The organism is Leclercia sp. GHBNCSD, assembly GCF_055805075.1.
The window spans coordinates 115,344-170,905 of record NZ_JBQVYO010000002.1; the positions used below are offsets into that span (position 1 = coordinate 115,344).

Annotated in this window: 59 protein-coding genes and 2 pseudogenes (2 of these 61 cut by a window edge); 16 read left to right on the forward strand and 45 right to left on the reverse strand. The window is 56.5% G+C overall.

All coding sequences use genetic code 11. The features are described from left to right. A protein-coding gene (locus ACT3IC_RS20785; protein ID WP_103179573.1) for a methyl-accepting chemotaxis protein crosses the window boundary here: on the reverse strand, positions 1–1,216 show its 5' portion. The gene continues 362 nt to the left of window position 1, outside the view; the window shows 1,216 of its 1,578 coding nt (coding positions 1–1,216); its start codon is at positions 1,214–1,216; its stop codon lies beyond the left edge, outside the window. 167 nt (positions 1,217–1,383) lie between these two features. Beyond that, entirely contained in the window at positions 1,384–2,766 is a 1,383-nt protein-coding gene (gene sad, locus ACT3IC_RS20790) for a succinate-semialdehyde dehydrogenase (RefSeq protein ID WP_473479098.1), read from the reverse strand. A gap of 99 nt (positions 2,767–2,865) precedes the next feature. Between sad and ptrR the strand changes: the two genes are divergently transcribed. Next, complete coding sequence (gene ptrR / locus ACT3IC_RS20795; protein WP_156654462.1) at positions 2,866–3,744, forward strand: putrescine utilization regulator PtrR; 879 nt, start codon at positions 2,866–2,868, stop codon at positions 3,742–3,744. Here the strand turns inward: ptrR and ACT3IC_RS20800 are convergent. Next, positions 3,698–4,180 (reverse strand): GNAT family N-acetyltransferase, encoded by a 483-nt coding sequence (locus tag ACT3IC_RS20800; RefSeq protein ID WP_159338936.1) that lies wholly within the window; start codon positions 4,178–4,180, stop codon positions 3,698–3,700. The two genes, ptrR and ACT3IC_RS20800, sit on opposite strands and share 47 nt — an antisense overlap. A 152-nt stretch (positions 4,181–4,332) precedes the next feature. Here ACT3IC_RS20800 and ACT3IC_RS20805 point away from each other — a divergent pair, with 152 nt between their 5' ends. Further along, positions 4,333–5,277 (forward strand): L-lactate dehydrogenase, encoded by a 945-nt coding sequence (locus ACT3IC_RS20805; protein ID WP_103179570.1) that lies wholly within the window; start codon positions 4,333–4,335, stop codon positions 5,275–5,277. Between the two features lie 3 nt (positions 5,278–5,280). Here ACT3IC_RS20805 and ACT3IC_RS20810 read toward each other — a convergent pair whose 3' ends face one another. Genes ACT3IC_RS20810 through dtnK form a run of 3 tightly spaced genes read right to left on the reverse strand, consistent with a single transcriptional unit; the run spans position 5,281 to position 8,243 of the window. Further along, positions 5,281–6,042 (reverse strand): DeoR/GlpR family DNA-binding transcription regulator, encoded by a 762-nt coding sequence (locus tag ACT3IC_RS20810; protein ID WP_103179569.1) that lies wholly within the window; start codon positions 6,040–6,042, stop codon positions 5,281–5,283. A 1-nt stretch (position 6,043) separates the two neighbouring features. Beyond that, positions 6,044–7,030 (reverse strand): D-threonate 4-phosphate dehydrogenase, encoded by a 987-nt coding sequence (locus ACT3IC_RS20815; RefSeq protein ID WP_103179568.1) that lies wholly within the window; start codon positions 7,028–7,030, stop codon positions 6,044–6,046. Then, complete coding sequence (gene dtnK, locus ACT3IC_RS20820) at positions 7,023–8,243, reverse strand: D-threonate kinase (protein ID WP_103179567.1); 1,221 nt, start codon at positions 8,241–8,243, stop codon at positions 7,023–7,025. Before dtnK ends, ACT3IC_RS20815 begins: the two co-directional genes overlap by 8 nt. Before the next feature lie 169 nt (positions 8,244–8,412). Between dtnK and ACT3IC_RS20825 the strand changes: the two genes are divergently transcribed. The 6 genes from ACT3IC_RS20825 (at position 8,413) to ACT3IC_RS20850 (ending at position 14,267) form a co-directional block, all read left to right on the forward strand. Further along, on the forward strand, positions 8,413–9,558 hold the full coding sequence (locus tag ACT3IC_RS20825) for an iron-containing alcohol dehydrogenase (RefSeq protein ID WP_103179566.1): 1,146 nt from the start codon (positions 8,413–8,415) through the stop codon (positions 9,556–9,558). A 17-nt stretch (positions 9,559–9,575) separates the two neighbouring features. Continuing rightward, positions 9,576–10,460 carry a dihydrodipicolinate synthase family protein gene (locus ACT3IC_RS20830; protein ID WP_156654460.1) on the forward strand — a complete coding sequence of 295 codons (885 nt, stop codon included), beginning with the start codon at positions 9,576–9,578 and terminating at the stop codon, positions 10,458–10,460. 77 nt (positions 10,461–10,537) lie between these two features. Then, a complete protein-coding gene (locus ACT3IC_RS20835) occupies positions 10,538–11,950 on the forward strand; it encodes a sodium:solute symporter family protein (RefSeq protein ID WP_103179564.1) in 1,413 nt (470 codons plus the stop codon). A 1-nt stretch (position 11,951) separates the two neighbouring features. Further along, the gene (locus tag ACT3IC_RS20840) at positions 11,952–13,121 is read left to right on the forward strand and encodes a sialidase family protein (RefSeq protein ID WP_103179563.1); all 1,170 of its coding nucleotides are present in this window, start codon (positions 11,952–11,954) and stop codon (positions 13,119–13,121) included. After that, a complete protein-coding gene (locus ACT3IC_RS20845) occupies positions 13,118–13,588 on the forward strand; it encodes a NanQ anomerase/TabA/YiaL family protein (RefSeq protein WP_103179562.1) in 471 nt (156 codons plus the stop codon). The genes ACT3IC_RS20840 and ACT3IC_RS20845 overlap by 4 nt, the downstream gene beginning before the upstream one ends. Before the next feature lies 1 nt (position 13,589). Continuing rightward, positions 13,590–14,267, forward strand: a complete 678-nt coding sequence (locus ACT3IC_RS20850) for an SDR family NAD(P)-dependent oxidoreductase (protein WP_103179561.1) — start codon at positions 13,590–13,592, stop codon at positions 14,265–14,267. 201 nt (positions 14,268–14,468) lie between these two features. Here ACT3IC_RS20850 and ACT3IC_RS20855 read toward each other — a convergent pair whose 3' ends face one another. Beyond that, positions 14,469–15,260 (reverse strand): PhzF family phenazine biosynthesis protein, encoded by a 792-nt coding sequence (locus ACT3IC_RS20855; protein ID WP_156654458.1) that lies wholly within the window; start codon positions 15,258–15,260, stop codon positions 14,469–14,471. 17 nt (positions 15,261–15,277) lie between these two features. Next, on the reverse strand, positions 15,278–16,066 hold the full coding sequence (locus tag ACT3IC_RS20860) for a PhzF family phenazine biosynthesis protein (protein WP_156654457.1): 789 nt from the start codon (positions 16,064–16,066) through the stop codon (positions 15,278–15,280). A 175-nt stretch (positions 16,067–16,241) separates the two neighbouring features. Here ACT3IC_RS20860 and ACT3IC_RS20865 point away from each other — a divergent pair, with 175 nt between their 5' ends. Further along, positions 16,242–17,438 carry a sugar transporter gene (locus ACT3IC_RS20865; RefSeq protein WP_159338942.1) on the forward strand — a complete coding sequence of 399 codons (1,197 nt, stop codon included), beginning with the start codon at positions 16,242–16,244 and terminating at the stop codon, positions 17,436–17,438. 39 nt (positions 17,439–17,477) lie between these two features. Here ACT3IC_RS20865 and ACT3IC_RS20870 read toward each other — a convergent pair whose 3' ends face one another. Further along, positions 17,478–18,143 (reverse strand): MarC family NAAT transporter, encoded by a 666-nt coding sequence (locus ACT3IC_RS20870; RefSeq protein ID WP_103179557.1) that lies wholly within the window; start codon positions 18,141–18,143, stop codon positions 17,478–17,480. A gap of 257 nt (positions 18,144–18,400) precedes the next feature. Between ACT3IC_RS20870 and marR the strand changes: the two genes are divergently transcribed. The 3 genes from marR to marB are packed head-to-tail and all read left to right on the forward strand — an operon-like array spanning position 18,401 to position 19,506. Continuing rightward, positions 18,401–18,835, forward strand: a complete 435-nt coding sequence (gene marR, locus ACT3IC_RS20875) for a multiple antibiotic resistance transcriptional regulator MarR (protein ID WP_103179556.1) — start codon at positions 18,401–18,403, stop codon at positions 18,833–18,835. An 18-nt stretch (positions 18,836–18,853) separates the two neighbouring features. Beyond that, positions 18,854–19,237: an MDR efflux pump AcrAB transcriptional activator MarA gene (gene marA / locus ACT3IC_RS20880; RefSeq protein WP_139156372.1), complete on the forward strand. Its 384-nt coding sequence runs from the start codon at positions 18,854–18,856 to the stop codon at positions 19,235–19,237. A gap of 53 nt (positions 19,238–19,290) precedes the next feature. Further along, positions 19,291–19,506, forward strand: coding sequence for a multiple antibiotic resistance protein MarB (gene marB, locus ACT3IC_RS20885; RefSeq protein WP_103179554.1), 216 nt, complete (start codon positions 19,291–19,293; stop codon positions 19,504–19,506). A 32-nt stretch (positions 19,507–19,538) separates the two neighbouring features. Here the strand turns inward: marB and eamA are convergent, their stop codons facing one another. Further along, positions 19,539–20,438, reverse strand: a complete 900-nt coding sequence (gene eamA, locus ACT3IC_RS20890; RefSeq protein WP_156654455.1) for an O-acetylserine/cysteine exporter — start codon at positions 20,436–20,438, stop codon at positions 19,539–19,541. Positions 20,439–20,629: 191 nt separating this feature from the next. Here eamA and ydeE point away from each other — a divergent pair, with 191 nt between their 5' ends. After that, the gene (ydeE, locus tag ACT3IC_RS20895; protein WP_214421946.1) at positions 20,630–21,823 is read left to right on the forward strand and encodes an efflux MFS transporter YdeE; all 1,194 of its coding nucleotides are present in this window, start codon (positions 20,630–20,632) and stop codon (positions 21,821–21,823) included. A gap of 68 nt (positions 21,824–21,891) precedes the next feature. On the opposite strand, the gene ACT3IC_RS20900 is transcribed toward ydeE, so the two are convergent. From ACT3IC_RS20900 to arsH, 15 genes and pseudogenes are all read right to left on the reverse strand, one after another. Continuing rightward, on the reverse strand, positions 21,892–22,371 hold the full coding sequence (locus ACT3IC_RS20900) for an Hcp family type VI secretion system effector (RefSeq protein ID WP_103824451.1): 480 nt from the start codon (positions 22,369–22,371) through the stop codon (positions 21,892–21,894). A 17-nt stretch (positions 22,372–22,388) separates the two neighbouring features. Then, a complete protein-coding gene (locus ACT3IC_RS20905; RefSeq protein ID WP_214422593.1) occupies positions 22,389–22,583 on the reverse strand; it encodes a hypothetical protein in 195 nt (64 codons plus the stop codon). 3 nt (positions 22,584–22,586) lie between these two features. Beyond that, positions 22,587–23,303, reverse strand: coding sequence for a hypothetical protein (locus tag ACT3IC_RS20910; RefSeq protein ID WP_473479112.1), 717 nt, complete (start codon positions 23,301–23,303; stop codon positions 22,587–22,589). A gap of 142 nt (positions 23,304–23,445) precedes the next feature. Next, positions 23,446–24,087, reverse strand: coding sequence for a metal-binding protein ZinT (gene zinT / locus ACT3IC_RS20915; RefSeq protein ID WP_103179548.1), 642 nt, complete (start codon positions 24,085–24,087; stop codon positions 23,446–23,448). Between the two features lie 67 nt (positions 24,088–24,154). Beyond that, positions 24,155–24,853 (reverse strand): urea ABC transporter ATP-binding subunit UrtE, encoded by a 699-nt coding sequence (urtE, locus tag ACT3IC_RS20920; RefSeq protein ID WP_103179547.1) that lies wholly within the window; start codon positions 24,851–24,853, stop codon positions 24,155–24,157. A gap of 9 nt (positions 24,854–24,862) precedes the next feature. Next, positions 24,863–25,660: an urea ABC transporter ATP-binding protein UrtD gene (urtD, locus tag ACT3IC_RS20925; RefSeq protein ID WP_103179546.1), complete on the reverse strand. Its 798-nt coding sequence runs from the start codon at positions 25,658–25,660 to the stop codon at positions 24,863–24,865. Continuing rightward, complete coding sequence (urtC, locus tag ACT3IC_RS20930; RefSeq protein WP_103179545.1) at positions 25,660–26,733, reverse strand: urea ABC transporter permease subunit UrtC; 1,074 nt, start codon at positions 26,731–26,733, stop codon at positions 25,660–25,662. Before urtC ends, urtD begins: the two co-directional genes overlap by 1 nt. After that, positions 26,733–28,307: an urea ABC transporter permease subunit UrtB gene (gene urtB / locus ACT3IC_RS20935; RefSeq protein ID WP_103179544.1), complete on the reverse strand. Its 1,575-nt coding sequence runs from the start codon at positions 28,305–28,307 to the stop codon at positions 26,733–26,735. The genes urtC and urtB overlap by 1 nt, the downstream gene beginning before the upstream one ends. Positions 28,308–28,330: 23 nt before the next feature. Next, positions 28,331–29,602 (reverse strand): urea ABC transporter substrate-binding protein, encoded by a 1,272-nt coding sequence (gene urtA, locus ACT3IC_RS20940; RefSeq protein ID WP_103824459.1) that lies wholly within the window; start codon positions 29,600–29,602, stop codon positions 28,331–28,333. 203 nt (positions 29,603–29,805) lie between these two features. After that, on the reverse strand, positions 29,806–30,909 hold the full coding sequence (locus ACT3IC_RS20945; protein WP_103179542.1) for a cobalamin-independent methionine synthase II family protein: 1,104 nt from the start codon (positions 30,907–30,909) through the stop codon (positions 29,806–29,808). Positions 30,910–31,224: 315 nt separating this feature from the next. After that, positions 31,225–31,548 carry a hypothetical protein gene (locus ACT3IC_RS20950; RefSeq protein ID WP_473479116.1) on the reverse strand — a complete coding sequence of 108 codons (324 nt, stop codon included), beginning with the start codon at positions 31,546–31,548 and terminating at the stop codon, positions 31,225–31,227. Positions 31,549–31,662: 114 nt separating this feature from the next. Further along, a complete protein-coding gene (locus ACT3IC_RS20955; protein WP_231736623.1) occupies positions 31,663–31,797 on the reverse strand; it encodes a hypothetical protein in 135 nt (44 codons plus the stop codon). 309 nt (positions 31,798–32,106) lie between these two features. Further along, positions 32,107–32,226 (reverse strand): annotated as a pseudogene (locus ACT3IC_RS20960) (hypothetical protein); the annotation flags it as partial. A gap of 480 nt (positions 32,227–32,706) precedes the next feature. Beyond that, positions 32,707–32,955: pseudogene (locus ACT3IC_RS20965) on the reverse strand (M3 family metallopeptidase); the annotation flags it as partial. A 414-nt stretch (positions 32,956–33,369) separates the two neighbouring features. Continuing rightward, positions 33,370–34,068 (reverse strand): arsenical resistance protein ArsH, encoded by a 699-nt coding sequence (arsH, locus tag ACT3IC_RS20970; RefSeq protein WP_250589314.1) that lies wholly within the window; start codon positions 34,066–34,068, stop codon positions 33,370–33,372. Positions 34,069–34,153: 85 nt separating this feature from the next. Here arsH and ACT3IC_RS20975 point away from each other — a divergent pair, with 85 nt between their 5' ends. Genes ACT3IC_RS20975 through arsC form a run of 3 tightly spaced genes read left to right on the forward strand, consistent with a single transcriptional unit; the run spans position 34,154 to position 36,246 of the window. Beyond that, the gene (locus ACT3IC_RS20975; protein WP_250589313.1) at positions 34,154–34,474 is read left to right on the forward strand and encodes a transcriptional regulator; all 321 of its coding nucleotides are present in this window, start codon (positions 34,154–34,156) and stop codon (positions 34,472–34,474) included. Positions 34,475–34,518: 44 nt separating this feature from the next. After that, entirely contained in the window at positions 34,519–35,808 is a 1,290-nt protein-coding gene (locus tag ACT3IC_RS20980; RefSeq protein WP_250589312.1) for an arsenic transporter, read from the forward strand. 12 nt (positions 35,809–35,820) lie between these two features. Further along, positions 35,821–36,246, forward strand: coding sequence for a glutaredoxin-dependent arsenate reductase (gene arsC / locus ACT3IC_RS20985; RefSeq protein WP_250589311.1), 426 nt, complete (start codon positions 35,821–35,823; stop codon positions 36,244–36,246). Positions 36,247–37,207: 961 nt separating this feature from the next. Here the strand turns inward: arsC and ACT3IC_RS20990 are convergent. From ACT3IC_RS20990 to ACT3IC_RS21085, 20 genes are all read right to left on the reverse strand, one after another. Further along, positions 37,208–38,062 carry a phage tail fiber protein gene (locus ACT3IC_RS20990; RefSeq protein WP_414672017.1) on the reverse strand — a complete coding sequence of 285 codons (855 nt, stop codon included), beginning with the start codon at positions 38,060–38,062 and terminating at the stop codon, positions 37,208–37,210. Between the two features lie 10 nt (positions 38,063–38,072). Next, positions 38,073–38,375: a hypothetical protein gene (locus tag ACT3IC_RS20995; protein ID WP_290503214.1), complete on the reverse strand. Its 303-nt coding sequence runs from the start codon at positions 38,373–38,375 to the stop codon at positions 38,073–38,075. Next, positions 38,375–40,054 (reverse strand): phage head spike fiber domain-containing protein, encoded by a 1,680-nt coding sequence (locus ACT3IC_RS21000; RefSeq protein WP_473479120.1) that lies wholly within the window; start codon positions 40,052–40,054, stop codon positions 38,375–38,377. The genes ACT3IC_RS20995 and ACT3IC_RS21000 overlap by 1 nt, the downstream gene beginning before the upstream one ends. Positions 40,055–40,117: 63 nt before the next feature. Then, positions 40,118–45,049 (reverse strand): TipJ family phage tail tip protein, encoded by a 4,932-nt coding sequence (gene gpJ / locus ACT3IC_RS21005; RefSeq protein ID WP_250589308.1) that lies wholly within the window; start codon positions 45,047–45,049, stop codon positions 40,118–40,120. Between the two features lie 55 nt (positions 45,050–45,104). After that, positions 45,105–45,698, reverse strand: coding sequence for a tail assembly protein (locus ACT3IC_RS21010; RefSeq protein ID WP_473479122.1), 594 nt, complete (start codon positions 45,696–45,698; stop codon positions 45,105–45,107). Continuing rightward, positions 45,686–46,417 (reverse strand): C40 family peptidase, encoded by a 732-nt coding sequence (locus ACT3IC_RS21015; RefSeq protein WP_250589306.1) that lies wholly within the window; start codon positions 46,415–46,417, stop codon positions 45,686–45,688. The genes ACT3IC_RS21010 and ACT3IC_RS21015 overlap by 13 nt, the downstream gene beginning before the upstream one ends. A gap of 12 nt (positions 46,418–46,429) precedes the next feature. After that, the gene (locus tag ACT3IC_RS21020; protein ID WP_250589305.1) at positions 46,430–47,200 is read right to left on the reverse strand and encodes a phage minor tail protein L; all 771 of its coding nucleotides are present in this window, start codon (positions 47,198–47,200) and stop codon (positions 46,430–46,432) included. Next, on the reverse strand, positions 47,200–47,550 hold the full coding sequence (locus ACT3IC_RS21025; RefSeq protein WP_473479125.1) for a phage tail protein: 351 nt from the start codon (positions 47,548–47,550) through the stop codon (positions 47,200–47,202). Before ACT3IC_RS21025 ends, ACT3IC_RS21020 begins: the two co-directional genes overlap by 1 nt. Positions 47,551–47,606: 56 nt before the next feature. Further along, on the reverse strand, positions 47,607–47,936 hold the full coding sequence (locus ACT3IC_RS21030) for a hypothetical protein (protein ID WP_473479128.1): 330 nt from the start codon (positions 47,934–47,936) through the stop codon (positions 47,607–47,609). A 79-nt stretch (positions 47,937–48,015) separates the two neighbouring features. After that, positions 48,016–48,498 (reverse strand): hypothetical protein, encoded by a 483-nt coding sequence (locus ACT3IC_RS21035; protein WP_473479131.1) that lies wholly within the window; start codon positions 48,496–48,498, stop codon positions 48,016–48,018. Positions 48,499–48,599: 101 nt separating this feature from the next. Beyond that, entirely contained in the window at positions 48,600–51,647 is a 3,048-nt protein-coding gene (locus ACT3IC_RS21040; protein WP_473479134.1) for a phage tail tape measure protein, read from the reverse strand. After that, positions 51,647–51,934, reverse strand: coding sequence for a DUF1799 domain-containing protein (locus ACT3IC_RS21045; RefSeq protein ID WP_039028848.1), 288 nt, complete (start codon positions 51,932–51,934; stop codon positions 51,647–51,649). Before ACT3IC_RS21045 ends, ACT3IC_RS21040 begins: the two co-directional genes overlap by 1 nt. A gap of 17 nt (positions 51,935–51,951) precedes the next feature. Continuing rightward, positions 51,952–52,290 carry a phage tail assembly chaperone gene (locus ACT3IC_RS21050; protein WP_473479137.1) on the reverse strand — a complete coding sequence of 113 codons (339 nt, stop codon included), beginning with the start codon at positions 52,288–52,290 and terminating at the stop codon, positions 51,952–51,954. 41 nt (positions 52,291–52,331) lie between these two features. Then, complete coding sequence (locus ACT3IC_RS21055) at positions 52,332–53,264, reverse strand: phage tail tube protein (RefSeq protein ID WP_473479139.1); 933 nt, start codon at positions 53,262–53,264, stop codon at positions 52,332–52,334. Positions 53,265–53,310: 46 nt separating this feature from the next. After that, a complete protein-coding gene (locus ACT3IC_RS21060; protein ID WP_473479141.1) occupies positions 53,311–53,742 on the reverse strand; it encodes a phage tail terminator-like protein in 432 nt (143 codons plus the stop codon). A 7-nt stretch (positions 53,743–53,749) separates the two neighbouring features. Next, entirely contained in the window at positions 53,750–54,349 is a 600-nt protein-coding gene (locus ACT3IC_RS21065) for a hypothetical protein (RefSeq protein ID WP_473479144.1), read from the reverse strand. Positions 54,350–54,351: 2 nt separating this feature from the next. After that, a complete protein-coding gene (locus tag ACT3IC_RS21070; RefSeq protein WP_473479146.1) occupies positions 54,352–54,705 on the reverse strand; it encodes a hypothetical protein in 354 nt (117 codons plus the stop codon). A 1-nt stretch (position 54,706) separates the two neighbouring features. Continuing rightward, positions 54,707–55,189: a DnaT-like ssDNA-binding protein gene (locus ACT3IC_RS21075; RefSeq protein WP_473479147.1), complete on the reverse strand. Its 483-nt coding sequence runs from the start codon at positions 55,187–55,189 to the stop codon at positions 54,707–54,709. 2 nt (positions 55,190–55,191) lie between these two features. Continuing rightward, positions 55,192–55,413: a hypothetical protein gene (locus ACT3IC_RS21080; protein ID WP_473479151.1), complete on the reverse strand. Its 222-nt coding sequence runs from the start codon at positions 55,411–55,413 to the stop codon at positions 55,192–55,194. A 38-nt stretch (positions 55,414–55,451) separates the two neighbouring features. After that, positions 55,452–55,562: the final stretch of a major capsid protein gene (locus ACT3IC_RS21085; RefSeq protein ID WP_473479154.1), read on the reverse strand. It continues 1,026 nt past the right edge of the window; the window shows 111 of its 1,137 coding nt (coding positions 1,027–1,137); its start codon lies off the right edge, out of view — the gene reads right to left on this strand; the stop codon is at positions 55,452–55,454.

Sequence of the window (55,562 nt, forward strand, 5' to 3'; positions counted from 1 at the left end):
CCACCACGGCGAATCCACGTCCCTGGTTGCCGGCGTGGGCCGCTTCAATGGCCGCGTTCAGCGCCAGAATATTGGTCTGGAACGCCACATTATCGATGATCGCCACAATGCCGCGCATCTCCGAAGAGCGCTCCACGATGGCCGCCATCGAGGCATTGACCGTCTCCATCATCCGGTCTCCCCCTGCCGCCATCTCCCGCGCCTCGTCCGCCCGTGAGCTTGCCAGTTTTGCATAGCCGCTGTTTCCCTCGACGTGGGTTTCCAGCGCGGCAATATGCGCGGTCACCTCTTTCAACTCCTGCGCCTGACGCGCAGACTGCTGATAGAGATCCTGATTGCCCTGCGCCAGCGAGCCAATATTGGTCACCATCGAGGTGGTCGCCTCGCTGACCTGGGTCACCAGCTGTTGCAGGCCCTGTTGCAGCGTCTCCACGCTACCGCCTAGTTGCGCAATCTCGCGGTTAAACCGGGTCACGGTGGGTAGCGGTGAAGAGAGATCCCCCGCCGCCAGCAGATTAATATGGGCGATAAGACGACGCAGCGGGACGATCACCCAGCGGGACATGGCAAACCACACCGCAACCGCAATCCCCAGCAGAACAACCGGGGCCAGCAGAAAGAGTGATTGCAGACCGGAGAGACTGGCCGTCAGCCGCTGCCGCCCCTCCGTGGCGCGCTGGGCGCTGGCCTGCTGATAGCGGGCATAGTTGTCATTAAAATCGGCCTGAAACGCCTGGGCAGGTACGGCAAAGAAGGCATCGATCGATTGACCGTTGACCAGTCCGTCGGCCTGCTCACGGATAGCGTCGAAAAACAACTGGTAGCTGTTGAGCAGTGCTTCATCCCGTGGCGGATGCATCGCCTGCCACGCCTGCCAGGCCTGCTGAGAATCACGTAGCGCCTGTTGCGCCTCATCCATCAGGCTGTGCCAGCTGCCGTCGGATCCGGTCTCTTTATCCTGCATAAAATAAACTCCCGCACGGTTAAGCAGATCGCTTGCTGCCAGCAACGAGATGCGGGCCTGATCGACCTTTGCCTGTTGCAGCCAGGCCATCTGGTTGCGCTGTTCGTTGCGCTGGGCATCGCGCAGGGAGACGGAAAGTAAGACCGATGAAGAGATTTGCAGCGCGGAAAAGAGGCCGATGATACAGAAGATCCCCGCCAGCAAACCAAACTTCCGGGGAGTAATGCGGCGAAAAATTTGCATTAAGTTCATGATTTCTTCATTAACAAGGACTTAGACGTGGGCGAGTCTACGCAGTGAAAATGACAGAACTATTTCAGAATGATGACAGGCGCCAGGCAGCGCTTTGCTTGCACGGGCCTGCGGGTTTTGTAGGCCGGGTAAGCGCAGCGCCACCCGGCGGAACAATGGAAGCAAAGTTAAACCCGGTCTTTCCACACCGTCTGCACATTACAGAACTCATACAGGCCAAAGTGCGACAGCTCCCGGCCAAATCCGCTTTTCTTCACCCCGCCGAACGCCACGCGGGCGTCGCTGGCACTGTAGCCGTTGATAAACACCCCGCCGCACTCAAGCTGGCGGGCAAAGCGGTCGGCCAGCTCTGGATTGGCGGTAAAGAGTGTCGCCGAAAGCCCAAAATCGCTGTCGTTAGCCAGGGCAAGCGCGTGATCGGCATCGGTTGCTACGCTAATCGCCGCTACCGGGCCAAACAGCTCCTGACGAAACGCGGTCATCGTTGGAGTCACATTCCCCAGCACGGTCGGCGCATAGTAGTTCCCTGCCCCGGCAATCTTCTCGCCGCCCAGCAGCAGGGTCGCCCCTTCGGCCAGCGTCGCCTGCACCTGCTGATGCAGCTCGTCTCGCAGATCGAAACGCGCCATCGGACCAAGGTAGTTCTCTTCGTTTTCAGGCGCGCCCATCTTCAGGGCCGCGGTGGCCTCGACAAAGCGACGGCTAAACGCATCGGCAATACCCGCCTCGACGATAAAGCGCTTGGCTGCCGCGCACACCTGCCCGGTATTCTGATAGCGTCCGGTCACCGCCGCTTTTACCGCCAGATCCAGGTCGGCATCGTTGAGGACAATAAAGGGATCGGAACCGCCCAGTTCAAGCACGCATTTTTTCAGCGCCGCCCCGGCCTGGGCGCCAATGGCGGCCCCGGCACGCAGGCTGCCGGTCACGGTGACCGCGGCGATGCGCGGATCGGCGATCATCTGGCTTACCCCGTCATTAGTGGCGTTCAACTGACCAAACACCCCCTGCGGGAATCCGGCATCGGTAAAAATTGCCGCGATCAGGTTCGCGGCACCCTGCACGTTCGGAGCATGTTTCAGCAGATAGCTGTTACCCGCCAGAATAATCGGCACCGCACCGCGCAGCACCTGCCACAGCGGGAAGTTCCACGGCATCACCGCCAGCACCGGCCCCAGCGGACGATACTCAATCACCGCGTCCGCTACCTGGGTTGCCTCGGTATTGAGCATGGCCGGGCCATGTTCAGCATACCAGTCGCACAGCCCGGCAGATTTCGCCACCTCCCCACGCGCCTGGGCGATGGGTTTGCCCATCTCCCGGCTGATCATCTGCGCCATCTCTTCGCCACGATTGCGCAGCGCGGCGCCCAGATCGCGTAGCTTTTGCGCACGCGTCGCCACCGGCACGTTGCGCCACAGGCGAAAGGCGTTATCGGTCTGTGCAAGGGCATGTTCAACCTCGGTGACGGTCGCCCACGGCCAGACAGCCAGGGTTTCGCCGTTTGCCGGGTTAATGGACAGGGCATGGGTAGCAGAAGGTGTAGTCATGATCGGCTCCGTGTATTAACAGTTGCTACAGTGTGGCGCGATCTGCTATTTCTTAAAAATGAATAATAATAACCACCTTATTCACGAAACGAGAACGATATGGATCTGACCCAGCTGGAGATGTTTAACGCCGTCGCCCAGACCGGCAGCATTACCCAGGCCGCGCAGAAAGTGCATCGCGTGCCCTCAAACCTGACCACCCGCATCAAACAGCTGGAGGCCGATCTTGGTGTGGCGCTATTCATCCGCGAGAACCAGCGGCTGCGCCTCTCACCCGCAGGGCATAATTTTTTACGCTACAGCCGACAGATCCTCGCCCTGGTGGATGAGGCGCGGATGGTGGTGGCCGGTGATGAACCCCAGGGACTGTTTACCCTCGGGTCGCTGGAGAGCACCGCGGCGGTGCGCATCCCGGCCTCGCTGGCGCAGTTTAACCAGCGTTACCCGCGCATTCAGTTTGCGCTGGCGACCGGCCCTTCCGGGACAATGATTGACGGGGTACTGGAAGGGACGCTGAGCGCGGCCTTTGTGGACGGGCCATTAAACCACCCGGAACTGGAGGGCATGCCGGTCTACCGGGAGGAGATGATGCTGGTGGTGCCTGCCGGTCATCCAGAGGTTGCGCGGGCCGCCGACATCAGCGGGCACGATATCTATGCCTTTCGCGCCAACTGCTCCTATCGCCGCCATTTCGAGAGCTGGTTTCACGCGGATCGCGCCACGCCAGGGCGCATCCACGAAATGGAGTCCTATCACGGGATGCTGGCCTGCGTCATTGCCGGGGCGGGCATTGCGCTGATGCCCCGTTCAATGCTGGAAAGTATGCCCGGACATCACCAGGTGGCTGCCTGGCCGCTGGCGAAAAACTGGCGCTGGCTCACCACCTGGCTGGTATGGCGCCGGGGCGCGATGACCCGGCAACTGGAAGCGTTTATAGCGCTGCTAAACGAAGGTCAGCCACCAGCAGCTTCTCCATAAACAGGCTCAGGGGATCGGGGGCATAGGGAGGAAACGCCTCGCACAGCTGGTAGCCACAGCGTTCATAGAGCCGGATGGCCGGAAGCTGCTTGATCCCCGTCTCCAGCCGCAGGGTGTGGCAGCTCCGGCTTTGCGCTTCATCTTCCAGCGCCGCCAGCAGCGTTTCACCCAGCCGCTGTCCGCGATGGGTCGGATCGATATAGACCCGCTTTATCTCGCCGCTGCCATCGCCGTTCAGCACGATCGCCCCGCAGCCGACGGCGTTAAGCTGGCGATCGCGGATCACCATCATTATCAGGGCGTGGTCGGGCAACCCGGTCAGATCCAGCAGATGGTTGCTCTCTGCCGGATAGAGCGCGCTCTGGTAACGGTCCAGGGCGGCAATCAGGTTAATGATGTCGGGATGGGCGGGCGATTCAGAGGTAATGGAATACATGGCAGGCTCCTTTTGTCGTTTTTCTCCACCATAACGCTGGCCGACAAACGCAACGGCATATTTTTAACTTATAGCTGCGCCTGACCATTGCGCCACCTGCCCCGGCAGCGTTAGTTTGGTGCTTATTGCCGGTTTAAATTTCAGGAAAAACAATGAACACCAAAGCCCGTAAAGTGATGATTATCGGTGCCGGAAATGTCGGTACCTCTGCGGCGTATGCCCTGCTCAATCAAAATATCTGCGAAGAGCTGCTGCTGGTGGATATTAACCACGCCCGCAGTGAAGGCCACGCCTGGGATCTGGCGGATGCTGCCGCCTATATGCCCGGCATGATGAGCATCTCCACCCGCGAGGTGAGCGACTGTGCCGATGTGGATATCGCGGTGATCACCGTCTCCGGCGGCGCCCTGAAGCCAGGACAGACGCGGCTGGATGAATTAACCGCCACGGCCAGCATTGTGAAGAACATTGTCCCGCAGATGATGGCGGGCGGCTTTAACGGCATCTTTCTGATTGCCACCAACCCGTGCGACATCATCACCTGGCAGGTGTGGCAGCTCTCCGGCCTGCCGCGTAATCAGGTAATCGGCACCGGCGTCTGGCTGGATACCACCCGTCTGCGTCGTACCCTGGCGCAGGCGCTGGATATCGGCGCCCAGAGCATCGACGCCTTTATCCTCGGCGAGCATGGCGATACGCAGTTCCCGGTCTGGTCCCATTCGTCGGTATATGGCTCACCCATTGCCGAGGTGTATCAACGCCATACCGGCCAGACGCTGGATTTTGACGAGCTGGCCGAACGCGTGCGCAAACAGGGCTTTGAGATCTACGCCCGCAAGGGCTGCACAGAGTACGGCATCGCCGCCACTATCGCTGAAATCTGCCGCAATATCTTCACCGGCAGCCACCGGGCACTGGCGATCTCCTGCATTCTGGAGGGTGAGTATGGCGTTGATGGGGTAGCGATTGGCGTGCCCGCGGTGCTGGCCCAGAGCGGAGTCCAGCAGATCATTGAATTAAAACTGGCGGAAGAGGAGCAGCAGAAGTTCCGCCATTCGGTAGAGGTGATTAAGGCCAATATCGCCCGCCTGCCCTGAGCCTTAAGGGGCTAAGGTCAGCGTGGCATCCAGCTGGCTTAAGGTCTGCTGTACATTCTCATCCAGACGTTTATCGGTGACGATATCGGTCAGGGAGTTGAGGTGCGCCACATTAAACAGCGACCAGGCGCCATATTTCGTGCTGTCGGCGAGCAGTACGCGGCGTCGGGCGTTGGCAATCAGATCGCGCTTCAGCGCCGCTTTCTCTTCCGTCGGCGAGGTAATGCCGCGCTCCAGATCCCAGCCGTTACAGCTGACAAAGGCGATATCCGGCCAGATATTTTGCAGCAGGCGGCGGCCATGCTCGCCAATGCAGGACTGGCTGGAATCGTCGATGCGCCCGCCAATGATCGTCACCTCAATCTGCTTAAACTCTGACAGAAACAGGGCGATATGCAGATCGCTGGTGATGACGCGCAGCGGCAGATGGGTCAGCTGGCGCGCGAGTTCAATCATGGTGGTGCCCGCATCGAGCACCACCGCGTCACCGGCTTTAACAAAACTGGCGGCGGCGCAGGCGATGGCGTGTTTCTCCGCCAGGCTGCGCTGCATCTTTTCACTGGTGGTGGGCTGGGAGGGGATAAACCGGTTCAGGGTCACGCCACCATGGGTGCGGCTGATGACCCCCTCCTGATCGAGCTTAATCAGATCCCGGCGAATGGTCGCAGGCGAGGCATCCGTTGCCGCCACCAGCTGATCCACTGTCACCAGATTGTGCCCTTTCAGGTAGTCCATTATCTGTTCTAACCGGCTATATCCCTTCATATTATTCCCGTGTGATTTGCATCGCTAACTGGATAGAAACCGTCATGCTCTCAGACTTCGCTTTACCTGTCCACGCAATGTCAAATGCGGTGCCGTGGTCAGCTGAAGTACGGATAAACGGCAGCCCGGCGGTGATGTTCACCCCGTCATAAAAACCGAGTAATTTTAACGGAATATGGCCCTGATCGTGATACATCGCCACCACTATGTCGTACATGCCTTCGTGGCACTGCATAAACACCGTATCCGGCGGACACGGCCCGAACACATTCAGCCCCTTCGCCTTCATCGCCTCAACGGCCGGGCCGACAATCTTGATCTCTTCGTCACCAAACAGACCGTTCTCCCCGGCGTGCGGGTTAACCCCGGCCACCGCAATACGCGGATTGGTGTAGCCCACCCGCTTAAGGAAGGTATCGGCAATGCCAATCACGGTTTTTACCCGATCCTGGTTGAGGGTATCAAGGAATTTGCGCAACGCGATATGGGTGGTGATGTGGATCACCTTCAGCTGATCGGTATAGAGCACCATCGCGTAATCTTTGCTGTCGGTCAGGTGCGCCAGCAGTTCGGTATGGCCCGGATAGTGGTGGCCCGCCAGATGCAGCGCCTCTTTGTTCAGCGGCGCGGTGGCAATGGCTTTCACTTCCCCCGCCATCGCCAGCTCGGTGGCGCGACGCACGCAGCGGTAGGCCAGATCCCCCGCCTGCGCCTGCACGACGCCTGGCTGTAACGCCTCGGGCTCCGCCAGCGGCTCATCCAGCACGTTAACGATCGCCGGGCCAAACTGCGCCTCGCTGACGCGGGTAATCACACGTAACTCTGCCGGGGCGGTAATGCCTTTCTCCAGCACCCGTTGCAGAGTGCGGGCGCACCCCACCACCACGACGGGCGCACCGGAGAGCTCACCCTCGGTCAGGGATTTGATAATAATTTCCGGGCCGATGCCCGCCGGGTCACCCATCGTTACAGCAATGATATTAGTCACTCATCTTCTCCTCGATAAAATGCAAAACCTCAAGCAGCGTGGTTTCAGTACCAAAACCGCCCGCTTTGGTCATAACCGGCCCCTGCCAGCGACAACCCAAAAAACGACCGAACGGCACGCACTGCGCCACCTGTCCGCGAATGGCAAAACCTTGTGCGTTGAGCGCGCTGGCAACCGCCATCGCCACATCGCCTCCGGAGACATAGAGCGCCGCCGGGCGGCGGGTCTCCAGCGCATTACGCGTCAGCGCACCCAGAAAGGCGCTGATGGTCTCCCCCAGCGCCGCGCGGCTTAATCCGCGCTGCTGGCAGAGCGTCTCTATCTGATGCCGCGCCTGGGTGTCGGCGCAGGTATGCACCACGCAGTGCTGGCCTGCCGCAAGCGCCCGGGCGATCTGCTGCTGGTATCCCGCCATCGTCCCGTTAAACACATCATTGATATCAATTAATACCGTGCTGACATTGTGCTGCCCGCGCACGCGCTGGATCTGCTTTTGCGCAATTTCGCTCATCGAACCGATAACCGCCAGCAGCTGGCGCGGCGTGGCAAGACGGCGCGCCAGGGCATCGCACAGCCCGGCAGAGCCCACCAGCAGCGGCTTTTCATCGCAGGCAAACGCCGTGTTGATAATCTGATCCAGCTCCGCGTCGGTCTGCGCATCCACAATCACCAGACGCGCATCGCTCGTGAGCGCCGTGGCAAGTTCCGCCGGCGTGACCACCCTGCTTTTAAGCCGGGTTTGCTCCGCCAGCACCTTCGCTACCTGCGCGTGGCGCACCGGGGTTTTCGGGTCGCTGGCAAACTCGGTCTCCGTCACCGGCACGCCGTTCACCAGGCAGAGGCCCTCTTCGGTGGTGCGCCCGGCGGCCGGAAATGCCGGGGCGATAATCGCCTGGCCCTTACCGCTAAGCCTCAGCAGCGCTTCCACTTCAGCGCCCGGGTTGCCGCGAAGCGTTGAGTCAATTTTCTTAATCAGCCATTTGGCCGCGTGAACGTCGGTCGCATACCGCGTCAGTTTTTCAGCCGCCTCTGATGCCTTCATCGCCCGGCTATCGCTATTAATAACCAGCGCATCGGTGTCGTCGGTAAAAGGCGTCTGAAACGCCACGCTGACTTTTTTGCCGCTTAGCGCCAGGCTCACCCCCGCATCGTTGGCACCGGTAAAGTCGTCAGCGATCACCACGATCTCTCTGTTCAGGTTGTTCACGTTCATCCCCAAAGGTTCGTCGTTCCTGTTAATGATTATATTCAATCATGATTGATTATATGTGAGCAAGATCAAGTTATTAAGTTTGCGAATAAATTATAAATTTAGAGACACGATGACTGTGATTGCCTGTTTTGAGCGAAATCAATCACAGACACAGCAACAGGAGAGCAATGTGTTAACCATTAACAGTACGATAATCAGCGGTGCGGGTGCGATCCCGGCCCTCGCGCCCCTGCTGGCAGGCAAGTCGCGCCTTTTACTGGTCACCGACGGTAATATCGCCCGTCTGGAGGCCGCCCGAGCTATCCGCGCCCTGCTGGAAGCCGATAACCGCAGCGTCAGCGTGATTGAGCGCGTGCCGCCAGAGCCCACGCATCACGACGTTCACGCTCTGCTGGCTGACATCAACGATACCGCTTTTGATCTGGTGGTGGGCGTAGGCGGCGGCAGCGTACTGGATGTAGCGAAACTGCTCTCCGTGCTGTGCCATCCGGCCTCGCCGGGTCTGGATGCGCTGCTGGCGGGTGAAAAACCCAACACGCGCCTTGCATCGCTGCTGATCCCGGCCAGCGCCGGTACCGGCTCCGAAGCTACGCCGAACGCGATCCTCGCCATACCCGAGCAGAGCACCAAAATCGGCATCATCTCCCCGGTACTGCTGCCCGATTACGTGGCGCTGCTGCCGGAACTGACCACCAGCATGCCGCCGCACATCGCCTCCTCGACCGGGATCGACGCCCTGTGCCACCTGATCGAGTGCTTTACCGCCACCGTCGCGAACCCGGTGAGCGATAACGCAGCGCTGATAGGTCTGCGCAAGCTGGTCAATAACATCGAAACCGCCTGCGCCGAGCCGCACAACCTGGCGGCGAAGCTCGAAATGCTGTGGGCATCCTACTACGGCGGCGTGGCCATCGCCCATGCCGGAACCCATCTGGTGCATGCCCTTTCCTATCCGCTGGGCGGGAAATATCACCTGCCGCATGGGGTGGCGAACGCCATCCTGTTAGCGCCCTGCATGCGCGTGGTGCGCCCGGACGCGGTGGAAAAATTTGCCCAGGTGTGGGATCTGGTGCCTGGCGCCGATACCTCCCTGTCGGTGGAAGCGAAATCCCACGCGCTGGTGGAGTGGTTTGCTGCCCTGGTGCGCCGCCTCAACCTCCCGGACAACCTCGAGACGCTGGGCGTCCCGCGGGATGATATCGCTTCGCTGAGCGATGCCGCCCTGAACGTAAAACGCCTGATGAACAATGCCCCGCGTCAGGTCAGCCATGCCGAGGTGCAGGGTATTTACCAGACCCTGTTCCCCGAACGTTAATATCGAAGGAGTGAACAATGCGTAACAAGATTGAAGGCGTGCTGACGGCGATCGTCACCCCCTTTACCGAGGATGGCGCCCTGCATCTGCCGGGGCTGAAACGCCAGATCCAGCGTCAGCTGGCGGCGGGTAATGGCATTTTCTGTGGCGGCACCAACGGGGAGTTTTTCGTGCTGACCGAAGAGGAAAAAGTGGCCGTCACCCGCGCCTGCGTGGAGGAGGTCGCCGGGCGTGCGCCGGTGGTGGCGCATATCGGGGAGATCTCCACCCGCGCCACTATTCGTCTCGGTAAGCAGATCGAATCCCTGGGGGTGGATGCCGTCTCGGTTATCACCCCGTGGTTTGTACCTTTAACCCAGGCGGAACTGATCGCCCACTACACCGCTATCGCCGATGCCCTGACAGTGCCGGTATTTCTCTACAACATTCCGGCGCGCACCGGCAATACCATTGAGCCGCAGACCGCGCGGGTGCTGGCTTCACACCCGAATATCATCGGCATTAAGGATAGCGCAGGCAGCTACGAGAGCCTGAGCGGATTCCTGAAAGCCGTAGCGGATATCGACGATTTCGACGTGCTCAACGGCCCCGACTCGCTCATCCATCAGGGCTATGTTGAAGGTTGTTCGGCCTGTATTTCCGGGCTGGCGAACGTGGCGCCGGAGGCGATCAACGCCATCTGGACGCGTTTCCATGCGGGCGATGTTGAGGGCTCGCGTAGGGCGCAGGATGGCGTGACCGAACTGCGCACGAATCTGTATAAAGTGGCCTTCTCTCCGGCGGCGGTAAAAAAAGCGCTGCAGGTGATGGGCGAAGAGGTGGGTGAAAGCCGCTACGCGGTGGCTTTCGATGCGCAACAGACTGAACAGATCCGCCAGATAGTGACGAAGTCACTGCAGTAACCGGCGTTTGATTTCGTCCATAAGAATACCGGGCACCAGGTGTGCCCAGGTTTCCTACGCCCTGAAGAGAGGCAAAGATGAACAATTTTACCGCTGAAGATACCCTGATCATCGTAGGCATCGTGATTGTCTACATTCTGTTTACCACCTGGCTGACCTTCCGGTTACGCAGTAAAAACACCGGTGATTTTATGGAAGGCTCCCGGGCGATGCCGGCCTTTATCGTCGGGATCCTGCTGATGTCTGAATATATCGGCGCCAAGTCCACCATCGGGACCGCCCAGGCGGCGTTCGAGGATGGTTTTGCCGCCTCCTGGTCAGTGATTGGCGCAGCCATCGGCTTCCCACTGTTCGGCCTGCTGCTGGTGAAGCGCATCTATAACACCGGCAAAATCACCATCTCCGGGGCGATTGCCGAGAAGTACGGCACCAGCACCAAAAACATCATCTCCATCATCATGATCTACGCCCTGCTGCTGGTAAACGTCGGCAACTATGTCTCCGGCGCGGCGGCGATCTCCACCGTGTTGAAGGTCAACCTGCCGGTGGCAGCCTTTATTACCGCGGTTGTCAGTACCTTCTACTTCGCCTTTGGCGGCATGAAGGGGGTGGCGTGGGTGACGCTGCTGCACAGCGCCCTGAAATATTTCGGCATCCTGATCATCATGGGCTTCGCGCTCTCTAAAACCGGCGGCTTTACGCCAATGATTGAGCAGATGCCGAGCTACTACTGGACCTGGGACGGCAACATCGGCGCCAGCACCATCTTTGCCTGGCTGATTGGCACCATCGGCTCCATCTTCTGTACCCAGTTTGTTATCCAGGCGATTTCATCCACTAAAGATGTGAAGTCGGCCAAACGCTCCACCTGGGTCGCCTTCTTCTTCTGCCTGCCGATTGCCCTGGCGATTGCGGTGATTGGCGTGGCGGCGAAGTATCTGCACCCGGAGATCGACAGCCTCTACGCCATGCCGATCTTCCTGCAGGATATGAATCCGTGGCTGGCCGGTCTGGTGACAACGTCACTTGTGGCTTCGATTTTCGTCAGCGTAAGTACCGTGGCGCTGGCTATCGCTTCGCTGGTGGTGAAAGATTTCTATGTACCCTACCGCAACCCGACCCCGGAGCAGGAGTTTAAAGCGACCCGCTGGCTGTCGCTGCTGATTGGCTTCCTGCCGCTGATCTTCGTCCTGCTGGTACCAGAAGTGCTGAAGCTGTCGTTCTTCACCCGCGCCATTCGTCTGTCGATTTCGGTGGTGGCGGTAATCGCCTTCTACGCTCCGTTCTTCAAAAGCACCCGCGGTGCCAACGCCGGCCTGATTGGCGCCTGCGTGATGACCTCGCTGTGGTATCTGCTGGGCGACCCGTTTGGTATTAACAATATGTACATCGCGCTGATCACCCCGGCGGTGATTATGGTTCTCGACCGCATCATCCCGAATAAAGCGGATCGCAAAGCGCATGCCCCTGTTCAACATAATGGAGTTTGATATGTCTGTAACCGTAACCCGTGACGGGATTGTTCGCCCGCAGCCAGAGGATGCCCGCGTGGAAACGGCGATGCTGCCCTCTTCCTGCCCGCAGAACCACGCAGCCAATCTGCTGCCGCTGCCGGATGGCACCCTGATGTGCGTCTGGTTCGGCGGCACCCAGGAAGGGATCGCTGATATTTCGGTGTGGGGGTCGCGCCTGGCCCCCGGCAGCAATCAGTGGAGCGCGGCGGTGAAGCTCTCCGACGACGCCAGCCGCTCAGAGCAGAACCCGGTCCTGTTCCTCGCCCCGGACAACGTGCTGTGGCTGCTGTGGACCGCGCAGATCTCCGGCAACCAGGATACCGCCATCGTGCGCTACCGCAAGTCTGAGGATCTGGGCAAAAGCTGGGGGGAGATCGCCACCCTGCTCGATAAGCCCGGCACCTTTATTCGCCAGCCGATCGTGGTGCTGGATAACGGCAACTGGCTGCTGCCGGTCTTTTACTGCCGCACCCGTCCGGGTGAGAAATGGGTGGGTAATGACGACATCAGCGCGGTGAAAATCTCTGAAGATCAGGGGAAAAGCTGGCGCGATGTCGAGGTGCCGGAGAGCCTGGGCTGCGTGCACATGAACATTACGGCGCTGAAAAACGGCAATCTGGTGGCGCTCTACCGCAGCCGCTGGGCGGATAATATCTACATCAGCCAGTCGCTGGACAACGGCGAAAGCTGGTCGGTGCCGGAGCCGACTGAGCTGCCGAACAACAACTCGTCGATTCAGGTCACCACCCTTGCCAGCGGCGAGCTGGCGCTGGTGTTTAACCACATGAGCGCCGCGGGAGCGCTGGAACGCCGCGCCTCGCTGTATGACGAGATCGACGACGGCGACGGGCGTAAAGAGCCGGAAGTGACCGATGGCCGCGCCGCGTTCTGGGGCGCACCGCGCGCGCCGATGACGGTGGCGATCTCCAACGACGGCGGGAAAAGCTGGCCCTGGCAGCGCAATCTCGATGAAGGCGACGGCTACTGCATGACCAACAACTCGCTGGAGAAGCTCAATCGTGAGTTCTCCTATCCCAGCATCAAGCAGAGCTCCGACGGTACGCTGCATATCGCCTACACATATTTCCGTCAGGCGATCAAATATGTACGCGTATCGCCGGAATGGGTGAAGGAGTCGCAACAATGATTATCGGTCACCTTAACGCCCTGCCGCTGGCAGGGCTGCCCTGCGCTCTCAGTGAGATCCTCCGTCGCCCCGAGTGCACCCTGGCGGCACTTGCTGCCCGGGATGATGGACGCTGGCAGCCGGAAGGCTGCCCGTGGTTCTGCCATATCGGCCCGGCGCAGACCCAGCCGCAGGCGCAGCGCCATACCGAATATCACCATCAGTGGGCCGATATTCAGGTGGTGCTGGACGGCGAAGAGATCATTAACGCCGGCATGCAGTCGCTGGCCCAGGCAAACGACGAGGAGCGCAAGCCGGATCTCTTTATCGCTCCCGGTGCGGTGCATCCGGTGAGTATCACCCTGCGCGCCGGTGATTTTGCGGTGTTTCTGCCCGGGGAACCCCATCAGGCGCTGTGTGCCGTGGATGAACCCATGACCGTGCGTAAGGCGGTGTTTAAAGTGCCGCGCGCGCTGCTGGAGGGGTGATATGCGTTCAGCCATCGTCACGGGAGCCAGCTCCGGCATCGGCGAAACGATCGTAAACCGCCTGCTGGCCGAGGGCTGGCAGGTAACGGGGATCAGTCGTCGCGGTGTGGATAACCCCCATCCGCACTTCACCAGCCTGAGCGTCGATATAAGTGACACTGTCACATTTACTGCCGCGCTCAACGCCCTTCCGGTGCCACAGGCGATTGTTCATGCCGCAGGGATGATGGCTGCCGCCCCGCTCGGTGAGCTGGATCCGGCAGTCAGCGCCCGCCTGTGGGGGCTGCATATTCACGCCGCCGAGATCCTGTTCAACCACTTTGCCCCACGGATGAGCGCCGGTGGGCGGCTGGTGGCTATCGGCAGCCGTACCTCACGCGGCGCCGCGGGCCGGTCGCAGTATGTCGCCACCAAAGCGGCGCTGGTAGGCATGGTGCGCAGCTGGGCGGCAGAGCTGGCGCCGCGGGGGATCACCGCCAACGTGGTCGCGCCGGGGGCAACCCAGACGCCGATGCTGAGCGCGCCAGGTCGGGAAGCATCGCCGCCAAAAGTGCCGCCGATGGGGAGGCTGATCGCCCCGGAAGAGGTAGCGGCAATGGTAAGCTATCTGCTGAGCGCCGAGGCTGCGCCCGTCACCGGGCAGGAGCTGGTGCTGTGCGGGGGGGCGTCGCTGGCGTGATTGGTGCGGCCTGTTTGCCGGGTGGCGGCTACGCCTTACCCGGCCTACGGCGAGTGCGGCATGGAATTTGCCGGGTGGCGGCTACGCCTTACCCGGCCTACGGCGAGTGCGGCATGGAATTTGCCGGGTGGCGACTGCGCCTTACCCGGCCTGCGGGGTTTTGTAGGCCCGTGCAAGCGCAGCGCCGCCGGGCTTATGATGCTAACGCAGGAACACGGTGCCCTTCAGATAGAGCGCCGCCTGGCCACCAATCAATACCCGGTCGCCCTTCAGCTCGCAGCGCAGATCGCCCCCGCGGGCGGAGACCTGGCGAGCCTGCATCGCGGTTTTCCCCAGCTTCTCGCTCCAGTAAGGGATCAACATGCTGTGGGCGGAGCCAGTAACCGGATCTTCCGCCACCCCTTCGCCCGGGCAGAAGAAGCGGCTGACAAAGTCATACTCATCCCCCGGGGCGGTGACGCAGACCATCTTACCCAGCGGCATCATGCCGTCGATATCCGGGGTTAGGGCCTCAACCTGCTGCTGGTTTTCCAGCACTACCATATAATCGCGCCCTGCCCGCACCTCTTTCGCCTCGCGGATACCCAGGGTGCTAAACAGCCGTTCGGGAGGATTTTCCACCGCCTCACAACCCCATGCCGGGAAGTCCAGCGTCAGCCAGTCGCCGCTGCGCTTAACCCGCAGTTCGCCGACAAAGCGGGTTGAGAAGACGATCTCCGTGTGCGGGTAGTCGAGATACTCAAAAATCACGTGGGCGCTGGCAAGCGTGGCGTGACCGCACAGGTTAATTTCATGCAGCGTGGTAAACCAGCGCAGCTCAAAACCGCTATCGGTGCGCACGAAAAAAGCGGTCTCCGACTGGTTATGCTGCTGTGCCATCTTTAACAGAACCTCATCCGGCAGCCACGCCTCCAGAGGGCAAACGGCTGCAGGATTCCCACCAAATGCGCGGTCGCTAAACGCATCGACCAGATAGAATTGTATTTCTTTCATTGGGTTACCCCTTGTTATTAGCGTAAAAACAGATGACCTTTCATGTAGAGCGATGCCTTCCCGCTCATAAGCACCCGGTCGCCCTTCAGTTCACAACGCACATCGCCGCCCCTGGCAGAGACCTGGCGGGCAAACAGCGAGGTTTTGTTCAGCTTTTCACTCCAGTAGGGGATCAGCATGGTATGCGCCGAGCCGGTGACCGGATCTTCCCACAATGCCACGCCCGGCGAGAAAAAGCGGCTGACAAAATCGTATTCGCCCTCGCCCCGGGCGGTAATCGACACTTTGTGCTCACCGGGAGTCATGGCCTGAATATCAGGCGTAACCGCCTCAACCTGCTGACGGTTTTCCAGCACCAGCACCCAGGCACGTCCCTTACGGGCCTCGACGTAGCGGTCAATCCCCAGCGCGTGGAGCATCTCTGGCGGTGGAGTCTGGGCCTCCGTCGGACAGGCCGGGAAATCGAGGGTTAACCAGTCGCCGTCGCGGCTGACGGTGAGCCTGCCGGAGGCGGTATCAAAATGGACCCGGGCATCGGGATAGTCCATCTCGTTAAACAACACCCAGGCGGTGGCAAGCGTCGCGTGACCGCAGAGGTTAACCTCGCCGTGGGTGGTAAACCAGCGCAGTTCGATGCCACCTTTATGGCGCACGAAAAAGGCGGTCTCCGACTGGTTATGCTCCTGCGTCATCTTCAGCAGCGTCTCGTCCGGTAACCACTCCGCAAGCGGGCACACTGCCGCCGGATTACCGCCAAATGCGCTATCGCTAAACGCATCAACGAGATAAAACTCAATTTCCTGCATCGCTCTACCTACTGTTAACTTAATGTTGCATCCTATATTCATGGAAATTAACCGATTCCACCAGCGATTACTTTGCCACCATAGTGAGATCTGCATCACAAAATGATTGTATTTCCACCAATGTTGGTTTTAAGATCAAAACACCTCATATACGTAACCAATCCCTGACATTCCTATGACAACCAACACAGTTTCCCGCCGGGTCGCATGGCTACGGGTGGTGACGCTCGCCGTCGCCGCGTTTATCTTTAACACCACTGAGTTCGTTCCGGTCGGGTTGCTCTCGGACATCGCCAGCAGCTTCGGCATGGAGACGGCGCAGGTGGGGATCATGCTCACCATCTACGCCTGGGTGGTGGCGCTGATGTCGCTCCCCTTTATGCTGCTCACCAGCCAGATTGAGCGCCGTGCGTTGCTGATCGGCCTGTTTGTGCTGTTTATCGCCAGCCATGTGCTGTCGTTCCTGGCGTGGAACTTCACGGTGCTGGTGATTAGCCGGATCGGGATTGCCTTTGCCCACGCCATTTTCTGGTCGATTACCGCCTCGCTGGCCATCCGCCTGGCCCCGGCCGGGAAGCGCGCCCAGGCGCTGAGCCTGCTGGCGACCGGCACCGCGCTGGCAATGGTGCTCGGGCTCCCGCTGGGCCGCATCGTCGGGCAATATTTTGGCTGGCGTACCACCTTTTTCATTATCGGCCTCGGGGCGCTGTTCACTCTGCTGTGTCTGATCAAACTGTTGCCGAAACTGCCGAGCGAGCACTCCGGCTCCCTGAAAAGCCTGCCGCTGCTGGTGCGTCGCCCTGCGCTGATGAGCCTCTATCTGCTGACGGTCGTGGTGGTGACGGCCCACTATACCGCCTACAGCTATATCGAGCCGTTTGTGCAGTCGGTTGCCGGATTCAGCGCCCGCTTTGCCACGGTACTGCTGTTGCTGTTGGGTGGCGCGGGCATTATTGGCAGTCTGCTGTTCGGTAAGCTCGGCAATCGTCACGCCTCTACGCTTGTCAGCAGCGCCATTGGCCTGCTGCTGGCGTGTCTGCTGCTTCTGCTTCCCGCCTCCGGGAGTGAAATGCATCTGGCGCTGCTGAGCCTGGTCTGGGGCGTGGCGATCATGATTATTGGTCTTGGGATGCAGGTTAAAGTGCTGGCGCTGGCACCCGATGCCACCGATGTAGCGATGGCGCTCTTTTCCGGCATTTTCAATCTGGGGATTGGCGCAGGTGCGCTGGTGGGGAATCAGATAAGCCTGCATCTGTCGATGGCATCAATTGGCTATCTGGGGGCGATACCGGCGCTGGCGGCGTTAATCTGGTCGGTACTGATTTTCCGCAAATGGCCCGTCACGCTGGAAGAGCAGCCCCATCACGGCTAGCGAGGCGACCGGGTGGCGGAATGCCACCCGGTTCAATGATTAGGGGTAGGTCTGGATAATTTCCAGCACGCCGTTAATGATAAACTGCACGCCCATGCAGACCAGCAGGAAGCCCATCAGACGGGAGATCGCTTCGATACCGTCTTTACCCACCCAGCGCATAATGGCGCCGGAGCTGCGCAGACAGCCCCACAGGATTACGCCGATAAGGGCGAAGATCAGCGGCGGCGCAAGCATAATTACCCACTCCGGGAAGGCGCTGCCACTGCGCACCGTTGAGGCGGAGCTGATGATCATCGCAATGGTCCCCGGCCCTGCGGTGCTTGGCATCGCCAGCGGTACAAAGGCGATATTCGGCACCTCTTTACCCGACCTCTCCTCAAGCGCGTCCTGCGCGTCGGTGGTATCCGTCGCTTTTTGCGCCGGGAACAGCATTCGAAATCCGATAAAAGCAACGATCAGCCCACCCGCGATACGCAGGCCGGGAATAGAGATCCCGAAAGTGTTCATCACCAGTTGCCCGGCGTAGTACGCCACCATCATGATCGCGAAGACATACACGGACGCCATGAGCGACTGGTGATTACGTTGCTCACGGTTCATATCCCCCGCCAGACCCAGGAACAGCGCAACGGTAGTTAACGGGTTAGCCAGCGGCAGCAGTACCACCAGCCCAAGCCCAATTGCTTTAATTAAATCAACCATTTTACTGAGTTGTCCTTATCCAAATATAACCGGGCAAGTATAAGGTTAAACAGCCTGTTTCAGCTACGCACACATCGTAAGTAATATTTTCGTTACGAAATCAATTTATTCTGGTGATAGATAGAAGGGCAAAACGGGCAAAAACGTGAGCTGAATCACTTTAGCAAATCGTGTCATAAGCAAATGCATTCAGTTGACTTATAGTTGCCTGAGCAATAATATCTGCCGTGATTAAACTACTTGCCAGGGCAACCATTGTGAAAAGCACCAGTGACCTCTTCAACGAAATCATTCCGCTGGGTCGCCTTATCTATATGGTTAACCAGAAGAAAGATCGCCTGCTCAATGACTATCTGTCGCCGCTGGATATCACCGCAACGCAGTTTAAAGTGCTCTGCTCTGTGCGCTGCGAAGTGTGTATTACCCCGGTTGAGCTGAAGAAAATCTTATCTGTGGACCTCGGCGCGCTGACACGAATGATCGATCGGCTGGTCTGCAAAGGGTGGATTGAACGCCGCCCGAATCCGAATGACAAACGCGGCGTGCTGTTGCAACTGACCAGCAACGGCGCGGACATGTGTGAACAATGTCATCAATTAGTAGGACAAGAGCTACACCAGGAACTAACAAAAAACTTAACGGCAGACGAAGTGGCAACTCTTGAGCATTTGCTTAAGAAAATCCTGCCGTAAACAGAAAGAGGTATGACGATGTCCAGACGCAATACTGACGCCATCACTATTCATAGCATTTTGGACTGGATCGAAGATAACCTGGAGTCACCGCTCTCGCTTGAAAAAGTGTCTGAGCGCTCAGGTTACTCAAAATGGCACCTGCAACGGATGTTTAAAAAAGAGACCGGCCACTCATTAGGCCAGTACATCCGCAGCCGCAAATTAACGGAAATCGCACAGAAGCTGAAGGAAAGTAACGAGCCGATCCTCTATCTGGCTGAGCGTTACGGGTTTGAATCGCAACAGACCCTGACCCGCACGTTCAAGAACTACTTCGATGTGCCGCCGCATAAATACCGTATTACCAATATGCATGGGGAATCCCGGTATCTGCTTCCGATCAATCACTGTAACTGCTAATCGCCTGTATTAAGAGCCTGGTGGGTTAGGCTCTAAGACGTATCGAGGAAATCATGAAACTATTCGCTTCCGCCGCCTTTACCGCTTTGGTGCTGGTCTCAGGCCAGAGTTTTGCGGAGCAAACGCCATCCGTGCCGCAGCCACACAGCCGTGACACGATGATTCTGCCGACCGCTAACGGTCAGTCGCCCCACGATTTTAACCATATGGGCGCAGGCAGCGACAAATCAGACGAATTAGGGGTGCCGTACTACAATCAGCACAATTAATTCGTTTTGCCCCGCCCCGCGCGGGGCTTTTTTTAGCTTCTCACCCGCGCCGTCCGGCGCACACGAAAACCAAAGACATTAATATAGAGCCCTGCCATCACCAGAACCGCCCCTGCAAGCTGCAATGCGCCGAGCTTTTCATCCAACAGCAGCGCCGCGCTGGCGATCCCCACCACCGGCACTAACAGCGACAGCGGCGCCACCCGCCAGGTTTCGTAGCGTCCGAGCAGCGAGCCCCAGATGCCATAGCCGATAATGGTGGCGACAAAGGCCAGGTAGAAAAGCGACAAAATGGTGGTGACATCGAGAGTGACCAGGCTGTTAAGCATGACCGTCGGGCCATCCATCAGCCAGGAGGCCAGCATAAAGGGGACAATCGGGATGAGCGCGCTCCACACCACCAGCGACATCACCGCCGGACGCGTCTCCAGCTGCATGATCTTTTTGTTGAAAATGTTTCCGCAGGCCCAGCTGAACGCTGCCGCCAGGGTCAGTAAAAAGCCCAGCAGCGCGACGTGCTGCCCGTTGAGGCTGGCTTCGGCAAGCACCAGCACCCCGACCACCGCCAGGACAATACCTGCCAGCTGCTTGCCCTGCAGCCGCTCGCCAAACGCCAGCGCCCCCAGGATAATGGTGAAGAACGCCTGAGCCTGTAACACCAGGGAAGCCAGCCCGGCGGGCATGCCGAAGTTGATGGCGCAAAACAGAAAGGCAAACTGACCAAAGCTGATGGTCAGACCGTAGCCCAGCAACAGACGAAACGGGATTTTCGGGCGCGCGATAAAAAAGAGCGCCGGGAAGGCTACCAGCAGAAAGCGTAAACCGGCCAGCATCAGCGGGGGCATATTGTGCAGCCCGACTTTGATCACTACAAAATTCAGTCCCCAGACCACCACGACCAGCAACGCCAGCAGCCCATCTTTGCGCGTCATACCCTGCCCCTGTTTATTAAATTTTTGTAAACACTTATCAAAGTAACGAAAAAAACGGGCGAGGAACAGATCATTAATTCTGACAGGCAGGCAAAGCACTTAGGGATAAATTGGGTGCTATACAAGATGCTTATGGCGTGGTAATCCTGATAGATATTACAAAAATTCACATGCATTTGTCGGGCAGGAAAATGAAACAGTCTCTCAGGCGTTCAACCGCAGCGCTGCTGGCCTCATCGCTATTACTCACCATTGGCCGCGGCGCTACGCTGCCGTTTATGACCATCTATTTAACCCGCGTCTTCAACATGAGCGTGGAAAATATTGGTTATGCCCTGACGGTGGCCCTGACGATTGGCGTGGTCTTCAGCTTAGGGTTTGGCATTCTGGCCGACAAATTCGATAAAAACCGCTATATGCTGATCGCCATTACAGCAGTGGCGTTGGGCTTCCTGGCGATCCCGCTGGTAGATAATGCAGTCATGGTGGTGCTGGCATTCTCGCTGATCAACTGCGCCTATTCGGTCTTTTCCACGGTGCTGAAAGCCTGGTTTTCCGATGTGCTGAGCCCGGCAGAAAAGGCGCGCGTTTTCTCGCTAAACTACAGTTTTCTGAACATTGGCTGGACCATTGGACCGCCGCTGAGCACGCTGCTGGTGATGTACAGCCTGCAACTGCCGTTCTGGGTTGCCGCCTTCTGCGCTGCGCTGCCGCTGGTTTTAGTTCAGCGCTATGTGCAAAAAAGCGTGGCGGCCGACGGTGAAAACGCCCCGGTGCCGTGGCAGCCGTCAGTGCTGCTTCGTGACCGGGCACTGTTCTGGTATACCCTCTCCGGGCTGCTGGCCTCCTATGTGGGCGGCTCATTCGCCAGCTGTATCTCTCAGTACGTGCTGGCGGCCGATTACGACAGCGATTTTGCCCAAAAGGTGGTGGCCGTGGTGCTGCCGGTGAATGCCGCGCTGGTGGTCTCCCTGCAATACATCATTGGTCGCAAACTGTCGGCACGTAATATTCGCCCGCTGATGACCCTGGGTACCCTATTTTTCGTCCTGGGTCTGGCTGGGTTTATGCTCTCCGGCGAGAATCTGGTCTACTGGGGGATTGCCGCGGCGGTGTTTACCATCGGCGAAATTATATATGCGCCAGGTGAATATATGTTGATCGATAATATCGCCCCGCCGGGCATGAAAGCGAGCTACTTCTCCGCCCAGGCCCTTGGCTGGCTGGGTGCGGCGTTTAACCCGATGATCACCGGCCTAATTTTGACCCATCTCCCGCACTGGTCGCTGTTTGTGATAATGATGATCGCCATCGTGCTGGCGTGGATGATGATTTTACGCGGGATGCGGGTGAAGGCGTGGGTTGAATTACCTCGTGTAGCTTGAGAGCAGCGCCCGGCGACGCGGCGCTTGCCGGGCCAGTCTGAATAACACTGGTGCTTAATGTTCACATTTTACGCGAATACACGATGGTTCCAGCTATCTTCGTAGAGAATATTTCCATCGATGTACTTCCACAGAATCTTTTCATACCGTAATTCAATATCTTCAAGGTGCGTGCTTGTCATACCACTGGGATGCAAATTCGGCGTAATGGCACAAATTTTGACGTTTTCCATGACAATATTGAAATACTCTACCTCAATTCCAGCGTCGTTGGTTTGATACATCTTAAGCGTTGCTGTTTTTAATGTACGGCCTTCGCAAAGTGCCCGAAACAGCAATGGCGTCGTTCTATCAAACTCTTTCTGGACTTTTACAGGAGTATGAAGTCTGGTCCCACTTAGTTTACCCGTATTTGGATCCGAGGGTAACCAAACATGATGACTAACAGACCGCAGTTCAATAGAACCAAGTCGGGCAGGCATAAGACAAGGACCAACTATGGGTGAACCGTTGTCATCCGTAAGCCATAAATGTGCGGGGTTAGACATATTTTATATCCTCTCTATCATTTTTTAAATTTAAACCAGAGAAAAACGTGAAAACCAATAAGAAATAAAATGAATAATCCTGTTAACTCGATGGCAACATCAGGAAAGTGAGAGACAGCGAACATAGCAAATACAACAATTGATAAACAACATCCCCATCCCCATAGAAACAGGATAAACTCTTCTTTCAACCATTTTTTTAAGAACCGCATAATTTACCTCATTAGCCTGACGATTAAATCAACAAGCTCATCATCTGATATAATCATGGGGTTTAGATAGGGGCTACGGGTAATTAATGGCTCGATAATGAAATACATCATCTCAAGTTTACGCGTATAGAGCGCTTGATAATAAAATGCATTAAAAATCTTAAGATTATCAGCACAAAGCGCTGCTTCATGAACTAAACCATAAACGCTGAGCGAAACTGCTGTAGCTGTTACGCTTCCTTTTAGAATCAGCGATCTGGCTTGACTTAGTCGCCCGTGTACTATGGCATGAAAACTGTAGCTTTGGCAGATCGCAGTTGCTACAGAAATAGTGAGCAGCCGGTTCGTCGTGCCTGTTGTTGATAGATAAACACCAGCTTTAACAAGTTTGCGAAGGATATGTTGAATACGCCCTTCTGTTTTATTTTTAAAATGAATTTCTATATACAGTCTAATCATTTCAAAAATAACATCTCGATCTTTATATAACTGAATAAGACCAGAGATAAACCTTACATCCTCATGCTTAAGTTTCGCACATACATCCTGATAATTCTCTAAAAAGCAAGATATATAATACGATGCACGGGTTACACCACCTTCCATTTGCTTAAGAGTGGAGGTGACGTTATCCTTGACGCCTGCTACCGCCTTATCAAACTTAAGAGCAAGGATTTTATCAGCTTGCACAGAAGTAATGATTGCATCATTGAAATACATACCCCTCCCATCAGTAATTTTTTATTAGCATTACAGGATGAGATATAAGCACACATAACTTGAAGAAAGTATTAATGAATTCCGAAATATTCGTAGGCCGGGTAAGGCGCAGCCGCCACCCGGCACACATCTCGCACCGAAATTAATGGTGCAACATCTCCTCAACGACCTGCTCTTTATACATTTCGTTTGGATAGTAGGTTGGCCAGTTGTCCATCTCTTTTAATAACGCCTCGTGGGAGGTGTTGCCCATAAAGATATGGAAATGGCTGGACTGGCGCGGGCCGATAATATGGTCGCTGAACTGGACAAATTTCGGCGCCTGGCTGCTGGCGTCCTTACATTCAAACAGGTAGCGCACCCCTTTCTTACCGGAAGCGTAGGTCAGGATCTTGTAGCCGCTAGAGACATATTCGCAGCTGGCGACCTTTTTCCCGCGATGAAATTCCATCACATTATTTTCGATGCCGATGCTCTCTACGTCGGTGGCGTAACCGGTGCGGTAGTAGGCTTTTACCTGATCAAAAGTTTTACTCTTGTCTTTCTCCGCCTTCTTTTTGAATACCGGGTCGAGATCGCCGCTCAGCAGAAACGGGTAGACCGACTGCCAGACGCCATCCCAGTTTGAGAGCGGGCGATCCTTTACATCTTTATCGTCAAACACGCCGTTAGCCGCTTTTTGTTCCGCCTCGGTCATCTGATGTCCGTGGGAATGGGCATACAGCTGGCCGCTGACCAGCAGCGCCCCCAGAGTTATTGCAAACTTACCAATATGTCCTGCCAAGATAATATCCTCACTCCGTTTAAGTGAGTGAGGATGTTATAGTATAACATTGTGCAAAACAACCCTGTTAAATTGCGACCAGACCGCGGACACCCTCCTGCTCCATATTCTCCCCGCGCCCGCGCTGGATAATGCTTCCCCGGGACATGAGCAGATAACTGTCAGCCAGCTCGGCGGCAAAATCATAGAACTGTTCCACCAGCAGGATCGCCATATCTCCCCGGCTGGCGAGCTGGCGGATCACCTGGCCGATCTCCTTGATAACTGACGGCTGAATCCCCTCTGTCGGCTCATCCAGAATCAGCAGCTGCGGACGGCTGGCCAGCGCCCGGCCAATTGCCAGCTGTTGCTGCTGTCCGCCTGAAAGATCCCCGCCCCGACGCTGCTTCATCTCCTGTAATACCGGAAACAGCCGCCAGATCTCGTCGGGCACCTGCTTCGCCTCGCGAGCCGGAAAGCGCGATAAGCCGAGCAGCAGGTTCTCCTCCACCGTCAGGCGGGGAAAAATGTCCCGCCCCTGCGGCACATAGGCGACGCCCGCCTGCACCCGCTGGTGCGGTTTTGCCTGGGTGAGATTTTTTCCCTGCCAGAGGATCTCCCCGTTGCGCGCCGGGATCAGCCCCATCAGACACTTCAGCAGCGTAGTTTTACCTACACCGTTGCGCCCGAGCAGGCAGGTGACTTCGCCGGGCAGCGCCTCAAAGCTGACCCCGCGCAGGATATGGCTCCCGCCGTAATACTGATTGAGTTCATTAACCTTAAGCATCCGCGCTCCTTAGCGTCCAAGATAGACTTCAATCACCTGTTCGTTGGCCTGCACGTCGCGCAGCGACCCCTCCGCCAGCACCCGGCCCTGATGGAGCACCGTCACGTGATCGGCAATGGTTTCAACAAAACCCATGTCATGCTCCACCACCATCAGGGAGTGTTTACCCGCCAGGGTGCGGAACAGCTCGGCGGTATACTCGGTTTCGGCGTCGGTCATCCCCGCGGCCGGCTCATCGAGCAGCAGGAGATGCGGCTCCTGCACCAGCAGCATGCCGATCTCCAGAAACTGCTTCTGGCCGTGGGACAGCAGCCCCGCCCGGCGATGCCGCTCCCCGCCGAGGCGCAGCAGGCTCAGCATCTCGTTGATCCGGTCCCCCTGCTCGCTGCTCAGCCGGGCGCGCAGGCTGGCCCACACCGACTTATCCCCTTTCATCGCCAGCTCAAGGTTTTCCCATACCGTCAGGGCCTCAAACACTGTTGGCTTCTGGAATTTGCGCCCGATGCCCTGGCGGGCAATGGCTATCGGGTCGAGGGTGGTGAGATCCGTTGTCTGATCGTAAATCGCCCGCCCGCTCTGGGGCCGCGTTTTACCGGTGATAACATCCATCAGGGTGGTTTTCCCGGCGCCGTTGGGACCAATCACGCAGCGCAGCTCCCCCACGCCAATATTAAGCGACAGATCGGTAAGCGCTTTAAACCCGTCAAAGCTGACGTTGATTCCCTCCAGCTGCAACACCGGGTCGGTTTGATCGCGGTAACGATCTCCGGGAAGCTGGCGGGTAAATAACGCTTCGGCTGGCTGCATTATTTATCTCCTTTGCGTAACAGGCCCGTGACCCCGCGCGGTAAAAACAGCGTGACGGCAATAAAGATCAGCCCCAGAAACAGCTGCCAGTACTCCGGCATCACCACGGTAAAGAGGCTTTTTGCGCCGTTGACCAATGCCGCGCCAATTACCGGGCCGATCAGGGTTCCGCGTCCGCCGAGGGCCACCCAGATCGCCGCTTCGATGGAGTTGGTAGGCGACATCTCGCCGGGGTTGATAATGCCCACCTGCGGAACGTAGAGCGCCCCGGCCAGTCCGCACAGCACGGCGGACAGGGTCCAGACCAGCAGTTTGAAACCGCGGGGATCGTAGCCGCAGAAGGTGAGCCGGTTTTCCGCATCCCGCACCGCCGTCAGAATGCGACCAAACTTGCTTTTCGCCAGCGCATAGCCCACCGCCAGCGAGGCGGCCAGCAGTAGCACGGTGGCAATAAACAATCCGATACGCGTGGTGGTGGCGGTCACGGAAAAGCCCAGCAGCGTGGTAAATCCGGTAAACCCGTTGTTGCCGCCAAAGCCCGTTTCATTGCGGAAGAACAGCAACATCCCGGCGAAGGTCAGCGCCTGGGTCATGATCGAAAAGTAGACCCCCTTAATCTTCGAGCGGAAGGCAAACCAGCCGAACAGCAGCGCCAGCAGGCCCGGAACCAGCACAATCAGCACCAGCGCCCAGGCGAAATGTTGGGTGCCCCACCAGTACCAGGGCAATTCGCTCCAGGAGAGGAACGACATAAACGCCGGTAATCCGTCGCCTGCGGCCTGACGCATCAGGTACATTCCCATGGCGTAGCCGCCGAGGGCAAAAAAGAGACCGTGGCCGAGCGAGAGCATCCCGGCGTAGCCCCACACCAGATCAAGGGCCACGGCGACAACGGCGTAACAGAGAATTTTGCCTACCAGGGTCAGCATCCAGGTCGAAACGGCCAGCGGATGGCTGGCGGGCAGCAGCGCCAGAAACGGCAGCACCAGCAGTGCCGCCAGAATCACGGCGCCGAGTATCGGTACGCTGCGCGGCGCCTTGCGCGCCAGCGTTAAGGTCAGTGGCTGGCTCATCAGTCAATTACCCTCCCTTTCAGTGCAAATAACCCCTGCGGGCGCTTCTGAATAAACAGAACGATCGCCACCAGAATCACGATTTTGCCGAGCACGGCACCCATCTGCGGCTCAAGGATCTTGTTGAAAATCCCCAATCCAAAGGCGGCCGCCACGCTGCCAGCCAGTTGACCCACACCGCCGAGTACCACCACGAGGAAGGAGTCAATAATGTAGCCCTGACCCAGCTCCGGCCCGACGTTCCCCAGTTGCGACAGCGCCACGCCGCCGAGCCCGGCAATCCCGGAGCCGAGCCCAAAAGCCAGCATATCGACGCGCCCGGTGGGCACTCCGCAGCAGGCGGCCATGCTGCGGTTCTGCGTTACCGCCCGCACGTTCAGCCCCAGACGGGTTTTGTTGAGGATGAGCCAGGTGAAAAACAGCACCAGCAGTACAAAGCCCAGCACCACCAGTCGGTTCCACGGCAGGATCAGGCCGGCATAGACCTGCACGCCGCCGGAGAGCCATGCCGGGTTCGCCACTTCGAGGTTCTGGGCCCCGAAGAGCATGCGCACCAGCTGGATCAGCATCAGGCTGATACCCCAGGTGGCGAGCAGCGTCTCCAGCGGACGGCCATACAGATGACGGATCACCGTGCGCTCAAGGGCCATACCTACCGTCGCCGTCAGCATGAACGCCACCGGCAGCGCCACCAGCGGATAAAAGGTGAGCCATTGCGGGGTAAACTGCGCCATCGCCTGCTGCACCAGCCAGGTGGCGTAAGCCCCGAGCATCAGCATCTCCCCGTGCGCCATATTGATCACCCCCAGCAAGCCATAGGTGATCGCCAGCCCGAGCGCGGCCAGCAGCAGAATGGAACCCAGCGACAGCCCCATAAACGCCTGCCCCAGCAGGTCGCTTATCGTCTGACGATGCTGGATCTGGCGCAGGCTTTCCGCCGCGGCCTCGCGTACTTCACCATCCGGCTCCGTCTGGGCGTGGGTATAGGGCAGCAGGCGGGCCTGCACTTCCGGGTCGCTCGATTCTCCCAGCAGCGTCACCGCCTGCTTGCGCACCGCGGGTTGCGGGCTGGTCAGTTGCAGACTGGCGACGGCGAGGCTCAGCACCTGCCGCACCCCATCGTCCTTTTCACTTGCCAGCTGGCGTTGTAAAAACGGCAGCATCTGCGGCTGGGGATCGCGCTGAAGCTGGCGCGCCGCCGCCAGCCTTTCGGTGACACTGTCACCTGTCAGCTGATGAGTCGCGAGCGCGGTGGCGGCCAGCACCCTCAGGCGGTTGGTCAGACGCACCGCTTTAGGTAAGCCCTGCGCCTGAGCGGCATCACCGAGGGGGATTAACCCGCCCGCCTGGCGGGTAAAAGCGTGTTTGTCGTCGTCGACAACGACATTCTCTTGCTTCAACGCCCGCAGCAGCGGCAGCCTGGCCGGATCCGGCGCGGCGGCCCACTGCTCCAGCAGAACGGCCTGCTGGCTGCGGCTGGCGGCAACAAAGTTATCGGCGTCCGTTGCCTGCGCCATCCCTGGCAGCAGTCCGGCAAGCCATACGAGAGCGAAGATCGTGCGCATGACGTTCATGGCTTTACCTCTCTGATCCGGATTCAGTTGCTGGCGGTTTTAATCGGCGTATCGGGTTTTTTGTCGTTTCCGGCGATGAACGGGCTCCACGGCTGGGCGCGTACCGGCGCTTCGGTCTGCCACACCACGTTAAACTGGCCATTGCCTTCGATTTCACCGATCATCACCGGCTTATGCAGATGGTGGTTGGTGGCATCCATGGTCAGGGTGAAGCCCGACGGGGCTTTAAAGGACTGGCCCGCCATCGCCGCACGCACTTTATCCACGTCGGTGGTGCCCGCTTTTTCTACCGCCTGGGCCCACATGTGGATGCCTACGTAGGTGGCTTCCATCGGATCGTTGGTCACGACCGTATCGGCGTTTGGCAGCTTCTGCGTTTTGGCCCAGTTTTTGTACGCCGCAACGAAGGTCTGGTTGGCCGGGTTATCCACCGATTCGAAGTAGTTCCACGCCGCCAGGTTGCCCACCAGCGGTTTGGTGTCGATGCCGCGCAGCTCCTCTTCCCCCACCGAGAAGGCGACAACCGGTACCTCGGTAGCTTTTACGCCCTGGTTCGCCAGCTCTTTATAGAAAGGTACGTTGGAGTCGCCGTTGATGGTAGAGACCACCGCGGTTTTGCCTGCGGCAGAGAATTTCTTGATGCTGGCGACGATGGTCTGGTAATCGCTGTGGCCGAACGGGGTGTAGACCTCTTCGATATCTTTATCCTGGACCCCTTTAGAGTGCAGGAAGGCGCGCAGAATTTTGTTGGTGGTGCGCGGGTAGACGTAGTCGGTGCCGAGCAGGAAGAAGCGCTTCGCCGCCCCGCCGTCTTCGCTCATCAGGTACTCCACCGCCGGGATAGCCTGTTGGTTAGGCGCTGCCCCGGTGTAGAAGACGTTCGGCGACATCTCTTCCCCTTCGTACTGCACCGGGTAGAACAGCAGACCGTTCAGCTCCTCAAATACCGGCAGGACCGATTTACGCGACACCGAGGTCCAGCAGCCAAACACCGCCGCCACTTTATCCTGGCTTAACAGCTGGCGAGCCTTCTCGGCAAACAGCGGCCAGTTGGAGGCGGGGTCCACCACCACCGGCTCCAGTTTTTTACCCAGCACGCCGCCTTTGGCGTTGATTTCGTCGATGGTCATCAGCGCCACGTCCTTAAGCGGCGTTTCGGAAATCGCCATCGTTCCGGAGAGGGAGTGCATGATGCCAATTTTAATGGTGTCGGCGGCCTGCACGCTGAAACTCATCCCCATGGCCACCACAGAGGCCGACAAAGCAAAAGCTTTTAACAAGGTACGACGATGCATAATTTTCACTCCTGAAAAGAAACGCTGTGCGAAATCGTCCGTTACGGCGTGGACGCAGAAAAAGCATTCAGGATGAGACAGAGCAAAAAGGATGCCAGATCGAATAGAGAACAGAATCAGTGGGCTGGAGAGGATTTTTGAAGCAGGCGCGGATCAGAATGGCACAGCGTTGCACTTTATTAATGCAACGCTGTGAGAAGCGGTTACCAGACTTCGCTGGCGATTTGCGTGACCAGACGCACCTTGTCCCACTGCTGCGCTTCGGTCAGGGCGTTCCCCTCTTCGGTGGAGGCAAAGCCGCACTGCGGGCTGAGGCAGATCTGATCTTTCGCGACATACTTCGCCGCCTCTTCCAGACGCGCTTTCACCCCTTCCGGGTTCTCCAGCTCGCCGCTTTTGGTGGTGATCAGACCCAGCACCACCTGCTGCTTGCCCGGACGGATAAAGCGTAACGGGGCAAAGTCGCCGCTGCGATCGTTGTCATATTCGAGGAAGAAAGCATCGACGTTGACGGTACCAAACAGAATCTCGGCCACCGGCTCGTAGCCCCCTTCTGAAATCCAGGTCGAGCGGAAGTTGCCGCGGCAGACGTGCAGCCCGATGGTCAGATCGTCCGGCTTGCCCTCCAGCGCCTTGTTCAGCACACGGGCATAGGTACGCGCCAGCTGATCCGGGTCATCACCCCGCTCACGAATCTGACGGCGCTGATCGTCCGAGCAGAGGTAGGCCCAGACGGTGTCGTCCAGCTGCAGATTGCGGCAACCCGCGTCGTAGAAGGCGTGGATAGCATCGCGCCAGGTCTGCGCCAGATCGTCGAAGTAGACCTCCAGATCCGGGTAGACCGTAGCGTCGATGACTTTACGCCCACCGCGGAAATGCAGCACGCTCGGGCTTGGGATGGTCATCTTCGGCTGGGCATTACCGCTGATGCTTTGCAGATAGCGGAAGTCGTCGAGCATCGGATGGCTGCCGAAGCCCAGTTTGCCGGTGACGCGCACGCCGTGGGCTTTGGTCTGCACGCCGTTAAACTGAATGCCTTGCTCAGATTCGTAGCGCTCCACCCCCTGCAGGCCGTCGAAGAAATCAAAGTGCCACCAGGCGCGACGAAACTCGCCGTCGGTCACCACCTGCAGGCCGCAGGCGCACTGCTGTTCAACCACGTGGCGAATCGCCTCGTCTTCTACCGCACGCAGCTGCTGCGCGTTAATCTCACCGCTGGCGAACTGGATCCGCGCCTGCTTGATGGCGTCGGGACGTAAGAAGCTGCCTACCACATCGGCACGGTACGGGGCGTGTTGTCGCTGCATGATTTTCTCCTTTAACTGCCGCCAGGTAGTTGCCGACAGTGATAATTCATCTCTTGAAGTTTTAGCCTTCTGGACGGCTAAATGTCTAAAAAAGATGTCACAGTGTCGGACTGACGGCAAACGAGAAAAATTCACTGGTGTTGAAAAAAATTCATGTTGCGGCTGATAAGCAAAAAAAACCGCCAGAGACTGGCGGTAAATGCTTGCATGGATAGATTTGTATTTTGCTATCTACGGACCCGGTATTCCATACCAGGCTGCGGATCGTAAATAAGCTAGCATGGGGAAGATAAATAAAGACTAAACAACGTTGCGCTATAGCTGCGGGCTGTTTGCTCTTTTAAATTGCCAGGCGCGGGATAAAAGCCAGAGAAGGGTGCAGGCAACCACCGGCACCAGCCAGTCGAGCAGGCTGGCGACGTTCCAGACATGCCAGTCAAACCCGCCCCACCACGGCATATTGGCGCGCTTGCCGTGACCAAACAGGGCAATCCAGCGGTATTCAGCCTGAGTCTGTTCCCGGGCAACAAACCACAGCGAACCCAACGCCCCGCCCGTGCCCCACCGATTCCATTTCAGACCGCACAGACACTGGACAATAAGTGCCGCTAATGCGTGCATAAAAGGGGAAAAATCCATTACGTCTCCAGCCACTCCCGTTGTGCATTGTTTTCCAGTTTAATCTTTTACCTTTAGACAACATAGCTGTGCACGCTTTACATAAAAAACCGCCCGAAGGCGGTTATTAAATTTTTATAGCGGTCTCCTGGTGATATCAGGGTCATCCTCGACCAGCGGGTCATTCACATCAGGTGTGTCAGGAATATCATCATCAGGAAGCGGTTCATCATCAGGAAGAGGATCAACGTAATCTGGACGATCGGTCATAAAACCTCCGTCAAACTTGGTTATGAGAGTCTACTTAGACTTACCCGGTTTCTGTTTGGACTGGTCATCTTTCGGGTTCTTTTGAGACTGCTTAGATTGATCTCTGTTTGAACCTTGCTCATTGGATTTCATTTTGAACTCCTGTTGGCATATGCGGCAAATCGCCACCTTTAAAATATAAGGCATGCTTATGGTTATATCGAGCGAGGCGAGAGGATAAACAGAAGGTTCAACTGAGCTGGCAGATGCATCTTTCAGGTGAAAAAGCCGGGCATTGCGCCCGGTTCTGTTTTCAGCCTGAAAAAGCGCTTACGCACTCAACCCGCGATTCACCAGCATCGGTTCAATCTGCGGATCGTGCCCACGCCACTGGCGATAAAGTTCAGCTAAATCAGTACGATTCCCGCGGGACAAAATCGCCCTACGGAATCACAAGCATATTGCTTACCTTCAGACGTTGTCCGCGTGCTGCGTTGTGCTATGCGCTTATAGTCCCAGGTATGGGGATTTCAGATGCGAAAAAGCCCCGGCTAAATGCCGGGGCTTAAAGGGGTTGGCCTGACCTCGCGGATAATTCCAACTTACCGCCGTCCATTGGCGACGAGGCCAGTGGCGCGGGATGTTATAGATAACAGTTAATTGGAAATTAGCTCTTAGTGCTCATATTGGTGGTGGTAATGGATCACTGATTACTTTTGCCTCAACGTTGTCGCAAATATCATCGCCCTGGGTCAGATTCCAGATACGAGTAATGATTTGGCCCATTTCCTGACCTTCGGTTTCACCATGGGTATAATAGTCGCCAGCGGGTCAATATCGTGGGCTATCGCGAATCATAACGACGACTGGGTGTAAGTGGACAAAAAAACCGGGCATCGCGCCCGGTTCTGTTTCCAGCCTGAAAAAGCCCTACGCACTCAACCCGCGATTAACCAGCATCGGCTCGATCTTCGGATCGTGCCCGCGCCACGCGCGATAAAGTTCAGCTAAATCAGTGCTGTTCCCACGGGATAAAATCGCCTCGCGGAATTTTTGCCCGTTTTCGCGGGTCAGTCCACCCTCTTCCACGAACCACTGATAGCCGTCGTCGGCCAGCATTTGCGTCCAGAGATAAGCGTAATAGCCCGCCGCGTAGCCGCCGCCGAAGATATGGGCGAAGCATACTATTCAAATGGCATTTTTATTAATTGAAAACAAAGGGATAAGTTGCAATTGAAGTGTTGATTTGCACCGTTTCCGCTACCAATACAACTCCATGCTATTCAGTAGGTTGCATATCGTTTTGGGGAAGAATTTCTCACAGAAACACCATACACCCACTCATAATGCTCACATTTCACACAATTAATACCTAAAAACCGCTAGGAGACATAAAAACCATACCATTGAAACTTTGCGTAACCGCTTCCAGAAATCACACCCGCCGCTCTACAACGACACCCACCTTGGCAAAATTGCCATCAATCCGTTTGTAAGATTTGAAGGTACGCACCGCTTCGTACACTTCGTCCGCTGTGTGCCAATAGCGGACGTTGTTAAGCTCATGCAGTATGGATTAACGAAGAAAAGGCATTATATTTTGTCCTGATTGACACGGGATGAAAGCTCCTGATGGCTCTCTTTTCGCTCGCTGTAACGATCCGCAAGATAGCCGGTTTGTCCCTTAAGCAGCAGCGTGATTTTAAACAGCTCCTCGGCTACATCGACGATGCGGTCATACCATGACGAAGGTTTCATACGTCCATTTTCATCGAATTCCTGCCAGGCTTTAGCCACAGAAGACTGGTTGGGGATCGTAAACATCCGCATCCAGCGGCCCAGAATACGCATCTGGTTTACTGCATTGAAGGACTGGGAGCCGCCGCAAACCTGCATTACTGCCAGTGTTTTGCCCTGTGAAGGACGAACCGCGCCTTCACTTAAGGGTATCCAGTCGATCTGCGCCTTCATAACTGCGCTCATAGCCCCGTGCCGTTCCGGAGAACTCCACACCATCCCGTCACACCATCTGACCAGACCGCGTAGCTCTGTGACTTTAGGATTCGTGTCCGGAGCATCATCCGGCAGGGGTAAACCGGAGGGGTTAAAGAGTTTTACCTCCGCGCCCATTGCCGTCAGCAGGCGACCGGCTTCTTCCGCGGCAAAGCGGCTGTAGGAGCGCTCTCTTACTGAGCCATACAGGATCAGAATCCGTGGCGGCTCCTGCAGGTGCAGGCGTTCAGCGATGTGTTGATCAAAGCATTCGGTGTTCAGGGCAGGAAATTGTTCCATTTTTCTCCTCCAGAGAGAGTAGATGATTTCAAAGTTAACATATATGATTTATCATATGTATATTCTAAAGGGAACGGAGTGAAAAATGCTACAACCTGTTCAGCTTTTCAAAATCCTGTCGGATGAAACCCGGCTCGCCATCATCATGCTTCTCCGGGAGACCGGTGAACTGTGCGTCTGCGATATCTGCGCGGCCACCTCCGAATCGCAGCCCAAAATCTCGCGACATATGGCTATCCTTCGCGATGCTGGGCTGGTTCTTGACCGTCGTGAAGGCAAATGGATCCACTATCGTCTGTCACCCCACATACCGGCGTGGGCAGCTGAGACAATCACAACGTCCTGGCAGTGTATGCGCGAGGATGTGCGTGAATGGCTGGATAAATCAGCCTGCACCTCCTGCTGAGGCAGGAAAATACATATACATAACCATATATGATGGAGTCTGAGATGCTTCTGGCAGGGAGTATATTTTTACTGACGCTGGTACTGGTGATCTGGCAACCCAGAGGCCTGAGTATTGGCTGGAGCGCGAGTATCGGAGCTGCGCTGGCGCTGGGTACTGGAGTCATCCATATCGCTGATATTCCCGTTGTCTGGAATATCGTCTGGAACGCGACAGCGGCATTTATTGCGGTCATCATCATCAGCCTGTTGCTCGATGAGTCCGGCTTCTTTGAATGGGCCGCACTGCACGTCTCCCGCTGGGGTAACGGACGTGGCCGCCTTTTGTTTACCTGGATAGTCTTGCTCGGGGCTGCTGTTGCTGCGTTATTTGCCAATGACGGCGCCGCACTAATCCTGACGCCGATTGTAATTGCGATGCTGCTCGCACTGGGATTCAGCCAGGGCACGACACTGGCCTTTGTCATGGCCGCAGGATTTATTGCAGATACGGCCAGCCTGCCGCTCATTGTTTCTAACCTTGTGAATATCGTCTCGGCAGACTTCTTCGGTCTGGGCTTTACGCAGTACGCCTCCGTGATGATCCCCGTGGATGCGGCAGCGATTGCGGCCACACTGGTCATGCTGCATCTCTTCTTCCGCAGGGATATTCCGGCAACGTATGACGTTTCGCTGCTGAAGAAGCCTGCCAGTGCAATCAAGGATCCGGCAACCTTCAGGGCGGGCTGGATTGTCCTGTTATTGCTGCTTGTCGGTTTCTTTGTTCTGGAGCCGCTGGGGATCCCGGTCAGTGCGATAGCGGCGGCTGGCGCAGCAGTGTTGTTTGTGGTGGCGAAACGAGGCCATGCCATCAACACCGGGAAAGTCCTGCGCGGTGCGCCATGGCAGATCGTTATTTTCTCGCTGGGCATGTATCTGGTCGTCTACGGTATGCGTAACGCAGGACTAACTGAATATCTTTCTGCCGTACTCAATATGTTGGCAGACAAAGGTTTATGGGCTGCCACGTTTGGTACCGGTTTTATGACTGCGTTTCTGTCGTCTGTGATGAACAATATGCCGACGGTACTGATTGGCGCGCTCTCGATTGACGGGAGTACGGCGACCGGCGTCGTCAAAGAGGCAATGGTTTATGCCAATGTGATTGGCTGCGATTTAGGCCCGAAAATCACCCCGATTGGCAGTCTGGCAACCCTGCTGTGGCTGCATGTGCTTGCCCAGAAAAATATAAAGATTACCTGGGGATATTACTTCCGTACCGGCATTGTCATGACTGTGCCGGTGCTGTTTGTCACCTTGGCCGCGCTGGCGTGGCGGCTCTCTGTCACTTTGTAATGAGATACTGATATGAGCAACATTACCATCTATCACAACCCAGCCTGTGGCACCTCACGCAACACGCTGGAGATGATCCGTAACAGCGGCAACGAACCGACGATAATTTATTATCTCGATACGCCCCCGACCCACGATGAGTTGATTAAACTTATTTCAGATATGGGAATTACGGTACGTGCATTGCTGCGTAAGAATGTTGAGCCTTATGAACAACTGGGACTTGATGAAGAGAAATTTAGTGATGAGCAGTTGATTGATTTCATGCTTCAACATCCGATCCTGATTAATCGGCCGATTGTCGTTACGCCGCTTGGCACTCGTCTTTGCCGTCCTTCAGAAATAGTGCTGGATATTCTACCGGAAGGCCAGAAAGGAGTGTTTACCAAAGAGGATGGCGAGAAGGTCATTGACGAAACGGGGAAGCGGGTTAAGTAATCTGCCCACTTCAAAATATCGGACGCCTGTTTACGCTATGCGGGCGTCCGCTTTTCGCTCTTAGCAGACCTCGCGACGCTTCAGGTGGTCAGCTTTGTATCACAAGAAGCCTAAACCACTTGTTTAGGCCAGCGCCTTTTGCGCGACGCTGGAAGGATGGAGCGCGTAGTAAGCCGGGTTCCGCATACAGAACATAACGCACCGTGTGGCAGATTTTGTATGGGATCGAAGGATGTGAAAAAGAACCGGTTACTTCTGCATACAGGACAGAGAAATTTCATAACAGGTATGACCCTCACGGCGCTGGCTGAACTGACATCATACATAGTTTCGTTATAAATAAAGGTGCAATGATTAACATTTCTTAATGTTTTTGTAGCCAGGCTTAAAAGCACTGACTAACAAACATGACCAAATGCAATGAACCAGCAGCGCTCGCAGTTTAGGGTAGAGCCACGCGTCATCCTGAACGAGTTAATGTTGCTCCGGACCGCACCAGATATTTAATAATGCCCGGGAAAGACCGATAAGACCCGACACGATAAGCACAAACAAAACGGCTAACAAAACAACTCCCGCCATCAGAGATTCCTTCTCAAAGTTGTAAAAAATGCCTGCCGATTAAGCAGGCAAATGAAATCAGCACAAACATATAGCTTACCCTGATACAGGTGCCGGGTGTCTCCCGGTGACTCGTTATCAGTCACACGAGCCGCAAGCATATCTGCATTCAGCAGTTAACTGGATTGCCCCGCCGCACAGGGGGATTCAACTTCATTAAATTTAGATGATTTTAAACGAAGCGCTAATGCTATCTACCTAAAGTAATGGCTTATGCTGCCGATACGTTAATAACCTGCGCCCTGAACGCGGGATTGATAACAACACTTAGGGAGTTACGCCCGCTCCCGTGCGGGCTTTTTTTCTATCTTGAGTTGTTCGCAGATACGGCTGATGATAATTATGGCTGAACATCCGGCTGTTCTTCTGGGACTGTTTCAGCCATAGCAGCCGCGGCCTCCAGCTGGCGCTCATTCCAGATGCTGTCCACCGGCATCTCCACGCGGATGGAGACATACTGATCCGCTGGAATGTCGATTGGGTCACCTTCGTTAAAACCTTCCCGTTCGTTACGGGCGAACTCCGGCGCGCCCGGGTGAGTCCGATGATACGTTTTCACCAGCACTGAACCGTCCGGGTTCACTTTGTAATCCAGCCAGATCAGCGGCTGGCGATTGCGGTCTTTGGGGATATCAAACCCGCCATCGATACCACCCCACGCTGCATCAGCATTCAGCCCGAGACAGCCCGTGATGAGATAAACGCCTTCCCCCTGGCGCGTTACGGTCACGCCTTCAGATTCATAGTTCGTTTCCGAAGAGCCATCGGCATAAACTTTGACGATTGGGGATGCTGACTTTAACGTGCCATCGGCTGCTTTGGTGGTATTGGAATCGGTATATACCTTACAGATTTTCCCGTCATACGTTGGAGATGAACTGAGCAGCCGCAGGTATAACTCAGGCGGCACATCAAGGCGTGCCGGGAAGCAAAACTGAAATGCGGTTGAGGCATCAAAGGGCATGCCCAGCACTGCAGTATTGTTGTCGATGCCGCCCAGCAGCATCTTGGCGTTATAAGCCCCAAATCCTTTACGATCACCCTGGTTGATGCTCGCCAAATTACTGCTGCCCAGTCCAAAAGCACCGACCTCCATCACGTTTCCTGAGGACGTTCCGACATCCCGCTGTGCAGCTGACTTCAGCCCAGAGATGTCCGCAGCGGCCAGGCTAATAGTATCTTTTCTGTTTGCCATGTTGTGCTCCTTATGCCCATACCCGGTACGGGCTGTCAGGGAAGACCCCAAAGGCATCTAACGATGCCAGTTCCAGCGAATCGTCTGTCACGCGCAAATTGGCGTGAAATCCGGGCAGGCTGACGTATTTGATAACTTCGTTTTCTTGTCCTGGATTTAGAATTTCTCCGGGCACGGTAATAACTCCAACCACATCCAGACTGATATTCGGGTGATGTAAACCACACTGCCCCTCATCATCCATAACCCCCGCCGCGCTTAATTGCGTTCGCATTTCGTTAGCGTCAGTAAAGCGCAGAAATAAGTCTCTCATTAGCGGAGTCCTTTAATTTGATTAAGGGTTAATAGTCGGTGCCAAATACGGAAGTTGCGAATGTGATAAACAAAAGTAGTGCCTGACGGGCCTGTTGTGTTTGAAATAGCCGATGCCGATGTTGTGTTGCTAACCGGGACTTGCGTTCTAGTAGCAGTACTCCCATTAAAGAACAAGGAATATTCGTCCCCATCTATTTTATGTACGAGAACGCCTGGGGTATTAGCGATGTAAGATACAAATGCCCCCCCTCCATCCCTATATGACGTAAGTCTATTTGCCGAGCTGAGTCGGCAAATAATGTCATTGTTGCTACCAGCCACACGAACTATATCAACGTAGTTACTTGCAGAAGGCCCAAAACCTTTTACTACAACTTCAAAAGCTACAGTACGTTTAAATTTAGTTGCTAACGTTTTATATCCCACATTCTCAGGTAGCAGATTCCAGTAATCTGCCCCTCTGGTGACTGTGGATCCCTCAGTTGGAATATACGAGGTAGGGACAGGTCCAGCTTCTAATTGAGCTCCCCAAATATATAAACCGGATACGCCATCACCGGCATAACTTGCCGTTACTCCATCTTTTGCTAATTGCAGACGGAAAACGCTACTCTGAGTCGCTCCAGCGGTGAGCGACATCCAGACACGATAAAGGCCATTCCCAAGATCATCAAATCCACGGTCCAGGTAATGGGCACCGACAGCACCGCCAACGAATGCTCCTGCAACGGGATCAAAGAAAACTCCAGCAGTGGTTCCAGTTGCAACCCGTAAGTATAAAAGACGAGAATTTGTATGAGCTTTAACAAATACAGAATAACAATATATCGTCCCGGACGTTAAGACGATATTACGGTCTTGCGCATAATGTTCCGCACTAGCCGTATCCTCAACCAATAGCGCCATCGTCTTGTCGCCGCGAGGAGAATCACCGCTGTTATTTGTCGTGGTGACTCGGGAACCCGTCCCCCACTGTTCGGAGTAGGTATATAAGTTAGTGCCAACCCCTTCCATTAACAAACCTTCTCGCTCAAATCGTGGCTCGTTAATAGCGGCGGTCTGCATTACACCGCATTTGTCGATATACGTTCCGGTGGTTAACCGAGTGAAGGTCGCTGACTTTGATGCCAGATCCAGAATCTGCCCGGAAATCGTCAGCCGGTCATAAGGCGCGTACCCCGCCAACAGGCGCATGTCATCATTGAGCGGCAACCAGACGTCAGGAAAAGGAGCCTCTTCGTAAGGTACAGAGGTCAGCAACTGCGCGGCGGCCAGTGATGTTGCGGCGTTAGTTTCGCTGGTTTTGGCGTTATTTTCTGAAGTCTTCGCGTTCGTCTCAGACGTTTTGGCGTTGGTTTCTGAGGTCTTGGTGGCATTCTTCGAAGCGAGTGCGTTACCCTCAGACGTTGCCGCGTTCGTGGCGCTTTGTGCTGCTGCATTTTTTGACGCCAGAGCATTCGTTTCACTGGTTTTGGCTGCAGCGGCGCTGGTTCCTGCCGCGTTAGCTGCGGTGATAAGCTTGGACCAGCTCGGGCCGGTCTTTTTCGAACCGTCAGCCAGCGTTACTGTGACGTCACCGGTACCCGATAAAATCAGGTCCTGGTTGACGATATCAATTTGCGCCTGGCGAAATCCTTCCGTGACGGATTTCGCTAAATCGTCATCAATCGTTGCCATTCGTGATGTCCTTAAAATGAAAAACCCAGCCGGAGCCGGGTTATTGAGGTGAAGTTATGAGGATCAGGAGGAGAAAGAGCCGGTGCCGCGCGTTACCGTCATTGTCGGGGCAGTAACACCGACCGACGCATTACTGGAAGTAACGGTGATGCTGGCGTCGATACGCTGGCCGCCCATGCCGGACGCCGCATGTCGGGCGGTGAGCCATACCCCACCAATGGGGACATCGTAGTTAATCGTGCGGATGTTGCCTGCAATGACCATCTGCACGGTGGCCGTGACCGCACCTGTAATCCCCCGCACGTAGATCATCGCCTCCACAACGGCGTTTTTGCCGAGTCCGTTATTGCTGGAATCGGTGTAATACATGTTCACGGTCGCAGTTGCGATGCCGTTTGATCTGCCGGTGGCGTCGGGGAATACCCCAGTGTTGGCTACATCTCCAATGAAAGATGTCGCTTCAACCGTGCCCCTGAAGCTCCCGCTGGTCGCCTCAACTCTGCCTTTAAAACTCCCGTCAGTGGCATAGATCGTCCCGCGAACGGTCACGCCGTTGAACGTGGCATACCCGGATTTATTGATATGCCAGCCAACGTTGCCGGTCCCGTCCCAGTTACTGGACTGGATGTAATTGCCGATCTTGGCGTTATCCATAGAACCATCCTGGATGAACACCGATCGCAAAAACATCTGCCCGCCGGTCGCCGCAAACACCAGTTCCTGTCCGGTAGTCGTCGGGTTATACACCGCGAACGTGTCGGCGCTGACGAGGAAGTTAGAAGAGCCCGAGGCATCAATGCCCAACTGGATACCCGCGATACGTTTGATGCCGTTCGCTTCGACCTGGACTTTTACGCCCCACTGAGCACTCAGCTTACCATTGATATCAGCAACAGCCTGACTTGTCGTCTGGACGTTGGCGTTGGTTTGCCCAATCGATGCCGTGACCTGCTGAATGCTGGTCGCCGTGGCGCTCTCCAGATCCGTAACGGCTTTATCAATGCGCGTAATGGCGGCAGCGTTGGTCTGGCCGTTCTGCTCAACCGTGGCCTTAAGCGAGGTGACCTGCTCCGCAACGGCGCTTGTGGCGTCTGCAGAGGTCTTCCTGACGTCGGTGATCTCGGCCATCGTTTTCGTTTCGCCAACAGCGAACGTGACGCGCTGATCCGAGAACGCTGTGAAGTTGGCGAGCGCATTGGTGACGTTGCCGATAATCCCGGCGTCCCGGCTGGCCGTGTTGCCGTCCACATCAACTTTCAGACTGTCAATACGGCGGCCCAGCGCGCTGTCACTATCCGTGCGGGCCGTGGTTTCCGTGCTGATATCCGTCTTATTCTGGTCAGTCGTGGCCTTAACCGCAGCCAGCGCGGTGGTCTGCGCCTTATTGTTATCAGCAACGGCTTTGGTGACCGTAGTGATATCAGCGGTGTTTTTGCCGACGGTAACCTGCAGTCCCGAAAGCGTAGTGGCCTGAGCATCCTGCTCAGTTGTCAGCGTCGCCAGCTCCTGTGTAACGGAAGCTTGGTTAGCGTTGACGGTCGACTCCAGCTTCTTCCGCTCTGTCACCTCTGCTTCCTGCGCGGTGATGCGCGCCTGGCGTTCGGTATACAGCAGCCCCGATGCCAGTTTTGACGGGTCGTCACCGGTATAGCCGCCCCGGATCTGCGTCGCCAGTGTCTCGCGCGCCGTGGCTTCCGCCTGGTCACCTGATACGCGCGCCGCCGTTTCCTGCTGCAGCGCCGCCATCCCGGCTCCCGGCGTTGGCCGCCCGACTGCCACCCAGTCAATCAGAAAGTAGTTCGTCGCGTCCTGTTTCGTGGACAGGTCCAGTCGAATCTGGTTGATCGTCGTGTCGGCCAGCCAGGGGATATCGTCACACTCAAGTGTGGCGACGCCGTCAGAGTTATAAGCGGGCTCCGCCACGGTGAACCGGTTAGTGTCGTTGAAACCAGCCGTGTTGCGCCAGCGAATTTCCCCCACCCAGGCGGGAGTACCCACTTTCTTGATGCGCAGCTTCAGAAAGCGATAAGCAGCAGCTGTTATGCCCAGCGAGCCCGGTGATGACACCCAAGGATCAGATGCATGGTTAGCAGGACGAAGCCAGCCATCGACAATGGTCGGTGTCCCGTTCCCGGACCAGCCCTCGACTGATGTATCGAAATACCAGATTTTGGCCGGATCGAACTGCGAGCCGGTGCCAGCTGATACCTGGGCGATCTGCTGCGCCAGCGATTCGGTGCTGGTCTGAATCGTCTGGTTGACGTTGCTGATATCCGCCAGACGCTCGTTCTTCTCGGTCAGCAGCGCCTGCCCGCGCGCGGCGGCCTCGTCGGTGATGGCTTTCTTTCGGTCCGTGACTTCCTGCGCCAGACCTGCTTTCGTCGTCGCCGATTCCGTCGTAACCGTCTTGATGTCGTCATGCGCAGACTTTAGATCATCACCCAGATCCGTGATGTCCGAAACAAGGTTCTTATAGGCGTCGGTCTGTTTGATCTGGTTATCGATATCCACCAGGTAATCAGCGGCAACCGAGCTGCTGCTGCCCTGAATGAAGTCAGTCCAGGCAGACTTGTTGCCGGTGCGATCGACCAGCCGCGCCCGGTACCAGAACCCTACCCCGGCTTTCAGGCCCAACTGCTGGTATATTTGCTGGGGATACGGCACGCCAGCCAGCAGCATGGGATTCGCACCGGTTGATGCCGTGGAATACTGAATTTCTGTCTGCAGCGTATCGCCGGTGCCCGCAGGGAAATCCCAATCCAGTTGCACGCCCCAGAGCAATGGCGTAGTGCGGAAATTCACTGGCTTTGGAACATCACCCACCCGGCCTTTGAGGTGTGTCAGCGTTGACGTTGCCCACAGGCTGGACGCCCCGCCTGAGTTTATCGCCCGGACCCGCACCAGGTAATCACCTTCAAAAATGCCGGGTACCTCAATATTGCGAAGGCCTGTCTGAGGGACGTTTATCCACTCGCTGTCGTTCCGGCGCCACTGAGCCTGATAGGCGATCACATCGGCCTGAGGCTTACCTGCTTTATCCAGCGGAACATCCCAGGATGCGGTCAGCGTCGCTATGCGCTGGCCCTGGCGCACCGACTCGTAACTCGACACCACGATATTGCCGGGCTGTGATACAACCCCCGTGGGGATGAGGCTGATCGGCGGAATATCCAGCCGGGCATTGTGGTCCACAGCATCATATTTAGATGCGTTGTATTCTGCGCCGGTGATCGAATAGGTGTTCTCCTCGTCGTTAAAAGCCAGGTTCGTAACGCGGAAATACTGGAGGCGCAACTGACCGGCATCAATAACGAAGACGGCATTTGGCGCTGGCGCTGCCGTGAATGCTTTGTCCACAATCAACTGCGTACCGTTGACCGCCTGGATCACCCGGCTTTCAACAATACCGCCCAGGGTGCGGATCATCAGTGTATCGCCCGCCACTGCGCTGGTACCGCGGTCAGTTGTTACCGCTTTAAGCCCGGCGTTATAGTCCATGACGCGCCCGCCATAAACCCGCCCTGAGACGCGCTCATCAGCAAAGGCAAACACCGTGCCCGGTACATAGGCGAAGCCGTCCAGCCCGGTCTGCAATGTAATGATGCGGTCCAGCGAGTTAGAATAAACCGCCCATCCGCCACGGCGCTGCGCCTCGCTCTCCCGCGTACAGCCGATGGCCGTAAGCTGAGTCTGCTTAAATTTGAACTGCTTCACCAACTCAGGAAACATTACTGCGGTGGTGCGGTCCTGATAATGGTTATCCGGGTCGCTGAAGTTAATCAGCGCGCTCGAGAATCGCGTCTTTTCGCTGCCGCTGGAATAGGTCGGCTTGCCCACCACTGATGCGCGGGTGAGGATCTGCAGTTTCGAGGTATCTGCCGGCATATCAGAGACAACATTGAACATGTTGTTGCCCCAGAACGTCATGCCGTTGAATCCAGCAGCGATATCCTTGATCACCTGCCAGGCGTCGGCCTGCGACTGGATATAGACGTCAAACATGAAACGCGGCTCTGTGCCGGTACCGCCCTTCCCGTCCGGCACCTGCTGATCGCAGCGCTGAGCGATGCGGTAGAGTTCCCATTTATCGAGCATATCCACCGTGACCCGGCGGCCAAGGCCAAAGCGCGGCTCAGTTAGCACGTCAAACCAGATCCACGCCGGGTTATTGGTCCAGCCCCACTTGAATGTACCGTCCCATGTGCCGATGTACGTCCGCGTGTCTGGATCGTAGTTCTGCGGGATGCGGATCACCCGGCCTTTCGGCTTGCAGGATATCTTCGGGATGTTGCTGAATGCTTTAGCGTTAAACGACACATACAGCAGCGCGGTATGCGGGTAGCGCAGGCGGGCGTCGATGACCTCGGTGATGGCCTGCACCTGCGTTTTGTTCTGCAGCATCTGGCTGGCGCTGTCGGCAGTATCGCGGACCACGCGGATCTGCCAGCCAGTAGTAGCTTTAGGCAGATTAATGCGGTGCGTCAGTTCGTACAGTGAACTGAGCTTTTCCGTTACCGTTTTGGTGAGCACTGTCTGGTAAGCCCCGCCATCGACCGCAACGTCAATGTGGTATGCGACGGTCGTTCCGACGATATCGCCGTCGTTCTCCTGCAGTTGCAGACCGGTGATACCGATGCGCACCAGCACCGCATCAATCTGGGTATTGCTGATAGCGCGGGTCCAGGGAGTTGCCTTCGTCAGCGATACGCCGATGCTTGTCTCGTTCTCCACGGCGGGAAAACCGGGGATCGGCGTCTGCGTCTGCGTTCCGGGGCGAAAATCCCAGGAGACGTTCTCAAAGTTCATTGAGCCGTCGGCGTTGCCCAGCGGCGTGCCATCCAGGAAGATCCGGGTCGCATCCAGCCCACCAGCAAATTCACCTTCGCCAAGCGCCAGCAGCATGCGGCAACGCGCCATGGATTGGGCTGAATCAGGCTGTTCTACAGGCGTGTGCTGCTTCTGGCTGCCGCCCTTTGCACCAGTAATCGTTGCCATATTGCATCCATAAAAAAAGCACCCGATTGAGTGCTAATTGAAGAGAAAGAAGTTGTCAGATGTCCTCGGCCAAGATCCCCGCACTGATAATCGCGCCACCGATCTCGCGCTCGCCATACAGCAATGCGACCGGGTTACCCATTGCCAGGGTATTCACTGCACCGCCGAAGGCATAGCTGGGTTTGTTGTCCGGGTCATCGCGCCCCTGCAGGCCTTTGGGCTGTGGTGAGAGCATCTGGTAAATGCCGCCAGCCATCATGCCGATACCAGCGGATATCATCGCCCCACCAACAGGACTGGCCCAGCCTGCAGAAAGGCCAGACACTACAATGCCCGCAACCACCATCACGGCACCAAGGATGGTTTGAAAAATGCCGGCTTTTTTGGCCCCCTCCATCACTGATGCGATGCGGATATCGGTGTCCCCTGACAGCGCCTTAAAGTCATCAACGCCGATGTTGCGTTTACCGCGAAACACTGCGAACGTCATGCCATTCTTTTTGGCGTCCAGGAGGTAGCTTTCCAGCCCGTCGAGATTGATGCATAGCGCCTTTACAGCTTCTGCTGAAGTCTGAACCGCCAGCCGGTGAACGCGGCCAAACCGGGCCCCCAGGACCCCATACAATCGAATCGTGGTCAAACGCGCCATGGCTGTATCTCCTGCGGCAAGTCTTTGTGGCGAACGCAGATCATGGTCCGGTCTTTGAAGTAACCCCGGGCATACGGCGTGATGCAGGATGGCTGCCCGTAGAGGTGGTGAAGCAGTTCGCCTTCTTCGGTGATGATCCCCGCGTGGTTCCACTTGGCAGACTCCACCTGCATGATGACCATGCAGCCGGGTGCCGGGTCGCATTCGACAAACCCTTCCCGCTCCCAGTTCTCGAAATAGAGGTTGTCCGGGTACTGGCTTTCCCACCATGGGTAATCAACGCGGAAATCGTTAAGTATCACGCCCTGGGTGGCGTGCCAGTCCATGACCAGCCCCCAGCAGTCGTGCGAGCCCAGAATGAACGGTCGGCCAATCAGCGGTATGGCGTCCGGCGTTATTTCTGCGTATTCATCACAGTCCGACGCATAGATGCCCCAGACCACGCCGGAGTTATTGCACTGCTGGCGGTCGAGGTCTGACGGGATAGGCCGTGCGCCGTCGCCCGGGTGGGAGTGAATGACCCGGATAATGGTTCCGGCATCCTCAGCATTCGCCCAGTGCTCGCCGTCAATGCGGAAATGCTCCGTCGGGTTTTCGTGGCTGTTCGGCACCGGGATGTAACGCTGGCGTCGCCCCGACTGGATGACGAAGCCGCAGCACTCGCGTGGGGATTCCTCCAGCGCATGCGCGCGGATCGCCGCCATAATGGTTTTGTTCATTTTGATGTCCGGTTATCGGGAGAAGAGAACGGTTGCCGGGAAGCCGCCAAAATCGAGGTTTGCCGCGTTAGGCTCTGCCAGCCCGGCACCGAAACGCTTACGGCAGTCGCTCAGGCAGCCGCCGCATACATCAAATGCAGGGTCGGCCACTGCATTACCCTTGGCATCGAAATACGCCGTGCCGTTGTAGGTGCAGCCGTCACCGCTGCGGTATTGCCCGCGCAGCGCCCACTCGCAGAGCGAGGTTATCTGCCGGGTCGGGATCACCTGCCCCTGCAGGTCTGCCGGGCTGCTCAGCGACCACGAAACGACCTCATCGTCTTCAGCCGTTTTGGTATCCAGCCAGAAGGTTTGCAGGGAGAAGGCGGTTGGATCTGCTGACGGGTTAACGCCGCCCGGGAAGTTCACCGCATCGAGATATACGGCGTAGGTGTCGATGATGCTCACCTTCGCGTTAACCATGTCTTTAAACTGAAGGCACAGCGCGGTGATATGACCATCAAGATTGGAAACACTGAGCGTCGGCTCTGCGGCCTGATCCGTTGACAGCTCCAGCCCGGCCATCTGGAAGGGCCAGAACTCGTATGCGTTGCCAGCCCAGATTATTGGCTTCGGCCCCAGCTTCGACTCGTCGTCGTTCGCCGCATCAATTTCTGCTGGCGTATGGGGGAATGGTGCGTAATGGAAGCGGTGGATCCCGCCGCTGAATTCTGAGGCATCCACTTCGACCAGGCGGACCCTGCCGCCCGGTGCCAGCTTTGCCGCCTGATCAACAAGTGCCATTATGCGTATACCCCGTAGGCCCGTTTAATAGTGAACGTCAGCTCTGCGAATTTGCTGCTGATCTGGTTTTTGCGAACAGAGTCGGCGACAACGCGATACATTCCCTTCTCTTCGCCCGGCGGCGTAATGATGAAGGCCTTCACGGTATGAGCCAGAAGGAAATCGCGCACTGCGTTTACCTCTGCCTCAGTGCCGGTATGTTTTATCGGCACCTGAATGGCCGTGGAGTTAATACCGTTCTCGGCAACCTGCTCGTAGCCATCGCCGAACTGAGCCGTTCGCACCGTTTGACCATATTCGACAGGCCCGGCACCAAGCTGCGAGCGCCAGCTGTAGGTTTCAACTGCCATATTTGCTCCATAAAAAAACCCGCCGAAGCGGGCTTATAACTATCTAAGTATGCAAATCACTTAACGTGATTTGCTTGCATTTCTTTGTACATATTTTTAGCGAACTCCACATCACTAATTTTGGGATCGATTTTCTCTTGGCATTGCTGAAATTGTCTTAGTGGCTCTTTACCATCACTTGCTGGTTTTTGAGATACCCCCAGAGCCTCATTTTGGACTCGTTCAGCCTCCTCCAAAGCAAAAGTGTGTGCATTAAAGATACATATAGTTTTTGGCACTGCAATTTTTGTAGAAAACTTAAGATAACCGGCGTAACTCCCAGCAACTCCAAAAATGAGAGATACGATCACACCAAATAGAAAACAAAATACTTTGTCTTTAGTCATCTAACTCCCCTAGGCATTCTGTTTATAACCCATGTGTTTTCGAAAAAAACCAATGAAGTTAAAATATCACATTGATAAATCACATGTTTTTGTAATAGCCGACCTTGGAATCAAAGTCCTGTTTGGCGAGAGGTGTTTGGCTGGTCACATATGATTCCCACGAACTGTAGGCATCGATTAGAGCATGCTTTTCATCAGCACCTGTCGTGCCCGCCTTTACAGCCTCAAACACGTTGGACGCATTCTCTTTCCGTATGTTTTTTCTGTTTGCACCACATGTCGCTATTGCATCGGCAACAGAGTCATTCCACCCAACCATTTGAAGGATTTCTATCCGCTTTTGAATTACGAACTGATCCGCAGATGCGTTACGTGCCTGAGTTGAAAGATACTCAGCAAATTCCCTTTTATTTTTTGGCGACTGAGAGGGAAACTCTATGTCCAGATCGCATTTTGACAGCTCATCATACTTGGCTTGTTTTTGCACGTTGTTGCTTGGACCATTACCAGCACACGCAGAAAGAGCCATTGCTAACACCACAGTCATGAAGACCTTTTTCATTATCATCCCCTGATTAGTATGGTTTTGAGCATAATAACCAGGGGAGTCATCGATGTAACCAGGTATGGTTGATATTGCTATCTCAGAATTTAAGACGATGCCTATTTGGATTGGAACTGCCTGCCAAGAAGGCCATCACTTCGAGCTGCTCTCATAAGGATCTCAGCCACCTTAGTTTCTATTTCCTTCCCTAACGCCCGCGCTGCAGCGCCTCCGTCTCCAGATGTGTTTGATGTGGCATTGCCCTTATTATCGATATAAATATCTATGTTGACCTGCGGCTGTGCACCACCTCCCCCCTGTGCCCTGACACCAAGTCGGCCAGCGGAGTCACGCGTTAGCGGCATGATCGCCTCAGCACCGGCTTCAGCAAAGACGCCGCCCTTAGCAAACTTTGATGCTCCATGGAACGCGAAGTATTGAGGTGTATCATAGACACCATTCACGTACTTACTGAGGCCCGGAGACTCATAGACTCCGCCTTTTGCATTCGGGGTGAATGACGGAACAGCGAATGATTGTCCGCCCCCAGCCGAAGCCCCAGAGCCACCACTAATCCACCCCATTGCGGCCTGCACTGCAGAGGCAAACATGAGGCGGTTCGTCACGTCCAGGATCATCTTAAGCATCGACTTGCCGAACTCTTTAACCGATGCCTTCCCTGTCGTCATGAGCTCGGTCAGCATGTCGCTCAATCCCGTCAGTGTTGAACTGGCAACATTCTTGACGGCGTCATAGGTGTTGGTAGCAGCATCCAGATACTCATTCCAGCCACTGATCGCACCTGATTTCCATTCGCCGCGAAGCTTATCTTCTTCAGCATAATAATTCCGAAGCGCTGCCAGCTCTTTCTCATAGCCTGCGTCTTCCAGTTTTCCGCCGCCGTTCAGCCATCCCTGTCGTAACTGCGCTTCCTCCATCATACGCTGCGTCTGGCGACTGCTAAGGCCTGCGCCGTCCCGCAAAGCATCGGTCTTTTCCGACATCTGCGTAACGTACTTGTTAGCCTGTTTAGCCAGCCCGTTGATCTTCTGCTGGGCCTCGACTTCCTTGTTCTTCTGATCCACCACCTTAGCGGCGTTCAGAATGGCCTCACGGCTCGACAGTAGAGATTTCTCCTGAGCAGTCAGGGCGCGAGTTTTGGCGGCCTCATCCAGTTCAGCAAAGTGGGATTGCTGTTTACTGAACTCAGTATTTTTGGCGTGGGTTTCTCCGGTCTGTCGCAGAGTTTCGAGGGTTTCAGTTAACGTTCTGGCCTGAGCGCGGTAGTTCTCCAGGGTGCGATCGCCAGCATCCAGAGTGGCCTTGGCCTCTTTGGTCTTTTTGGTCGAGTCATCGGCAAGTTTCGAGACTGCATTTTTCGATGCACGATCAGAGCCGCCGTCACCTTTTACCAGTACCCCTCGAGCTTCAGCCTCATAGGCTGCCTGTGCGTTAGGAGCAGTAACCCGCTTCCATAGTTCGTCGTAACGCTTTTTATTCGCCGCGATCTCTTTGTCAGCTTCAGCCCCGGCCTTTTTCATGGCCTCGACATCCATGCCGAGGAACTCCGTTACTGCGCCACCACCAGGTATTTTTTCAGCCCACCCGGCAATGGTCCCAGTGAACTTGGCATCCAGTGAGGTGATATTGAGGAACAGGTCCTTAATCGAGGCTCTAACCAGATCGAAAATATCGATCACCTGATTTCCCCAGGCGCGGACAGTAATGCCAATATCACTGAAGTTGTCAGAAGCACTCTTCTTAAGGGTTTCCCATACTTTGCCGATATTGTCGGTCGCTTTAATGGTTTCCTCAGCGCGTTTATTCATGACATCGGCATACAGCTGGATGGCATCAGCCACCGCAGCCTCTTCACCCTTTTGCTTACGTAGCTGGATGATGTGCTTCATCATAGCTTCGTCGACAAAGCCATATTGCTCATTCAGGCTGGCCAGCCCTCTCACCGGGTCGCTGACAATCTTGCCAAAGTCGGCCATCGCCGTTTTGGTATCGTTGCCTGCCTTGCCCATCAGGGTGATGGACATGGCGATCTGCTTCATCTGGCTGGCGGTATATTTGCCTGTATCATTCAGCGCAACCAGGGTATCGACGGTGGAGCTAATGGAAGTATTCGTCCTGCCAGCCACTTCTTCAGCGGCCTGGTTGAGTTGCTGCATTGAGGCGAAGCCAGCGCCACCCATCATGATGACAGAGCGCGCCACCTGATCGAACTGTTCAGACGAACTGTAAGCGGCTGCAGCCAGCAGGCCAATGGTGCCCACCAGACCGCTCAGCGCAATTGTGGTTGGATTAATCATCCCAGCCATGCTGCGGATGTATTCGCCGACGCCGGACAGCGCCCCCTGCACTGAGCCAAACTGGTCTTTTATCTGGCCGCCCTGCTGGAGCAGGATCAGGAACGGTGACTGCCCACCAGCCAGCTGCGTGGCGATATCAGTGAACTGGGCTGGCAACGTGCGCATGGCCGCGCTGTACTGCCCCACGGAGATACCGGCACGCCGCGCGGCCAGTTCCTGCCGCGATAATGCCTCAGGTAGTACGTCAGCCACGCCAGAGAGCCGCGCACGCGTCTGGTTAAGGATGGTGTTGAAGTGCTCAAACTGAGCGCCATTGATGCGCCCTGCCTCGAAATGGGCCACCAGCTGCGCGTGCTGCTCATCCAGAGAGTTGAACGCGCGGATCGTCGGGTCGATGGAGCCCAGCAGGTTCTTCAATGCGGCAGATTGCTTTTCGGCAGCTTGGGTGGCGGCCAGTTCGGCCTGGGCCCGCGCTGCTGCCTCGCCGGTATCGGTCAGCTTCAGCCGGGTATCATCCAGGATCTTGTTATAGGCCTGGAATGTATCGGTATCCAGAAAGCCCCTGGTCTGGAAGTTACGCAGCGCAGCCTGCTGTTCGTCCAGGCGGTTCAGCGCCTTGGTAACCGGGTCGATATTCTCCAGCAGGCCTTTGAGCGCGGTCTGCTGCTCTTTGAGGCCTTCACTGCCCTGCTTCGCAGACTCAGCGCCAGCGCGAAATACGCTGTTAAGGTCATCAGCTTTACCTACGGCACCCGCCGCGGCCTCACCGAGTTTATCCAGTTCATTGCTGGCCGTTTTCAGATCGGATACGTCAGCACGCAATGTGATCGAGGCGATTTGGTCACTCATCAGGCCGTCTCCTTATGCATCACTTTGAGAGCCTCGCTTTCCATGATTCGAATATCAGCCATGCAGGCCGCCGCATCCTCAACCCCGTGCAACTGAAACACCCAGGGGAGAACGTTGTAATCAAGACCGGTCGCACCGCCCGCGCCTACGCGCCATTGAGTCGCCATTGCGGAGAAGACAGTAAAGGCCTCCCATACGGATGGCAGGATCCCCACATCTTCCTCCACGTCCTCAGGCGTTAAACCAAAAGCGGCTAACTCCGCGAGCGTCGGTCCCGGTGTATACATCGCTGCGGCGACCTGCCTCAGTTTTTTTCGCGGATGCCCATCAGCTCTTTGGTGTAGGCCAGACCGATGCTGTCGAATGCGCGCGGATAGTTCTGCAGGAGGACGATCACGTTATCGCGGGTGAACTCATCCGGCAGCGCCCAGCCTTCGACGATTTCCATGAGGTAATCGGCCTGCGGCTCTACTGCTGCCTTTTTGCCTTCAGCTGCTTTTTGCAGCTTCTCGTCCATTGCGCGGAGTTCCTGCAGCGTCTTGTGGCGGAAGGTGAAGGTCAGTTTGCCGTCGTCAGCACCGGCGCGCGGGATGCTGGCAGTAACGGAAAAGGTAGGATTTGGGATTAGGAAGAATTTGGTCATTGATTCATCTCAGAATGGCCCGACGAACCGGGCCTTGTTGGTTAGCTGACAGTGACGGTGCACGCAGCTGAGGTAATGGTTTTGCCTGCGGCGTCGGTGACCTCGCAGGTGTAGACACCAGCATCGCTGGATGCGACCGACGGGATGTTGAAAGTCGAGGCGGTTTTGCCAGGGATAGCGGTGCTGCCCTTCTTCCACGCGTAGGTGTATGGCGCGGAACCACCCTGCATAACCACAGCCAGATCCAGCGCAGCGCCTGTTGCGAGTGCTTTAGTGGGTGGCAGGTCAGTCAGGAACGCCAGTGGCAGCACGGATGAATCAGCGATCGGATAAATCTGCATATCCGATTCGAAGTTCATACGCGCTTCGTTGCTCTCAACGGCGTTGATTTCGGTACGCGGCACGCGCTGGAAAGATACTTTGGCGGAGTAGTAACGATCCGCTTTGCCGCGCGGGTTGTGGAACCATACCGCAGTGGTATCGCTGGAGTCGTCCAGGTCGATGAGACGCTTGTAGATCGCCAACATCGGGTCGTGGGCGAAGGTGTAGACCTGAACCACGGCGTTTTTGAACGTCGGGATAGTACGGGCCTTATCATCTTCCAGGAACTGGATAGAAATGGACTGCTGGTCGCCGCCCTCTGTAGACAACGTCATCACCTGCGGCATGGTGATCCAGGAGTCGACTTTGCGCAGAGTACCCGCGCCGGTACCCGCCGGGAATTTCTTGGTATCGGTGGTATCGAACGCTTCCAGCACGATTTTGGTGGTGGTGACAGACTTAACGCGCAGCACCATGTTATCGAGCTTGAGCCAGCCAGAGTTTACCTGGACGACATCGCCCGCGAGGATCCCGGCAGCCGAGGCAACGGTCAGTTCGCATTCTGTCGCGTTGGAGGCTGCAGTAAAGACAATCGGCGCAAGATAGGCCTTGGCCACGTTCACACGTGACCCGTTAGGGATTGCGAATGCCATTGCATTCTCCTGAATTGAGGAAATAAAAAACCCGCCGGGTGGCGGGTCAGTAATCAGCGCGATACTGCATGCTGACGGGGGTGGTGTAGGTGATGGAGCCGCTACTGCCGTTTGGTGTGGAGGTCGGGCGATCCTGTATCGGCGTACGCACCTGCGGCGGGCCGTTGATGTAGACGGTCAGGTCACCATCCACCAGCGGCAGACCTTCGGGGAAGGCGTCAGCGATGGACTGAGCCAGCCCTCTGGCCTGATTCACGCCACTACCAGCAGAAGCGATGATATTGAGCTGAAGAATGCCCTGGTACGTACGCAACTGGCCTTCCAGATCCTGCCCCACGGTTTGCGCCGGCAGAACATAAACACGCCCGTAAGGCACAGTATCCGGGGGAGTAAACGCGATGTTCGGCCAGGCCACTGGCAGCCCGAGCGAAGAGCAGATAACCGCGATACGACCTTCCAGCAGGTCAGCGATCCGCATTGACTGGTCACCGGCCATTGCGCACCTCGCTCATTGCCTCACGGAACAGCTGCGCGGCGTCCAGCGCCGTGATGCCCACCATGCCGCCGGGAGCCTGTGTGGAATGACCGTTTTCCAGCTCTTGGGCATATGACAGGTTATTGGTGAAGTAAATCGAGCTGACCTGCCCCACCCGGAACACCTCGAGCACTGCCAGACCGCGGGAGTTGGAACCCTGGCCGGAAGCATCCGGTATATCATTGGACTGGGTCGGTTGGCTATCAAACCCCACATACCAGTTATTCTTAAAGCGCCCGCCGACATAGCCATCAGGCTTTTTGATGTCCATCGAGTCGTTCACTCGCAGCCCGCGCTTAAGCCGTCCTGATTTGGTCAGGTTGGCAGGATCATCACGCAGGGTCGCGTTATGCTCCCGCACCGCAGTGTTGTACGCCGTCGCAGTCTGGTTGACCTGCCAGATATCAGGCTGGCCTACCGGAGACATATCCACCAGCTGAGCGAGGATTTTAATACCCGTCCGGCGCACTACCTCCTCTGCTTCCTGCTTTGAACTATCTATGAACAACTGAATGGCAGCCAGGAACGGCTGATTAGCTGAACTAGCCATAGTTACGCCCTCAGCTGGATGTTGTAGGAGATCAGCACATCGGCAGGCTTAACCGGATTCGGCTGCACCACGCGCCACTTTTTGCCGTCAATTTCGATACGGTCATCAATGCGTACTTCCGTTTCGAACGTGGCCGCCAGCTTCTTGTCGCCTGTGGCGATCAGGGAGCCGTCGATTTCACGAGAGGAGTATTCGGTGATGACACCGGTTACGGTCGCGTTAACCGCCGGAGTGGTGACCTCTTTCCCGAACTGATCGCGGGTGGTGCCGCCGCCGCGGGTAAGCTGGTAAGTCTTGCCGTTCTCGGTCAGCAACCGGGTCGCCGTCGCGCGCATACGTCGATAGTCGATTGGCATGTCACCCCCTTTCGATGCGGATCTGATTGCCGCCCACCACTAGCCCACGCAGCGAGGAATAGAACCAGGGGAATGACGGCGAGGCCTTATTGGTTCCCGGCTCGTACTGCACGGTCACCGCGCCCTCGACGCGTTCCATCGTCACCGCCCCGCCACCAGCGACCGACGGCGTGAGGTCAATCTCCTGTGACTCGATAGCCAGACGGCACTGTGCGTCAACGAGGCGCTGCGGGATGGAGTCATCAGGAAGGTCAACGCCATCGAAACGCACGCCCGAGCGCGGCCACGACAGCGGCTGCGATGTGCTGGAGCGCTGGCCGCGCCAAGCCTTCCCTTCGAGAAAGTCCATAGCCTGCATAAGCATCTGGCCGCACTCGCCGTCATCGGCAGGAACGGTATACCCGCGCCCCGCCGCGAACGCACGCAGGTCAGCAACGCTGGCGTAACTGTTGAAGCCAGGAACGTGGGGATCGGCAACCAACATGGTTACTCCTCCAGACGCCAGTCCAGCGCCAGCCAGTTATCCACTTCGTCAGGGTGTACCTCAGCACTCAGCGGGCCCCCGGGGAACTCTGGGGTATCTCGCACCATAGTCACCAGCTCAATACCTGGCTGGTCCTGCTGGGCAGGAGCATGTTCAGCTCCGTTCTGCGCGGCAAGCTTCTCAGCATCACGCTGCGCGCGCTGCTCTTTGGTTAATCCGGCCATTGGGCCTCCTGAAAACAAAGGGGCCGAAGCCCCAGTGGTTAACCCATGATGATGGTGGAATGCTCAGGCTGCACGGCTGCAACGCCCCACGCCACACCAACCTCATAACGCACCTGACGGTACTGGCGATACAGCGCGATCTGGAAGGT

Excerpts from the sequence above, each read along its gene's own strand:
- sad (WP_473479098.1), bottom strand. The coding sequence starts at position 2,766 with ATGACTACACCTTCTGCTACCCATGCCCTGTCCATTAACCCGGCAAAC.
- ptrR (WP_156654462.1), top strand. The coding sequence starts at position 2,866 with ATGGATCTGACCCAGCTGGAGATGTTTAACGCCGTCGCCCAGACCGGC.
- ACT3IC_RS20800 (WP_159338936.1), bottom strand. The coding sequence starts at position 4,180 with ATGTATTCCATTACCTCTGAATCGCCCGCCCATCCCGACATCATTAAC.
- ACT3IC_RS20805 (WP_103179570.1), top strand. The coding sequence starts at position 4,333 with ATGAACACCAAAGCCCGTAAAGTGATGATTATCGGTGCCGGAAATGTC.
- ACT3IC_RS20810 (WP_103179569.1), bottom strand. The coding sequence starts at position 6,042 with ATGAAGGGATATAGCCGGTTAGAACAGATAATGGACTACCTGAAAGGG.
- dtnK (WP_103179567.1), bottom strand. The coding sequence starts at position 8,243 with ATGAACGTGAACAACCTGAACAGAGAGATCGTGGTGATCGCTGACGAC.
- ACT3IC_RS20830 (WP_156654460.1), top strand. The coding sequence starts at position 9,576 with ATGCGTAACAAGATTGAAGGCGTGCTGACGGCGATCGTCACCCCCTTT.
- ACT3IC_RS20835 (WP_103179564.1), top strand. The coding sequence starts at position 10,538 with ATGAACAATTTTACCGCTGAAGATACCCTGATCATCGTAGGCATCGTG.
- ACT3IC_RS20840 (WP_103179563.1), top strand. The coding sequence starts at position 11,952 with ATGTCTGTAACCGTAACCCGTGACGGGATTGTTCGCCCGCAGCCAGAG.
- ACT3IC_RS20845 (WP_103179562.1), top strand. The coding sequence starts at position 13,118 with ATGATTATCGGTCACCTTAACGCCCTGCCGCTGGCAGGGCTGCCCTGC.
- ACT3IC_RS20850 (WP_103179561.1), top strand. The coding sequence starts at position 13,590 with ATGCGTTCAGCCATCGTCACGGGAGCCAGCTCCGGCATCGGCGAAACG.
- ACT3IC_RS20855 (WP_156654458.1), bottom strand. The coding sequence starts at position 15,260 with ATGAAAGAAATACAATTCTATCTGGTCGATGCGTTTAGCGACCGCGCA.
- ACT3IC_RS20860 (WP_156654457.1), bottom strand. The coding sequence starts at position 16,066 with ATGCAGGAAATTGAGTTTTATCTCGTTGATGCGTTTAGCGATAGCGCA.
- ACT3IC_RS20865 (WP_159338942.1), top strand. The coding sequence starts at position 16,242 with ATGACAACCAACACAGTTTCCCGCCGGGTCGCATGGCTACGGGTGGTG.
- ACT3IC_RS20870 (WP_103179557.1), bottom strand. The coding sequence starts at position 18,143 with ATGGTTGATTTAATTAAAGCAATTGGGCTTGGGCTGGTGGTACTGCTG.
- marA (WP_139156372.1), top strand. The coding sequence starts at position 18,854 with ATGTCCAGACGCAATACTGACGCCATCACTATTCATAGCATTTTGGAC.
- marB (WP_103179554.1), top strand. The coding sequence starts at position 19,291 with ATGAAACTATTCGCTTCCGCCGCCTTTACCGCTTTGGTGCTGGTCTCA.
- eamA (WP_156654455.1), bottom strand. The coding sequence starts at position 20,438 with ATGACGCGCAAAGATGGGCTGCTGGCGTTGCTGGTCGTGGTGGTCTGG.
- ydeE (WP_214421946.1), top strand. The coding sequence starts at position 20,630 with ATGAAACAGTCTCTCAGGCGTTCAACCGCAGCGCTGCTGGCCTCATCG.
- ACT3IC_RS20900 (WP_103824451.1), bottom strand. The coding sequence starts at position 22,371 with ATGTCTAACCCCGCACATTTATGGCTTACGGATGACAACGGTTCACCC.
- ACT3IC_RS20905 (WP_214422593.1), bottom strand. The coding sequence starts at position 22,583 with ATGCGGTTCTTAAAAAAATGGTTGAAAGAAGAGTTTATCCTGTTTCTA.
- ACT3IC_RS20910 (WP_473479112.1), bottom strand. The coding sequence starts at position 23,303 with ATGTATTTCAATGATGCAATCATTACTTCTGTGCAAGCTGATAAAATC.
- urtE (WP_103179547.1), bottom strand. The coding sequence starts at position 24,853 with ATGCTTAAGGTTAATGAACTCAATCAGTATTACGGCGGGAGCCATATC.
- urtD (WP_103179546.1), bottom strand. The coding sequence starts at position 25,660 with ATGCAGCCAGCCGAAGCGTTATTTACCCGCCAGCTTCCCGGAGATCGT.
- urtC (WP_103179545.1), bottom strand. The coding sequence starts at position 26,733 with ATGAGCCAGCCACTGACCTTAACGCTGGCGCGCAAGGCGCCGCGCAGC.
- urtB (WP_103179544.1), bottom strand. The coding sequence starts at position 28,307 with ATGAACGTCATGCGCACGATCTTCGCTCTCGTATGGCTTGCCGGACTG.
- urtA (WP_103824459.1), bottom strand. The coding sequence starts at position 29,602 with ATGCATCGTCGTACCTTGTTAAAAGCTTTTGCTTTGTCGGCCTCTGTG.
- ACT3IC_RS20945 (WP_103179542.1), bottom strand. The coding sequence starts at position 30,909 with ATGCAGCGACAACACGCCCCGTACCGTGCCGATGTGGTAGGCAGCTTC.
- ACT3IC_RS20950 (WP_473479116.1), bottom strand. The coding sequence starts at position 31,548 with ATGGATTTTTCCCCTTTTATGCACGCATTAGCGGCACTTATTGTCCAG.
- ACT3IC_RS20955 (WP_231736623.1), bottom strand. The coding sequence starts at position 31,797 with ATGACCGATCGTCCAGATTACGTTGATCCTCTTCCTGATGATGAACCG.
- arsH (WP_250589314.1), bottom strand. The coding sequence starts at position 34,068 with ATGGAACAATTTCCTGCCCTGAACACCGAATGCTTTGATCAACACATC.
- ACT3IC_RS20975 (WP_250589313.1), top strand. The coding sequence starts at position 34,154 with ATGCTACAACCTGTTCAGCTTTTCAAAATCCTGTCGGATGAAACCCGG.
- ACT3IC_RS20980 (WP_250589312.1), top strand. The coding sequence starts at position 34,519 with ATGCTTCTGGCAGGGAGTATATTTTTACTGACGCTGGTACTGGTGATC.
- arsC (WP_250589311.1), top strand. The coding sequence starts at position 35,821 with ATGAGCAACATTACCATCTATCACAACCCAGCCTGTGGCACCTCACGC.
- ACT3IC_RS20990 (WP_414672017.1), bottom strand. The coding sequence starts at position 38,062 with ATGGCAAACAGAAAAGATACTATTAGCCTGGCCGCTGCGGACATCTCT.
- ACT3IC_RS20995 (WP_290503214.1), bottom strand. The coding sequence starts at position 38,375 with ATGAGAGACTTATTTCTGCGCTTTACTGACGCTAACGAAATGCGAACG.
- ACT3IC_RS21000 (WP_473479120.1), bottom strand. The coding sequence starts at position 40,054 with ATGGCAACGATTGATGACGATTTAGCGAAATCCGTCACGGAAGGATTT.
- gpJ (WP_250589308.1), bottom strand. The coding sequence starts at position 45,049 with ATGGCAACGATTACTGGTGCAAAGGGCGGCAGCCAGAAGCAGCACACG.
- ACT3IC_RS21010 (WP_473479122.1), bottom strand. The coding sequence starts at position 45,698 with ATGGCGCGTTTGACCACGATTCGATTGTATGGGGTCCTGGGGGCCCGG.
- ACT3IC_RS21015 (WP_250589306.1), bottom strand. The coding sequence starts at position 46,417 with ATGAACAAAACCATTATGGCGGCGATCCGCGCGCATGCGCTGGAGGAA.
- ACT3IC_RS21020 (WP_250589305.1), bottom strand. The coding sequence starts at position 47,200 with ATGGCACTTGTTGATCAGGCGGCAAAGCTGGCACCGGGCGGCAGGGTC.
- ACT3IC_RS21025 (WP_473479125.1), bottom strand. The coding sequence starts at position 47,550 with ATGGCAGTTGAAACCTACAGCTGGCGCTCGCAGCTTGGTGCCGGGCCT.
- ACT3IC_RS21030 (WP_473479128.1), bottom strand. The coding sequence starts at position 47,936 with ATGACTAAAGACAAAGTATTTTGTTTTCTATTTGGTGTGATCGTATCT.
- ACT3IC_RS21035 (WP_473479131.1), bottom strand. The coding sequence starts at position 48,498 with ATGAAAAAGGTCTTCATGACTGTGGTGTTAGCAATGGCTCTTTCTGCG.
- ACT3IC_RS21040 (WP_473479134.1), bottom strand. The coding sequence starts at position 51,647 with ATGAGTGACCAAATCGCCTCGATCACATTGCGTGCTGACGTATCCGAT.
- ACT3IC_RS21045 (WP_039028848.1), bottom strand. The coding sequence starts at position 51,934 with ATGTATACACCGGGACCGACGCTCGCGGAGTTAGCCGCTTTTGGTTTA.
- ACT3IC_RS21050 (WP_473479137.1), bottom strand. The coding sequence starts at position 52,290 with ATGACCAAATTCTTCCTAATCCCAAATCCTACCTTTTCCGTTACTGCC.
- ACT3IC_RS21055 (WP_473479139.1), bottom strand. The coding sequence starts at position 53,264 with ATGGCATTCGCAATCCCTAACGGGTCACGTGTGAACGTGGCCAAGGCC.
- ACT3IC_RS21060 (WP_473479141.1), bottom strand. The coding sequence starts at position 53,742 with ATGCGGATCGCTGACCTGCTGGAAGGTCGTATCGCGGTTATCTGCTCT.
- ACT3IC_RS21065 (WP_473479144.1), bottom strand. The coding sequence starts at position 54,349 with ATGGCTAGTTCAGCTAATCAGCCGTTCCTGGCTGCCATTCAGTTGTTC.
- ACT3IC_RS21070 (WP_473479146.1), bottom strand. The coding sequence starts at position 54,705 with ATGCCAATCGACTATCGACGTATGCGCGCGACGGCGACCCGGTTGCTG.
- ACT3IC_RS21075 (WP_473479147.1), bottom strand. The coding sequence starts at position 55,189 with ATGTTGGTTGCCGATCCCCACGTTCCTGGCTTCAACAGTTACGCCAGC.
- ACT3IC_RS21080 (WP_473479151.1), bottom strand. The coding sequence starts at position 55,413 with ATGGCCGGATTAACCAAAGAGCAGCGCGCGCAGCGTGATGCTGAGAAG.